This is a genomic window from Corynebacterium sp. HMSC28B08 (genome assembly GCF_001806865.1).
In the GTDB taxonomy this organism is placed as follows: domain Bacteria; phylum Actinomycetota; class Actinomycetes; order Mycobacteriales; family Mycobacteriaceae; genus Corynebacterium; species Corynebacterium auriscanis.
In genome coordinates, this window is sequence record NZ_KV786169.1 from 52,973 (window position 1) to 110,643 (window position 57,671).

General features: G+C 58.9%; 48 protein-coding genes, 2 tRNA genes and 1 pseudogene (1 of these 51 cut by a window edge). 24 read left to right on the forward strand and 27 right to left on the reverse strand.

Annotation, left to right across the window (positions count from 1 at the left end; genetic code table 11):
* Nucleotides 1-473: 473 nt before the first annotated feature.
* The 4 genes from HMPREF3098_RS07035 to HMPREF3098_RS07050 all read right to left on the reverse strand — a co-directional run bounded on the left by HMPREF3098_RS07035 (nucleotide 474) and on the right by HMPREF3098_RS07050 (nucleotide 6,006).
* Nucleotides 474-2,093: an MFS transporter gene (locus HMPREF3098_RS07035; RefSeq protein WP_256364848.1), complete on the reverse strand. Its 1,620-nt coding sequence runs from the start codon at nucleotides 2,091-2,093 to the stop codon at nucleotides 474-476.
* Nucleotides 2,094-2,163: 70 nt separating this feature from the next.
* The gene (locus HMPREF3098_RS07040) at nucleotides 2,164-3,519 is read right to left on the reverse strand and encodes a ferrochelatase (protein ID WP_083284291.1); all 1,356 of its coding nucleotides are present in this window, start codon (nucleotides 3,517-3,519) and stop codon (nucleotides 2,164-2,166) included.
* 294 nt (nucleotides 3,520-3,813) lie between these two features.
* Nucleotides 3,814-5,265 (reverse strand): TIGR01777 family oxidoreductase, encoded by a 1,452-nt coding sequence (locus HMPREF3098_RS07045; protein ID WP_070434556.1) that lies wholly within the window; start codon nucleotides 5,263-5,265, stop codon nucleotides 3,814-3,816.
* A gap of 141 nt (nucleotides 5,266-5,406) precedes the next feature.
* The gene (locus HMPREF3098_RS07050; RefSeq protein ID WP_070434557.1) at nucleotides 5,407-6,006 is read right to left on the reverse strand and encodes an RNA polymerase sigma factor; all 600 of its coding nucleotides are present in this window, start codon (nucleotides 6,004-6,006) and stop codon (nucleotides 5,407-5,409) included.
* Nucleotides 6,007-6,170: 164 nt separating this feature from the next.
* Here HMPREF3098_RS07050 and HMPREF3098_RS07055 point away from each other — a divergent pair, with 164 nt between their 5' ends.
* Nucleotides 6,171-6,596 (forward strand): organic hydroperoxide resistance protein, encoded by a 426-nt coding sequence (locus tag HMPREF3098_RS07055; protein ID WP_070434558.1) that lies wholly within the window; start codon nucleotides 6,171-6,173, stop codon nucleotides 6,594-6,596.
* An 86-nt stretch (nucleotides 6,597-6,682) separates the two neighbouring features.
* Here the strand turns inward: HMPREF3098_RS07055 and HMPREF3098_RS07060 are convergent, their stop codons facing one another.
* From HMPREF3098_RS07060 to HMPREF3098_RS07100, 9 genes are all read right to left on the reverse strand, one after another.
* Nucleotides 6,683-7,132: a Na+/H+ antiporter subunit G gene (locus HMPREF3098_RS07060; RefSeq protein WP_083284293.1), complete on the reverse strand. Its 450-nt coding sequence runs from the start codon at nucleotides 7,130-7,132 to the stop codon at nucleotides 6,683-6,685.
* On the reverse strand, nucleotides 7,133-7,411 hold the full coding sequence (locus tag HMPREF3098_RS07065) for a monovalent cation/H+ antiporter complex subunit F (protein WP_035114273.1): 279 nt from the start codon (nucleotides 7,409-7,411) through the stop codon (nucleotides 7,133-7,135). It lies immediately after the preceding gene.
* A complete protein-coding gene (locus HMPREF3098_RS07070; RefSeq protein ID WP_070434559.1) occupies nucleotides 7,408-8,607 on the reverse strand; it encodes a Na+/H+ antiporter subunit E in 1,200 nt (399 codons plus the stop codon). The genes HMPREF3098_RS07065 and HMPREF3098_RS07070 overlap by 4 nt, the downstream gene beginning before the upstream one ends.
* A 3-nt stretch (nucleotides 8,608-8,610) precedes the next feature.
* Entirely contained in the window at nucleotides 8,611-10,362 is a 1,752-nt protein-coding gene (locus tag HMPREF3098_RS07075) for a monovalent cation/H+ antiporter subunit D family protein (protein WP_070434560.1), read from the reverse strand.
* A complete protein-coding gene (locus tag HMPREF3098_RS07080) occupies nucleotides 10,363-10,860 on the reverse strand; it encodes a cation:proton antiporter subunit C (RefSeq protein ID WP_035114275.1) in 498 nt (165 codons plus the stop codon). It abuts the gene before it with no gap.
* On the reverse strand, nucleotides 10,857-14,216 hold the full coding sequence (locus tag HMPREF3098_RS07085) for a DUF4040 family protein (RefSeq protein WP_246815879.1): 3,360 nt from the start codon (nucleotides 14,214-14,216) through the stop codon (nucleotides 10,857-10,859). The genes HMPREF3098_RS07080 and HMPREF3098_RS07085 overlap by 4 nt, the downstream gene beginning before the upstream one ends.
* A gap of 786 nt (nucleotides 14,217-15,002) precedes the next feature.
* Nucleotides 15,003-15,079: transfer RNA gene (locus tag HMPREF3098_RS07090), tRNA-Pro, on the reverse strand.
* A 248-nt stretch (nucleotides 15,080-15,327) separates the two neighbouring features.
* Nucleotides 15,328-16,293 carry a metallophosphoesterase gene (locus HMPREF3098_RS07095; protein WP_371440964.1) on the reverse strand — a complete coding sequence of 322 codons (966 nt, stop codon included), beginning with the start codon at nucleotides 16,291-16,293 and terminating at the stop codon, nucleotides 15,328-15,330.
* A gap of 11 nt (nucleotides 16,294-16,304) precedes the next feature.
* Nucleotides 16,305-18,545 carry a transglycosylase domain-containing protein gene (locus tag HMPREF3098_RS07100; RefSeq protein ID WP_070434643.1) on the reverse strand — a complete coding sequence of 747 codons (2,241 nt, stop codon included), beginning with the start codon at nucleotides 18,543-18,545 and terminating at the stop codon, nucleotides 16,305-16,307.
* Between the two features lie 481 nt (nucleotides 18,546-19,026).
* Between HMPREF3098_RS07100 and HMPREF3098_RS07105 the strand changes: the two genes are divergently transcribed.
* From HMPREF3098_RS07105 to HMPREF3098_RS07115, 4 genes are all read left to right on the forward strand, one after another.
* On the forward strand, nucleotides 19,027-19,419 hold the full coding sequence (locus HMPREF3098_RS07105) for a WhiB family transcriptional regulator (RefSeq protein WP_070434644.1): 393 nt from the start codon (nucleotides 19,027-19,029) through the stop codon (nucleotides 19,417-19,419).
* Between the two features lie 150 nt (nucleotides 19,420-19,569).
* A complete protein-coding gene (locus HMPREF3098_RS11340; protein WP_141739702.1) occupies nucleotides 19,570-19,725 on the forward strand; it encodes a Sp36 family protein in 156 nt (51 codons plus the stop codon).
* A 6-nt stretch (nucleotides 19,726-19,731) separates the two neighbouring features.
* The gene (locus tag HMPREF3098_RS07110; RefSeq protein WP_070434561.1) at nucleotides 19,732-20,196 is read left to right on the forward strand and encodes a RidA family protein; all 465 of its coding nucleotides are present in this window, start codon (nucleotides 19,732-19,734) and stop codon (nucleotides 20,194-20,196) included.
* A 24-nt stretch (nucleotides 20,197-20,220) separates the two neighbouring features.
* A complete protein-coding gene (locus HMPREF3098_RS07115; protein ID WP_070434562.1) occupies nucleotides 20,221-21,045 on the forward strand; it encodes an MBL fold metallo-hydrolase in 825 nt (274 codons plus the stop codon).
* Nucleotides 21,046-21,274: 229 nt separating this feature from the next.
* Here HMPREF3098_RS07115 and glxR read toward each other — a convergent pair whose 3' ends face one another.
* Nucleotides 21,275-21,958: a CRP-like cAMP-activated global transcriptional regulator GlxR gene (gene glxR, locus HMPREF3098_RS07120; protein WP_035113514.1), complete on the reverse strand. Its 684-nt coding sequence runs from the start codon at nucleotides 21,956-21,958 to the stop codon at nucleotides 21,275-21,277.
* A gap of 135 nt (nucleotides 21,959-22,093) precedes the next feature.
* Here glxR and nth point away from each other — a divergent pair, with 135 nt between their 5' ends.
* The 4 genes from nth to HMPREF3098_RS07140 are packed head-to-tail and all read left to right on the forward strand — an operon-like array spanning nucleotide 22,094 to nucleotide 25,855.
* A complete protein-coding gene (gene nth, locus HMPREF3098_RS07125) occupies nucleotides 22,094-22,894 on the forward strand; it encodes an endonuclease III (RefSeq protein ID WP_070434563.1) in 801 nt (266 codons plus the stop codon).
* On the forward strand, nucleotides 22,891-23,664 hold the full coding sequence (locus tag HMPREF3098_RS07130; RefSeq protein ID WP_070434564.1) for a thioredoxin domain-containing protein: 774 nt from the start codon (nucleotides 22,891-22,893) through the stop codon (nucleotides 23,662-23,664). Before nth ends, HMPREF3098_RS07130 begins: the two co-directional genes overlap by 4 nt.
* Complete coding sequence (locus tag HMPREF3098_RS07135; protein WP_083284297.1) at nucleotides 23,661-24,638, forward strand: NUDIX hydrolase; 978 nt, start codon at nucleotides 23,661-23,663, stop codon at nucleotides 24,636-24,638. Before HMPREF3098_RS07130 ends, HMPREF3098_RS07135 begins: the two co-directional genes overlap by 4 nt.
* Nucleotides 24,635-25,855: a MarP family serine protease gene (locus tag HMPREF3098_RS07140; RefSeq protein WP_070434565.1), complete on the forward strand. Its 1,221-nt coding sequence runs from the start codon at nucleotides 24,635-24,637 to the stop codon at nucleotides 25,853-25,855. Before HMPREF3098_RS07135 ends, HMPREF3098_RS07140 begins: the two co-directional genes overlap by 4 nt.
* 21 nt (nucleotides 25,856-25,876) lie before the next feature.
* Here the strand turns inward: HMPREF3098_RS07140 and HMPREF3098_RS07145 are convergent, their stop codons facing one another.
* Complete coding sequence (locus HMPREF3098_RS07145; protein ID WP_070434566.1) at nucleotides 25,877-26,818, reverse strand: alpha/beta hydrolase; 942 nt, start codon at nucleotides 26,816-26,818, stop codon at nucleotides 25,877-25,879.
* A gap of 62 nt (nucleotides 26,819-26,880) precedes the next feature.
* Nucleotides 26,881-27,396 carry a phage holin family protein gene (locus tag HMPREF3098_RS07150; protein ID WP_070434567.1) on the reverse strand — a complete coding sequence of 172 codons (516 nt, stop codon included), beginning with the start codon at nucleotides 27,394-27,396 and terminating at the stop codon, nucleotides 26,881-26,883.
* A gap of 90 nt (nucleotides 27,397-27,486) precedes the next feature.
* Between HMPREF3098_RS07150 and HMPREF3098_RS07155 the strand changes: the two genes are divergently transcribed.
* Complete coding sequence (locus HMPREF3098_RS07155) at nucleotides 27,487-28,266, forward strand: Fic family protein (RefSeq protein ID WP_070434568.1); 780 nt, start codon at nucleotides 27,487-27,489, stop codon at nucleotides 28,264-28,266.
* A 153-nt stretch (nucleotides 28,267-28,419) separates the two neighbouring features.
* On the opposite strand, the gene HMPREF3098_RS07160 is transcribed toward HMPREF3098_RS07155, so the two are convergent.
* Nucleotides 28,420-29,286 carry an HAD family hydrolase gene (locus tag HMPREF3098_RS07160; protein ID WP_235700690.1) on the reverse strand — a complete coding sequence of 289 codons (867 nt, stop codon included), beginning with the start codon at nucleotides 29,284-29,286 and terminating at the stop codon, nucleotides 28,420-28,422.
* 163 nt (nucleotides 29,287-29,449) lie between these two features.
* Between HMPREF3098_RS07160 and HMPREF3098_RS07165 the strand changes: the two genes are divergently transcribed.
* The 6 genes from HMPREF3098_RS07165 to HMPREF3098_RS07190 all read left to right on the forward strand — a co-directional run bounded on the left by HMPREF3098_RS07165 (nucleotide 29,450) and on the right by HMPREF3098_RS07190 (nucleotide 34,345).
* A complete protein-coding gene (locus HMPREF3098_RS07165) occupies nucleotides 29,450-30,898 on the forward strand; it encodes a CpaE-like family protein (RefSeq protein WP_035113517.1) in 1,449 nt (482 codons plus the stop codon).
* A 1-nt stretch (nucleotide 30,899) separates the two neighbouring features.
* Entirely contained in the window at nucleotides 30,900-32,036 is a 1,137-nt protein-coding gene (locus HMPREF3098_RS07170; protein ID WP_035113518.1) for a TadA family conjugal transfer-associated ATPase, read from the forward strand.
* Between the two features lie 34 nt (nucleotides 32,037-32,070).
* Nucleotides 32,071-33,153 carry a type II secretion system F family protein gene (locus HMPREF3098_RS07175; RefSeq protein WP_070434569.1) on the forward strand — a complete coding sequence of 361 codons (1,083 nt, stop codon included), beginning with the start codon at nucleotides 32,071-32,073 and terminating at the stop codon, nucleotides 33,151-33,153.
* Between the two features lie 110 nt (nucleotides 33,154-33,263).
* Nucleotides 33,264-33,617 (forward strand): DUF4244 domain-containing protein, encoded by a 354-nt coding sequence (locus tag HMPREF3098_RS12080; RefSeq protein WP_371440965.1) that lies wholly within the window; start codon nucleotides 33,264-33,266, stop codon nucleotides 33,615-33,617.
* A 9-nt stretch (nucleotides 33,618-33,626) separates the two neighbouring features.
* Entirely contained in the window at nucleotides 33,627-33,932 is a 306-nt protein-coding gene (locus HMPREF3098_RS07185; RefSeq protein WP_035113519.1) for a hypothetical protein, read from the forward strand.
* A 104-nt stretch (nucleotides 33,933-34,036) separates the two neighbouring features.
* Entirely contained in the window at nucleotides 34,037-34,345 is a 309-nt protein-coding gene (locus HMPREF3098_RS07190) for an Rv3654c family TadE-like protein (protein ID WP_035113520.1), read from the forward strand.
* 44 nt (nucleotides 34,346-34,389) lie between these two features.
* On the opposite strand, the gene HMPREF3098_RS07195 is transcribed toward HMPREF3098_RS07190, so the two are convergent.
* Both HMPREF3098_RS07195 and HMPREF3098_RS07200 read right to left on the reverse strand, forming a co-directional pair.
* Entirely contained in the window at nucleotides 34,390-35,763 is a 1,374-nt protein-coding gene (locus HMPREF3098_RS07195; protein ID WP_070434572.1) for a lipase family protein, read from the reverse strand.
* Between the two features lie 226 nt (nucleotides 35,764-35,989).
* Nucleotides 35,990-38,344, reverse strand: a complete 2,355-nt coding sequence (locus HMPREF3098_RS07200; RefSeq protein ID WP_070434573.1) for a DEAD/DEAH box helicase — start codon at nucleotides 38,342-38,344, stop codon at nucleotides 35,990-35,992.
* Nucleotides 38,345-38,596: 252 nt separating this feature from the next.
* Here HMPREF3098_RS07200 and HMPREF3098_RS07205 point away from each other — a divergent pair, with 252 nt between their 5' ends.
* The 4 genes from HMPREF3098_RS07205 to HMPREF3098_RS07220 all read left to right on the forward strand — a co-directional run bounded on the left by HMPREF3098_RS07205 (nucleotide 38,597) and on the right by HMPREF3098_RS07220 (nucleotide 44,537).
* On the forward strand, nucleotides 38,597-38,800 hold the full coding sequence (locus HMPREF3098_RS07205; RefSeq protein ID WP_013889346.1) for a transcription antiterminator/RNA stability regulator CspE: 204 nt from the start codon (nucleotides 38,597-38,599) through the stop codon (nucleotides 38,798-38,800).
* A 381-nt stretch (nucleotides 38,801-39,181) separates the two neighbouring features.
* On the forward strand, nucleotides 39,182-42,211 hold the full coding sequence (gene topA / locus HMPREF3098_RS07210) for a type I DNA topoisomerase (protein WP_070434574.1): 3,030 nt from the start codon (nucleotides 39,182-39,184) through the stop codon (nucleotides 42,209-42,211).
* A 228-nt stretch (nucleotides 42,212-42,439) separates the two neighbouring features.
* Entirely contained in the window at nucleotides 42,440-43,591 is a 1,152-nt protein-coding gene (locus HMPREF3098_RS07215; protein WP_070434575.1) for an acyl-CoA dehydrogenase family protein, read from the forward strand.
* 19 nt (nucleotides 43,592-43,610) lie between these two features.
* Nucleotides 43,611-44,537 (forward strand): CoA transferase, encoded by a 927-nt coding sequence (locus tag HMPREF3098_RS07220; RefSeq protein WP_083284298.1) that lies wholly within the window; start codon nucleotides 43,611-43,613, stop codon nucleotides 44,535-44,537.
* Nucleotides 44,538-44,603: 66 nt separating this feature from the next.
* Here HMPREF3098_RS07220 and HMPREF3098_RS07225 read toward each other — a convergent pair whose 3' ends face one another.
* Entirely contained in the window at nucleotides 44,604-46,130 is a 1,527-nt protein-coding gene (locus HMPREF3098_RS07225; RefSeq protein WP_035113524.1) for an adenylate/guanylate cyclase domain-containing protein, read from the reverse strand.
* A gap of 165 nt (nucleotides 46,131-46,295) precedes the next feature.
* Here HMPREF3098_RS07225 and HMPREF3098_RS07230 point away from each other — a divergent pair, with 165 nt between their 5' ends.
* Nucleotides 46,296-47,492 (forward strand): DNA polymerase III subunit delta', encoded by a 1,197-nt coding sequence (locus tag HMPREF3098_RS07230; RefSeq protein WP_070434576.1) that lies wholly within the window; start codon nucleotides 46,296-46,298, stop codon nucleotides 47,490-47,492.
* A gap of 293 nt (nucleotides 47,493-47,785) precedes the next feature.
* A tRNA-Thr gene (locus HMPREF3098_RS07235) sits at nucleotides 47,786-47,861 on the forward strand.
* 232 nt (nucleotides 47,862-48,093) lie between these two features.
* Here HMPREF3098_RS07235 and HMPREF3098_RS12085 read toward each other — a convergent pair.
* From HMPREF3098_RS12085 to HMPREF3098_RS07260, 7 genes and pseudogenes are all read right to left on the reverse strand, one after another.
* Nucleotides 48,094-48,903: pseudogene (locus tag HMPREF3098_RS12085) on the reverse strand (DDE-type integrase/transposase/recombinase); the annotation flags it as partial.
* A gap of 109 nt (nucleotides 48,904-49,012) precedes the next feature.
* Nucleotides 49,013-49,648 (reverse strand): integrase core domain-containing protein, encoded by a 636-nt coding sequence (locus HMPREF3098_RS07245; protein ID WP_141739704.1) that lies wholly within the window; start codon nucleotides 49,646-49,648, stop codon nucleotides 49,013-49,015.
* A 294-nt stretch (nucleotides 49,649-49,942) separates the two neighbouring features.
* Nucleotides 49,943-50,470, reverse strand: coding sequence for a hypothetical protein (locus HMPREF3098_RS11345; protein ID WP_141739705.1), 528 nt, complete (start codon nucleotides 50,468-50,470; stop codon nucleotides 49,943-49,945).
* Between the two features lie 54 nt (nucleotides 50,471-50,524).
* Nucleotides 50,525-51,661, reverse strand: coding sequence for a hypothetical protein (locus HMPREF3098_RS11350; protein WP_141739706.1), 1,137 nt, complete (start codon nucleotides 51,659-51,661; stop codon nucleotides 50,525-50,527).
* Complete coding sequence (locus HMPREF3098_RS07250; protein ID WP_246815881.1) at nucleotides 51,654-52,403, reverse strand: ATP-binding cassette domain-containing protein; 750 nt, start codon at nucleotides 52,401-52,403, stop codon at nucleotides 51,654-51,656. The genes HMPREF3098_RS11350 and HMPREF3098_RS07250 overlap by 8 nt, the downstream gene beginning before the upstream one ends.
* Nucleotides 52,404-52,941: 538 nt before the next feature.
* Nucleotides 52,942-53,259, reverse strand: a complete 318-nt coding sequence (locus tag HMPREF3098_RS07255) for a recombinase family protein (protein WP_256364849.1) — start codon at nucleotides 53,257-53,259, stop codon at nucleotides 52,942-52,944.
* A 12-nt stretch (nucleotides 53,260-53,271) separates the two neighbouring features.
* Nucleotides 53,272-54,987, reverse strand: a complete 1,716-nt coding sequence (locus HMPREF3098_RS07260) for a glycerol-3-phosphate dehydrogenase/oxidase (RefSeq protein ID WP_070434578.1) — start codon at nucleotides 54,985-54,987, stop codon at nucleotides 53,272-53,274.
* Nucleotides 54,988-55,023: 36 nt separating this feature from the next.
* Here HMPREF3098_RS07260 and HMPREF3098_RS07265 point away from each other — a divergent pair, with 36 nt between their 5' ends.
* Complete coding sequence (locus HMPREF3098_RS07265) at nucleotides 55,024-56,733, forward strand: FAD-binding oxidoreductase (RefSeq protein WP_371440966.1); 1,710 nt, start codon at nucleotides 55,024-55,026, stop codon at nucleotides 56,731-56,733.
* An 83-nt stretch (nucleotides 56,734-56,816) separates the two neighbouring features.
* Nucleotides 56,817-57,671, forward strand: the 5' portion of a protein-coding gene (locus HMPREF3098_RS07270) for a diacylglycerol kinase (protein WP_070434580.1). It continues 144 nt past the right edge of the window; the window shows 855 of its 999 coding nt (coding positions 1-855); its start codon is at nucleotides 56,817-56,819; its stop codon lies beyond the right edge, outside the window.

The following is a 57,671-nucleotide window of genomic DNA, read 5'->3' on the forward strand; positions in this document are numbered from 1 at the left end:
TCCGCACGCGCCCTTGCCCCATCCACGCCCACACGCGCCCTTGTCCACTCCCACACGTTGACCTCTGTGCCCTGCGGCGTCCATCCGTGCCCACCCGCTGACCCCTGCGTCCGCACGCGCCCTTGCCCCATCCACGCCCACACCTCCCTTTTTTAAAATGTGCAGCAGAACTCCGACAGAATTGCGCGTTTTTGTTAGAGTTCTGCTGCACATTGTGGGTAGGTCGTCCAGATAACGCCGGCGTGGTGTAGTTGGGCGCCTTTGGGCTGTGGGGAGGTCGTTCAGATAACGCTGGCGTGGAGTAGTTGGGTGCCTTTGGGCTGCTGGTGCGCTGAACCTCGCACGGAAGAATAAAAGTGCAGCAGAACTCCGACAGAATTGCGCGTTTTTGTTAGAGTTCTGCTGCACATTGTGGGTAGGTCGCCCAGATAACGCCCGCGGGGCTGGGACTTCCGTGTTTCGGCAGCTCGCGCTCAGTCTTGCGCGAAGTCGCCTTCCTTCGGATTACCCCTTAAGAGAACCGCCGAAAGCACCGCAGCCGCGAGCGCGAACACCGCTGCGATGACGAGCGTCCGCGCGTAGGCCGCATCGTAATCCCCGGTGAAACGCAAGAACATGGGCAGCAGCGAGGCCAAAATGGCCACGGAAATCAGTGAACCGAACTCGTAGGATACTTCCTCCACGGCCGCGGCCATGCCAGAGCGGTGCGCTGGTGCGGATCCGATGAGCGCGGACGACGTCACCGACATGGTCGTTCCCGCGCCCAATCCGATCAGGACAAAACCTGGATAGACCAACCATCCCAGCTGCACGACCAACAGCACACCCGCAGCCATCAGCAGGAATCCACCACTGATCAACGTGCGGAAGCCCAATTGGTGCAGCATTGCGCCTCCGATTACCGAGGCCGGGAAAGCCGCCACCGCAACGATGGCCGTGAGCAGCCCTGCCTCCAGTGGTGAATAGCCCGCGGCGATCTGAAAACGCTCGCTGGTGAGCAACCCCAGGCCTGCCACGACGAACATGGCACCGCCGGCACCGAGGAACCCCGCGGTGAACACACGATTGCGGAAGATGTCCCAGGCGAGGAGGGGTTCGGTCAGATTCTTTTGGCGTCGGTTAAGAAGAACAGTGCCCACAACAACCATGAGTACGGCCACGGCAATGATCACCGCATTGAGGGGCCGGTGGGTGACCTGCTTGATGGCCAAGACCAACCCAACCATTGCGATCATCGCGTAGATGGATGTGAGGAGGTCCCACGGCTTATGAGGGTTGGGGCGGTTCGGGCCGGCGAGCCAGAAAGTGAGCAGCAGTGCCAGGATTGCGACCGGAACGTTGATGAGGAATACCGAGCCCCACCAGTAGTGTTCCAGCAGAAAGCCGCCGAGTACGGGGCCTGAGGCGGAGCCGATCGTCGCCACGGAACCCCAGATGCCGATCGCTGTGTTGCGCTCACGGACGTTGGTGAATGTGATTCTGATCAGCGATAACGTGGCGGGCATCATTATTGCTGCACCGACGCCAAGCCCCGCGCGGGCAGCGATTAACCACTCGGCATTGGGTGCTACCGTGGCGACAATGGATGCGAGGGCGAACAGGATTAGGCCAATTTCAAACATCCTGCGGTGCCCGATGCGGTCCCCCAGCGTGCCCGTGCCGAGCAGTAAACCGGAGATCACCAGGGGATAGGTGTTGATGATCCAGAGGACTTCCAGTTCGGTAGTGTGCAGTTCGCGGCGCAGGGTGGGTAGCGCGGTGTAGAGGACGGAATTGTCGATACTGATCATCAACAATCCCAGGGAGACCACGCCGAGGAAGGCCCAGCGCTGAGTAGCTGTGGTGGCATGCGGAGCTGGGGTGGGCGATGTTACATGCGGGGTTGGGTCGGGCGCAGTAGCTGAGGTGGCATGTGGAGCCGGGCCGGGCGATGCTGCATGCGGGGTTGGGTCGGGCGCAGTGACTGAGGTGGCATGTGGAGCCGGGCCGGGCGATGCTGCATGCGGGGTTGGGTCGGGCGCAGTGGCTGAGGTGGACCCAGTGGCCCTGGCATCAGCATCAGGGCCGTCGTGGTGCGGAGTTGGTGAAGTCATTTGATTTTCGGCAATCGTCTTTCTATCGCGGTGAATGGGCTTTACGTGAGTGCGGGTCTAGAGTGCGTGTCTAGCGTGCGGAGCCGCAGCATCCGGGCGCACAGGGCTTGCCATTGGTGGTGCAGCCGAAATCAGGCACGGTGGATAGCTTCGCAGCGAGGTCCGCGGCGGCCTGCTGATCAGGGGTGAGCTGACGGGTCGCGCTTGACGGGCTAGATGCCTCAGATGCGTTTGATCCGGCAGCGCCCATCGCATCAACCAGTAGGTCAACCACCATCGTGGCGAACTCGGGGGTCAAACCTGGGGTGGCTACGCGGACAAAGGGGATTCCGGCTTCCTCGGCGGTCTCTTTGGCCTCGGTATCAAGGTCCCACATCACCTCAATGTGATCCGTGATGAACCCAACGGGGCACAACACGATGGGGCGAGTGTTGCCAGCTGCCGCGCGAGCCTCGATGTGGTCGCACACGTCGGGTTCCAGCCATGGCGTGTGCGGGGAACCGGAACGGGACTGCCATACCAATTCCACGTCATATTCCGTGCCTGGCCCCATGTCGATCTCTACGGGCACACCGGTATGGGCTGGCCCATCGCCGCGGCCGCCAACGTTTTCATGCCGGGCAACGCGCCCGGTCCAGCTGATATCCGCAGCAGATCCGGGTTGTCCCGCGAAGGAGCTGGCCTGCTGGATGAGGCGAGAAGCATCCAGTACCTGCTGTGAGTACAGGTTGCCACCGAAGGCGTGGGGGCCAGCGGCTTCATCGGCGACGTTTGGTACCGAATGCGCTGTGAACACCAAGTCGGCCTGGGCCGCGTGGTCCTGGGACAGGCTAGCCCGGGCTCGGTCTACTGCAGTGGCAAAAGCTGCGATGAACGTGGGGTTTGCGTGGAATTGGGACAACCGTTGTACCTCGGGCGGTGCGATACCGGCGCTGCGACAGTAATCCAGTGCGCGGGTTATGTCTTCTTGGTACTGGTTGCAACCGGAGTACCCGCCCCACGCGCTGGTAGCGAAGACGTAAAGCTGGGTAATGCCGTCCTTCGCGGCCTGCGTGATGGCATCTTCCACGTAGGGTTCCCAGTTGCGGTTGCCGAAGTACACCGGCAGATGCAAATCCCGTTCCTGCAGCTCTCGGGCAATATTGTCAATGAGCTGCTTGTTTTGATCATTGATGGGGGAGCGACCACCGAGCGTGAAGTAGTGTTCCCCGACCTTTTCCAAACGCGCGCGCGGGATTCCACGACCGCGGGTGACGTTTTCCAAGAACGGGACAACCTGTTCGGACTGTTCTGGACCACCGAACGAGAGCACCAGCAGTCCAGTAGTTGCATCCCTGTCAGCGGAGTGCAGCAATGTGGGCGCGGACGATAATTCGCCGGGCGCAGAACCGAGAACGGGGGCAGAAGCATCGCTGGTCTGAGTCATGTTCCTGAGTCTACAGACCACGCTCGGCACGACTGCACGCTCGGCCGGATCGAGCGTTGGGGGCGGCTTTGCTACAGTCCACGCCCAGCACGACTGCACTGCGTTGATCACACGACTGCAGCGTGGCATTGATGGAGAGGCTATCAAATGGCCGCCCTGTGCCAGCCGGAGTTGAGCTTGCCACCCGGCGCTTGGCCGCCCTAGATCAGCGGACCGCATCGATCAGTTCACGTGTGCGCGCCCGCACCAACCAGCATGTACCAGCCACCCGCACCAACCAGCCTCTACCAAGTGCTATCCCAGCAGTCGCTCGCGCAGCAGCTCATGCCGTAGCGCCGAACGCACCGTCGGATAACGGAACCGGTGGCCAAGATCTAACAACACGTTCGGCACCACATTCTGGTCGGCCAGAGCCAATTCCCGCGCACCATCTTCACCTAACAGCAGCTTCGGCGCGGCTTCCGGCACGGGAATGAGCGGAAAGCCCCCGCCGACTTTCGCTAATTGTCGCGTGAACTGCGCATTCGTGACGATTTCCGGTGCCACCGCATTGACTGGCCCGCGCAGTTTCTCATCCAGCGCAGCACGGATGTAGATATCCACCGCGTCATCAATCGCTATCCACGCAAAATGCTGGCGGCCGGAGCCCAGCTTGCCACCACCTATACGCACATTGAGTTGCAACAAATCCACCAACGGCGACCCACCGGCGATCACAAGCCCACTGCGGACACTCACTACCCGCTTTCCGGCTGCCGTGGCCGCGTGCGTTGCTTCTTCCCATTTTTTGACGACGCCCGCGAGCCGCCCTTCACCAACACCAGCTTGTTCATCAACCTCATTCGGGCGAGTATGCCCATAAAAGCCCACGGCAGAAGCGCAAACAAATGTTTTGACGCTGTCTGTTTCCGCCACTAACTGCGCTAGCTTCTGGGTGGGTCCCACGCGCGATCCCTCAACCTTGTCGAGGTGGTCTTCCGTGAACCGCCCAGCAATGGGGTGACCCGCCAAATGAATCAATATATCTACGTCGCGCAGCAGGTTCGGGGAAGGGGAGTTCGGATTCCAAGCGCGTACTGTGGCGGAATCGTGTTGCGCATGGTGGCTGAGCTCGATCACCTTATGGCCTAGTTGGTTCAACATCGCGCAGACTTGGGTGCCGACGAGGCCGGACGCACCGCTGACCGCAACGGTCAGCGGCTGCGGCGCAAGCGCGGCGAGCTCTTCGCCGCGCTGTAAGTCTTGCTGCAACTGGTGCTGACGATAGGAAAAGACAGGTCGTAAAGCCCGCGTGGCAAGGAACGCGGGTAGGTTCGTGGTGATTTTGTCGGTGATAGTCGCCGAGCCGGCACCGGATTCAAAGAGGTTCGTGATTTGTAGGGAGGGCGTGGTTGGGCCCGGGGTGGCGTCGGAAAAAATATGCGTGTGGGTCCAACCCGAAAGTGCCCCGAGACCTGGAGTTTTGCAGACATCGCGAAATTGGTGGCCATCCGCGAAAGCTGCGGGGTCGTGCTGGCCTTTCCACGTGAGGGCTGGGGCGGGAAGGTCGAAAACGGTGAGGCCGTCGCGTAAATTATCGGCTTGTTTGATGACCTTCATACGGCTGTAACCCGGGGTGAGGCGGGCGACAACCCCTGGGCGGGAGTGGTAATCCCACAGCTGCTGGGTGGTGTAGGGGAGGGTGTAGTGAAACTGTGTGGTGGAGCGAAGCTTGGTGGCCAAGCCTGTGGTGTATGCATTGAACATGGGCACCAGCCTAGCGAGGACACCCGACAGAGGTGGTGCAGTGCGGAGTTGGTCCCCAGCGCGGGTTTATGAGGACGAAGCGGCGCGGGGTTGTTGTTTTGCCGCGGTGGCCATCTCTACAAGGTCAGCCCCAGCGCTGCCTTAGGAGGACGAAGCGGCGCGGGGTTGTTGTTTTGCTACGGTGGCCATCTCTACAAGGTCAGCCCGGGCGCGGGCCACGCGTGAACGGATGGTGCCCACCCGGACGTTCGCGATATGGGCGGCTTCCTCGTAGCTGTAGCCCAGCATCTGGGTGAGGATAAGGGCCTCGCGGCGCTGCTCGTCCAGCTGATCGATGAGGGCGCGGGTATCCACCCATTCCGCCCATGCGGAACCGCCCGTGGTTTGTGGGGAGACGGAGGTTTGCGCCACGTCTTCCAGCTCTGCACCGGTGCTGCGGGGACGGGCCATATCGTGACGGATGTTGTCTACCCACACGCGCCGGGCCAAGGAAAGGATCCACGTGCGCGCGCTGGATCGCGCAGCAAAACGGGGTAGTGCGCTGAGCACGCGCAAGTAGGTTTCCTGGGTGAGGTCATCGGCGCGGTCAGTATCGGCGAGGTGCGCTAGAAGGCGCCACACGTCATCATGGGTCGCAGCGATAAACTCAGTGAGCGCGCCACGGTCACCGGCGGCTGCGCGTAGGGCTAGATCGGTAACCGCAGCGTCTCGTTCATGCTGGGAAGAACGGTGCTGGGACATGCCCGTAAGGTTACCAGCGCGGTAGTGGACTACCTAGCTGATGTGTAGAACTAAGAAGTTGCTTGGTAACCACAGGTCAGAAACCCTGCTGCCACCCCCATTAATGAGGCGTAGGCTGGGCGACGGCAGAAGAACCTCGTAAATCCAAGGAGGATTGACTGAACATGAGCGATGCACTTTACGCAGCAAAGGCAGTTTCTACCGGTGGCGGTCGCGACGGCCACGTAAAGACCACCGATGGCCAAATCGACCTCGATGTCCGCCCACCCAAGGAACTCGGTGGCTCCGGTGACGGTGTCAACCCAGAGCAACTTGTAGCCGCGGGCTGGGCCGCCTGTTTCAACGGCGCTCTTCAGGCCATCATGCGCAAGGAAAGCGTTGAAATTGACCGCCAGCCAGAAGTCGCCATCGAGTGCGCACTGAACAAGGACGGCGAAGGCTTCAAGATCACCGCTGATATCGAGGTCACCATCTACGGTGTGGACCAGGACAAGGCACAAGAACTGGCAGATAAGGCACACGCATTCTGCCCATACTCCAAGGCAATGCGCGGCAACGTGGACCCCGAGGTCAAGGCCACTGTGGCGTAACTAATACTGCAAAAGCCCCTGGGTATAACAAAGCCGTCGCCAGCCAGTGTTTTCACTGACTCGCGACGGCTTTCCCGTTGTCGCCGCTAACGAGGCTCCTTCGGCCGCTGACCACCCGACAGCGGCACCGTGTGATCCCAGTGCGTCGCGTGCAAGGCGCGCCCCATCGCATATGAACCCACAGCGCTCATAATGAGTAGCGCGAAAATCGCCACGATCGCGCGAATCCAGTGCCCCAGCACGAACCCCTCAATCGACCACGAATACACCAAGTTCGCGGCAATTAATAGGGGCATACCTACGCCCACCGCTGGGCCCACCATGTTCAACTGCGACAGTGCATCGGGGGCTAGGTACATCGCGCGGGCGCTCACCAGTACGTAGATCGCACCGATAATGGCCAGCGCCCCCGCAACGATGACGGCGAGCCAGCTGGGTTCATGGAACTCTACTTTTTCACCTGCGGCTGCCAAGAAGGCCACGTTGTAAGTGCTGGACGTGGCGTCGACATGAAAAGGAAAAGAAACAGCGGACATTTAGCGCCTCCCTCGGGTGATGATGCGGGCATAAGCGTAAGTACTCAGGGGGCCGAACAGCCCGGCGAAAAGCGCGACTTCATATGTGATGGACGTGCGGTGCGTAAGCGAATAGCACAGGAACAACGCGGCCATCGTCATGAAGAGCATGTCGCCCAGAACAGCGCGACGGGCATCGTTGTGCGTGGTAGTGACACGGTACAAAACCGTGCACAGGCTCACCACCAAGATCATCCCGGCGATGCCCGCCAGAATCGTCATCAGGTTTGTCGGGGTCACTGGTGTTTCCTCCGCTCCTTCTTGGCACGGTTTTTGCGCCGTTTTTCTTTACTGGCCCGGCTCTGGCTGTCCTTGACGTACCACGGCAACGGATCTTCCAGGAATTTCTGCGAGCCGTCTACATCGTCCTCGTCTGGGTTATTGCGGGGATACAGCGGGTCGTACAGCGTCTCACCCGGCTTGGTGCGTCCCTGACGATCGGGGTGGGAACTGCCCAGCCGGTCGCCGTGGAAGGTATCGATATCGGTGTAGAACTGGTTATTTTTATCGACGCCACCAACTACCCCGTCACTCGCCTTCCGACTGGATGAGGACGTACCCGCGCGGTCGGTCTCATGTAGCTCAGCGCGGGCGGCGGCAATGTTGGCCTCTTCGCGTCGGACGCGACGAGCGCTGGCGCGTTTGGCCGCATTCGTGCCGTTGCCGCTGCCGTTGCCGGTGTCGTCGGAAGTGTCCTGGCCGGAATCGTCAACACCGGAACTGCGATGGCCGCCGGGCGCACGGTCCTTGTTGCGCTCGGCATTGCGCGCTGCGACTTCGTAGCGTTCCTCACGGCTCATGTCCTTGAGGTCCTCCGGGTTCTTTTCTTCCTCATCGAGGCGCAGAATATCCGAAACGAACCCCACGGCGTGCGGTGTGGAATCCACCTTCTCCACGTCAAAGACCGTCTCATCAGACGCACGACCACCGCGGCTGCCGCGGAAACCACGAGGGCCGGGGCGACCGCGCTCCACCAGATGCTTCACGTGGAACCGCTGCGGGATGTGCTTAACGTACGGAGCCAGGTGCTCTTCCATATCCGCTAAGTCTCTGAGGATCTCCTCGGGATTAAGACCGTACATCGCGTGCACGGCCAAGAAGCGCTGGACGTTATCGAGACCGTGGGTGCGAAACTCGGCTTTAGTGACCGCCGAGATATCGTCGCGGTTCACCCCGCCCGCGGCTGCACCGTAGTCGACCTCCTTGGGGCCGGTAAGGCCTAGGGCGAGCGTGCCGGGGGTCATGGTGATGGAGGTAATGAACGCAGCGATTTCTACCTCGCTGCGGATGCGCAGGGGATAGTAGATCACCACGGGTGCGATGTGGCGGCCGGTTCCGAGAGTATCCATGGCCATGACCGTGGACTCTTTGAGGATTTGCCCAACCAGCCACACGCCGTAACGGAGTGCGTGAAAACCCATTTTCAACGGCTTCATGGCTTATTCACCTGTCTTCCGGGTTTCGGCTTCGGAGGATTTACCCTGGGGCGAATCCACGCGGGGGTCAGTGGAGCTGTGCTGTTCGGGGATGGTTCTTTCACGGCGTTCTTCGCGTTCCTTTGCGGCATTGGCATCCGCCGCGCTACGCATTCCCGCCGGAACGTTATCCATACCGGAAGGTCCAGGGGGCAATACACGTCCCACTGACGGGGCATCGTCCGGCCCCATGATGGCGCGAACATATCCGGTGGTATCGGTGAGGCTATCTGTTGCCTTACCTGTTAGCTCGTACACTTGGCCAGCGCCGAAGAACATAGCCACTGACAGGATCATCATGGCTGCGCTGGGCATAACATAGCTAGTGGGAACGCGCAGGTCAGGTGGGCATTCATTTTTATTCATCTGCCGGCCCCAGAAGACTTCGCGCCACACGTAAATCATCGAGAACAGGGCGCCGACAGATGTGACGATGATCGCGCCGATGGCGATCCACGCCTTCCAGGAGCCATCAAAGGCCATGCCCATGACCAGCCCAACCTTGCCCCACAGGCCCGAAAATGGCGGCAGCCCCACGATCGCCAGAGCACCGGCAGCGAAAACTACGGACACAAACGGGTCCCGTCGCATGATTCCGGATAGTGGCTTGAGTGTGCCGGTGCCGTACGTTTCCTCGATCGCGCCCGAGGACATGATCAGCGCTGCGGCAACCACCATGTGGTGCAGCATGTAGAACAGGGCAGCGCTGAGCATCAGGTGTGGGTGGTTATTCAAAAACGCCAGCGCTACCAGCATGAATGGAATACCGTTGACCATTTGGTAGGCCACTACGCTGCGTACCGAGAATTCAGCCAGTCCCGCGAAAGAACCAACCATCATGCCCAGTACCGACAGTGCTAGGATTCCCCACGCCCACGATGTATCGCCTTCGAAGGTGGTCATGTAGATGCGCAAGATGGCATACACCGCAACCTTCGTGTGCAAACCCGAGAACAGGGCCATTACGGCCGGCGAGGTTGCCGGGTAGGCACGTGGCAGCCATGTGTGAACGGGAGCCAAGCCCGCTTTCACTGCGAGGGCCAGCAAAACCATGCCCAAGGTAACGACCAGCTGCCACTGGCTACCTGGTACGCCCTCGGCAAAACCCAAACCACCGCGTGGGCCGGCCGAACCCGCCAGGGCCGCCAGGTTGGTGGTGCCGATCACGCCGTAGGTCAACGTCACACCGGTCAGCAGTACCAGCGAGGTAACTAGGTTCACGATGATGAACATGCGTGCACTCGATAGGCGCGCCCACGTGCCGGTCATCGCGATCAAACCGAACGAGGGCATGAGCATGACTTCGATGAACACGAACAGGTTGAAGAGGTCCGCGGTGAGCAGCGCACCCCACGCGCCACCGATCAGCATCAGGGATAGTGCGGGGAAGAAACGCGCGCGGGTTTCACCCACGATGTCGGCGAACCAGGTAGCTGCGAGACACACGATAGCGGTGGTCAGCAGCATGATTCCGGTCAGTGTATCGGCGGCCAGGGGAATGGAGATGCCGCCGGGGAAGGCACCTACGTTGTCCGCTAACACCGTGGGCTGATCACCGGCGACATGCGCGAGTAGCACCCCGGACCCCACGATTCCGGCGGTAGGGACCGCAAAACCAAGGACGCGGCGACCCAGTTCCCACGGCAGAATCGCTGCCACGGCGGCGGCTATGAGGGGGACGACAATAAACAGTGCAAGAAGAGCTCCGGAGGTCATTTAGGCACCACTTTCCTTCTTCTTTTCCTTCTGAATCCGCCGGTCTGCACCGCGGGCGACACCCTGGCCGGTTTCTTCGCTGAGTCGCTGGTCGGCAGCTTGCTTCGCCAGGCGGTCACCGGATCCCGCACGGTTCAAACCATGACCCGTTGTGTTGAGCACCCGGTTGCGCCGTGCGGTGCGCTCCGGATCTTCCGGATGGCGGGTATCGTCATCACGCCCCAGGGCCGTCAACGTCAACATGACGGCCGTCGCAGCCATTGAAATCACGATCGCGGTCAGTACGAACGCTTGCGGTAGAGGATCGGCAGCTTCACCTGCGGTCGCGCGATCCATGAGGGGATCTTGGCGCCACGCGGAGTTACCGGTGGCCAGAATCAACACATTGATCGCATGGCTGATGAGCGTCACGCCCAAGATGAGGCGCATCATGCCACGTTGCATCACGAGGTACACACCACCGGCAACGAGGATGGCGATGATCGCAGCAATAATCATTGTTCGCGGTCTCCTTCTTCGTTGTTATGTAGTTCGTCGGGGGTGCTGTTGTTTACGGTCCTCGGTTTTTCTTTTTTACCGACGCCCTGCTCTCCCCGCGCTGGTCTCTCATCGTCAGAGGCAGCTGAATCCTGCTTGCGCTGTGCGTGTTCAGCGCTTTGCTGGTGAGGTGTGACTGAGCGTTGTTTGTGCCGTGTGTCTTCTGCACCTTGTATGTCAGGTTCAGTTGAATCCTGCTTGCGCTGTGCGTGTTCTTTGACTGCGCTGGGATTCAGTGGAACATGCGATCCACCAGCGTGAATGGCCACGGGGCTGAGCTTGGTGGCGTTATCCGCGCGCTTGCCCTCAACAGGTTGGTGTTCACGGGAATTCTTAAGACTGCTGAGTTTGGGGCTGAATGTAGCTTGGCGTCGACCAAAAGGCATATCGGCAGGGTTGACACCGGGGCGTTCACGGCCGCCCATCTGATTCACCACGATGACAATCAGGCCGATCACTGCCAGGTACACACCGCCATCGAACAGCAGCGACGTGGTGAGGTGCACACCGGCGACCTCTCCGTGGATCGGGGCCAGGAAGCTACCTTTGGCGAAACCGGCCAAGCCCGTACCAAGGGCCAGCAGCACACCGGCACCCACCAAGCGGTAACCCATCTCATCGCTACCCAGTTTCCGGGCGGTGGCTCGGGAAAGGTAGACGTACAACAGTGCACACGCAGCGATAAGAGCTGCGAGGAAGCCACCGCCGGGGGCCTGGTGACCGCGCCAGAACACCACTGCGGACAGGATGAACAGGATCGGCAGCAGTGGGCGCAGCGCCAAGCGAGAGGCGATGGAGTTCAAGTACGTCGAGCGCAGGTACTTGGAGTAAAACGGTGCTAGCTCGGGGACCTTGTGTACGTCCGGGAAGCGTTGCGTGCCCGGTGCGCGGAACAATTCCGCTGTAGAACCTGGGCCGTAACCGGGGAATGGCGATCGCGGAATGGAACCGATGATCGCAGCAATGACGATGCCGGCCATGCCCAGCACGATGAGCTCGCCCATCGTATCGAAAGCACGGAATTCCACGAGGATGGCGGCGACTACGTTGTTCGCCCCGGAAATCTCCGGAGTGTTCTCTAAGTACCACTGCGCAATCTGCGGCTTATCGTGGCGACCGATGAGGAGCCACACGCCGAAGAAGGTGATCAGGCCCATAACAACCGCCAGCGTGGTGGCGAACTTCGTGCGGTTTTCACCCTCGCGCAAGTACAGACGCGGCTGGTAGCGGATGACCAGCATCATGATGACGACCACGCAGAACTCCACGAGCAGCTGCGTTTGCGCCACATCGGGAGCGCCCAAGGTGAGCATGACCCAGGACACACCCGCGCCGACAACCCCCACCAGGATGACCGATGCGAAGCGCGACCGCGTGGCCGTCAGGCTGATGGTTGCAGCTGCGACGATGACCAGGCCGATGAGGTCTTCGGGACGGTCAATACCGGACACACGCGGGGTGAGAGCCGTGAGGCCCCCCAAACGGCCTGGTCCCATGATCGCGAAAGCCGCCATCGTGATGATCATGGCGAAAATCCATACGACGTGGCGGTATGGTGCAATGGAGATTGCCGGACGGGATAGCAGTTTGCCGAGGCGCGCCGAGAGGTCCTCGGTCTTCTGAATAATGTCCTCACCTGCAACGAGACCCAAGCGGCGATCTTCCAGTGGGTCAAAAACGCGGCGTCGGTTAACAACTGCCACAACGCCTACGGCAATGACAAGCAAGGAAATGATCAGCGGAAGTGTCACCCCGTGCCACAACGCCAAGTGAGTGTGGGCCTCGCCAGCGCCGGTGGCCTTGACCACGGCGTCGATGGCATGATCGGCTGACCCCATGAAAAATACCAGCGGCAAGCTGAACACACCGGGCAACGCAGCAGGTAGCAGCAAGGAAAGTGGAGCTTCTTTCACGTGCGACATATCGCGCTTACCGTCGACGAACGCCCCGAAAACATAACGCGCGGAGTACAACAGGGTAGCTAGCGCACCGACGCCCGCAACCGTCAGCAGAATGCCAATTCCAATGCGGTTAAACGGCGCCTCGGTGAAGGCCTCCAACATGCCTTCCTTGGATACGAAGCCAAAGGTAGGTGGGATAGCAGCCATGGAGGCCGCAGCGATAACCGCGGAGACGAAGGTCAACGGCATCTGGCGCCACAGGGGACCCAGGCGGCGAATATCGCGCGAACCGGCCTGGTGATCGACCACACCAACCAGCATGAACAGGGAGGATTTAAATAGCGCGTGAGCGGCCGTGTGTACGATCGCGGCGGAGATGGCGAACGGGGTGCCCACACCGATCGTGGCTACGATCCAACCCAGTTGCGAGACGGTGGAATAAGCCGTGAGCTTCTTTAAGTCCGTCTTTTGCATGGCAAACACGGCAGCCATGACGGCGGTGGCCATACCCACACAGATCAGGATGTAGTGCCACATGGCCACGCCGTTGAACAGCGCGTTGAAGCGCAGCAGCAGGAAGATACCGGCCTTCACCACGGCGGCAGCGTGGAGGAATGCCGAGACCGGGGTATCGGCAGCCATGGCCTCTGGCAGCCAGAAGTGGAACGGGATCTGCGCGGCTTTGGAGAACGCAGCAAGCGCCACAAGGATAGCGACGAGGCCGATTCGCACGGGCTCGTTTTCCCATTCTGCGGACGAGATGATTTCGGTGACACTCATGGTTCCGGTGGTGGCCACCATGATCGCCAAGGCCGCGACGAGGAAGAGACCGCCTGTGAACGTGAGCAACAGCGTGCGGATGGAACCCGCCTCACCGCTGGAGCCGGCGCGGGCGATAAGGAAGAAGGAGGCCAAGCTGACCAGCTCCCAACCGATGAACAGCAGGACTACGTCATCAGCGAGGAACAGGATAACCACAGCCACCATGAAGGTGGTCATGAGTAGATAGAAACTCATGATTCGGGAGCCGCGGTGCAGATAGCGCGTGGAATAGATGAACACGATCGCGCCGATGATCAGCGCGAGGAGCGTAAAAGCGAGACTTAGCGCGTCCAGGCGCAGGGTGATCTGCATATCGCCGCTGAAAGCGGTGTTGCGTGAGACGTTTTCGGGAACTGATGTGAGGCCCGTTGGATCTTGGGAAGTACTACCTGCAAGGAAGCCTTTGATCCACGTGTGCGTCCAGAAAACCCCGGCCCCGTGCAGGGCTTCTTCGGCTTTCGAAATCAAGAAACCAGCCAGGGCTAAGAACGCGATCGCGAGTGGCCAACCTGCGTTTCGATCGAGGATTTTAACCAGGAAGGGGACGCAGGCTAGGGCGATGAGAAGGACAGCGGGAATGGCGAGAATGGCCACGTTTAAGCAACACCCCGAAAGTCAATAGATCGGTTGGATGGGAAACCAGCCCATACAACAACCACACATCATGGTCGAAGGTGACTGTGGCGCTGCATGCACCGCGATTGCAATTTATGCGACTGTTAAGAAATCCTAGCAGGTGCTTTTCCACACCCATAAGGGGGGTGGGGGTGCGGGCTATTGCGGGGTGGGGTGAGGACTGCTGTGGGATGGGCGTGCGGGCTATTGCGAGGCGGGGTGAGGACTGTGGCGGGGTGGGGGTGCGGGCTGTGGCGATGAAATTGAAATCCCTTCATCACTGCAAAACCCCAGGAAGTTGTTTCAAACAACTTGGGCACAACGAAACAACAACTAGGGCGCATCGCGGCCACTGTGTGCGGGCATCTCAGAGCGGACACCACGCCATCATGCGGCATTTGCGCTGCTCAACGTGGCGGTGCCTGATTGTTGTCAGGTTGTTGCGCAGTTGTTTGCAGTTGTTGAATGGTTGTTTATTAGTGCTTTTAGGCCGAGCGCCAGCGGGTATTGGCGCCGCGTCAACGACAGATCGTTGCTCTAAGGCTTTCGTCGTGTTTAGGTAGATGAAAAACGAATCATTGTGCCTCTCTCGGGTGGAAAGTCGGCGGGTGCACGTTGTGCCACTTAACCCCGTTTTGCTACCTCACCCCCTACCTAACCCCTTAACCCGGACATGGCAAAACCCACCGCCGAAGCGGTGGGTTGAGCTGAAGGAATCAGTTTCCCAAACGGTTTCAATGAGAAGTCCGAAACCGTCAAAAATAATGGTCGGGGTAACAGGATTTGAACCTGCGACCTCTTCGTCCCGAACGAAGCACGCTACCAAACTGCGCCATACCCCGGCTGGCTACCGCTTCCAGATTTCATGCCCCGGGCCTGCTATTCCACGCGGAATCTCATCTGGCTTTTCCGTAGAAAACGGGGCGAAAACCATTCGCTGTAACGATTGACAACTATATCGCCCAGCGATGTTACGGCGCAAAGCGCCCCTACGTTATCGCTGTGGTCTTGGGCGGGGGCTCGCGCTGAGCTTGGGGCTAGCTCTCGAGTGGGGATTCCTCTGTGCTGGGTTTTCTCCTCGGGCTCCGGTCTACTTCTCGACGAAGTGTAGCAGCGTGGCGCTGGGGCGACAGAAGGTGCGGAATGGCACGTACTTGGAGTTGCCCAAACCATTGGTTACGTGCAGCCACATCTTCTCACTCCATCGCGATAACCCCTTGGCTCGACCGCGGTCGATTCCACAGTTGGTAACGATCGTCTTCCCACCGGGCAGGCATAACTGGCCACCGTGAGTATGACCGCTTAGAACAATTTGGTACCCGTCAGCTGCAAAACGATCCAGAATATGAGGTTCGGGGGAGTGGCTCAGACCGATCTTCAGATCCGCATCGGGGTTGGCGGGCCCGGCGATGGCATCGTAATCGTCCAGGTGGTGGTGAGGATCATCCACACCCGCGATGGCTAGTTTGATTTCGCGCGCGTAGTCAGATTCAGCAACACCCGCTGGGGCGATCGTGAACTCCACACGTTGGTGGGTGGCATCGTGCCAACCACGTTCTACGAAGGCAGCGCGCATACCTCGCCACGGAAGCTTCTCCTCACTGGGCTTGCGCTTTTTCCCAAGTAGGTAAATGAAGGGATTGACCGGGCGGGGAGCGAAGTAATCGTTAGAGCCGAAAACGAACGCGCCTGGTCGGTCCATTAGGTCGTTCAATGAGCGGACCACCGTGGGCACACCGTCTTTGGAGCCCAAGTTATCGCCGGTGTTGATGACCAGATCCGGGTTGGTGGTATCCAATCCTGCGAGGAATGCCTCCTTCGCTTTCTGCTCCGCCAGCATATGAAGATCGCTGATGTGCAGAACCCGTACGGAACCCCAACCTTCGGGCAGCGCGCCGGGTTCGAAAACCGGCACGGTGACCTCGTGCATCTCGAATTGTCGGATTTCGCGGTTAGCCAGGTAGGCGGTAGCCAGCCCGGTTATTGCCAAGCCTGCAGTGGCGCCTAACAAGCTGGTGACAACGCGACTTTTGGAAGTTTGGTCGGTGGGTATCACGATGCTCCACCTTACCTGCGGGATGGGCGACCGCCGGCGGCTTGGTCACCGAAGGACTGCAGCCGATTCAGCAGATCGTTGATCTGGTTTTCAAAGTCCTGAAGCCCAGGTGGAGTCGCGGGTCCTTGCGATGGACCGTTCCTGCGCTGTGGCTGCGCGGATGCTTGACCTTGACTGCTTGCACCGGCGTTCTTGGAAGCGAACTTTTCCGGGTTTGTACCCGTGTTGTACTTGGGGTCGTACTTGGGAAGGCCCGGGCCTCCACGGGCTGCTACTCCGGTTTTCGATGCTTCTAGGAAGGTTTGCGCGGGTTCGTTACCGCCGTACAAGTTGCCCTCACCGCATTGGCGCACGGGGGAGGTACACAGGTTTTGGGAGCTTCCGCCGTCATTGAAGATGTAGGTGGAACCTGCCCATTGCGGAGTGAAGCCCATAAATGCTGCGGAAAAGCTTGTCTCGGTGGTACCCGTCTTTGCAGCGATGGGACCGGACCAGCCAACACTGGCCGCGGCGCCTGCTGCGGTTCCGGAGGAAATGTCCGAACCCATGCCATTGGACAACGCATCGGCAACGTTCTTGTTCAGGGCTTGCTCGCAGTTACTCTTACCTAAAGACACTTCATTGCCAGCGTGATCGGTGACGCTGAGTACTGGACGCGGTTCGCACCACCGTCCGTGATCGGCCAAGGTAGCCGCCACGTTCGATAGTTCCAGTGGGTTGACCGCATTGGGGCCCAACACAAAGGAACCTAGGTTGTTGTCCTTCGTGTACTTGGCGATGCTGGTATCTCCGTGGCTACCTTTGTCGTCGTAGCTGCGCAGGCCCATCTTGACAGCCAAGTCCACGATGCCCTTTACCCCGGCCTTTTCCGCCATGGTTATGAAAGGGGTGTTCGGGCTGGTAGCTAGGGCTTCCTTTAACGTCATGGTGGGCTTGTAGGAGGTGGCGTTTTCAACACAGTACTTGCTGGGTGGGCAGTTCTTCGCGCCGCCTGAACCCATGTTGTCCACGTCCACTCGGTTAGGAACGTCGAGGACGGTGTTGAGTCCTGCGCCTTGCTCAATAGCTTTGGCAGCCGCGAAGATCTTGAAAACCGAACCGGCTCCGTGCCCTTGGAGGGAATGGGTGATGGGCAGGACGGTTTCCTTCTTCTTTGTATCAAGGCCGTAGTTTCGGGACGATGCCATGGCGACAACTTCGTGCCCATTGCCCGTTGGTGAAATGAAGTTGCTCACGCTAGCCACGCCGGTTTGCGTAGCGGAGACGTGGTTCTTTGAAGCCTTATCCGCAGCTTCTTGGGCCTTTTTATCCAGCGTTGTGCGAACGGTCAATCCGCCCTTGGCGACCTTGTCGCGGTCAATCCCTTTGGAATCCAGCCACTGCAGCACGTAATCGCAGAAAAAACCTGCATTACCTGCGCCGATACAACCGTTTGCATCTGCCTTGGGTTCTTTGCCCACGCCTAAGCCCTGTTTTTTATACCGAGCGGCGTTGGTGGCGGAGATTTTGCCGGTGCTTGCCATCGCGTCCAGCACTGCATTGCGGCGCGCGAGTGCGCCATCGGGATTGGTGAAGGGATCGTGGCGACTTGTCGATTGCACAATTCCAGCCAACAGCGCGGCCTGGGGAATGGTGAGGTCTTTGGCGTTGGTGTCGAAGTATGTCCGTGCGGCGGTTTGCACGCCGAAAGAGTTATTGCCGAAAGATACGAGGTTGAGGTACCGGGTCAGGATCTCGTCTTTGGAGAACTCCTTATCTAATTCGCTGGCCATCTTCATTTCGCGCAGTTTGCGCGGGATAGATGTTTCGATTGCCGCGGCCTGCTGTTCGCTAGATTCCGCTTTCACGAGCAGCAGGTAATTCTTCACATACTGCTGGTTGAGGGTACTCGCTCCTTCGGACACACCGCCGCTGGTCACGTTGGCGGCCGCGGCGCGTAGGGTGCCTTTTATATCGACGCCTGCATGTTCAAAGAATCGACGATCCTCGATAGCCACGATCGCATTTTTCATGTTCTGCGAGATTTCATCAGGCTTTACTTCGACACGACGTTGGTCGTAGATGTAGGCCATCGTGTTGCCGTAACGATCAGTGATGCTGGACATCCTGGGTAGATCATCGTTGGCGGAGATGTCCTGCACATTCGAGTTCATCGTCTTGTTGGTCGCGCTAACGGCCCAGCCGCTAAGACCCGCGAAGGGGACCATGGCGAGGGCGAGTAACAAACCACCCACGACTATGGCGGCGAACATCTTGGCGAGGGACGTCGAAGTATTCACATCGACTAACCCTAGTCGACGATGTGCAGCAATCAGAGGGGGCTCTCCATCTCGCAACAACTGGGTTGGAGGGAAAGCCGGGGCAAATGAGACTGACGAAAAATGCCGGACAGACTAGGTGAGCGGGGGTGAAAATTGTGAGCTGCGTCTCAAATCGTCAAAACCAGTTGTGTTATGCCCCTTGGGGTTTAAGATTCCCCGCTTTTCACTCGCGGTCTTCCGCGCCGAAATCACTGTGAGCTGCGGAGATGAGGCGATTGTGTGAGTCAATTCCCCTCGCGCGCCCGTTGTGGGGCGAGTTGCGCAGTGACGGGGAGCGCCTTAGCGCAACTTTGTAATACGTATGGTCCTCACCCCCAAAATGTGACCCATTCGACACTTCTAAAAACGTGTGAATAAGATTACGTCCAACGTGAAAACAAGTTTTTCAACCGAAGGGTTTCTCGGAGTAACCATGACTGCATCTCTCGCTCGCCCAGCTCGCACCGCTGCTGTTGACAGCAAGGCGTCGGTAAGTAAGCCAACTTGCCAGCCCGCCGACCAGGTAACCAGCCGTGAGTCCTTTAACAACCGCGGCGAGTGGATCACCCTCGCGCACTGCCGGAATGTGGATCCGGATGAGCTTTTTGTTAAGGGAGCGGAGCAGCGCAAGGCGGTCGCGATCTGCCGGCACTGTCCAGTGGTTTTGCAGTGCCGAGCGGATGCCTTGGATAACCGAGTGGAATTCGGCGTGTGGGGCGGCATGACCGAGCGCCAGCGTCGTGCCCTGCTGCGTAAGCACCCAGAAGTCACTAGCTGGGCGGACTTCTTCGCAGGTCAGCTGGAAGCGGCGAAGACCGTACAATAAATCAGCGGTCATCGGCGCTGACTAACCCCACATCAACCACCGCTCGGCTAATATCGCGGCAGATAGGCATCCTTAGGGGATGCGGTTGACCAGCACCGTTGAACGCTCGGACAGAAATGATTGTCCGAGCGTTTCGTTATACTCGGAGGCATGACTAAATGGGAATACGCAACCGTGCCTTTGCTCACACATGCCACCAAGCAGATCTTGGATAACTGGGGACAGGACGGCTGGGAGCTGGTCTCTGTGCTCCCTGGCCCCACGGGCGAGCAGCACGTCGCTTACCTCAAGCGCGAGTTGGGATAGATTGGCATGGCGTTCACGGACAAGCTTAAAGAATTAGCAATTGAGCTGCCCTCCGTGGCAGCTCCCGTCGCCGCGTACGTGCCGGCGGTACACGCTGGTGGGTTCGTTTACACCTCTGGCCAGCTTCCCTTCCTTGAAGGAAAACTGCCGGTCACTGGTCTCGTAGGGGACGAAGTGGATGAGGAAGCTGCGTACGAACAGGCTCGCGTGGCTACCCTCAACGCTCTCGCTGCGATTCACGACCTGGTGGGAATCGATAACGTCACCAAAGTCGTGAAAGTCAACGGCTTCGTCGCCTCAGCTAAAGGATTTAATGGTCAGCCAGCAGTGCTCAATGGGGCCAGTGAGCTACTAGGAGAGATTTTCGGACCTGAGGTGGGAGCCCACGCCCGCGCAGCAGTCGGGGTTGCCGAACTGCCCCTCGGTGCCCCCGTTGAAGTAGAAATCATTGTTCAGGTAGCCACCAAGTAGCGCAGAAGAAGTAGGCTTAGAGTCATGGAGCACCCCGCGTACAGCCAACTACGTCCAGTCACTCCAAACGTCGGCGTCGTCCTAGCACCTAACCCCAGCTACGCCGCCCTGGAGGGAACTAATTCCTGGGTCATCCGTGGCCCTGAGGATAGGGTCTCGGTCGTTGTGGACCCAGGACCGCAAGATGAAGGGCACCTGAATGTCCTCAACACCAAGGCCACTCAGGATGATGGCGAAATTGCCTTGGTGTTGCTCACCCACCGCCACGCTGATCACGCCAATGGTGCTCAGCGGTTCCGCCAGATTTCCGGTGCGCCCGTACGCGCTTTCGAAAAGCAGTACTGTATCGCAGCCGATGAACTGGAAGATGGCGAAATCATCTCCTTCGAAGGATTGACACCAACCATTGAGGTTGTGCACACCCCGGGCCACACCCGCGACTGCGTGAGCTTCTTCATTCACTCCAACGGTGGCGACGACGATTCCGATGTGGAAGCTATCTTGACTGGTGATACCATTGCCGGTCGCCACACCACCATGATCTCGGAGACCGATGGTGACCTCGGGGAATACCTAGAGACCCTGGGAAAGATTAAGGAACGCGGCAAGGGCATTCCGCTCCTGCCGGGACACGGTCCTGACCAGCCTGATGTGGCTTCCATCGCTGAGCGTTACATTGAACGCCGTGAGCTGCGACTGCAGCAGGTAAAAGAAGCTCTGCAGGAGCTCGGTGAGGATGCGAACGTGGGTGAGATCGTCGATTACATCTACACCGACGTCGATCCAGTGCTGCGCAACGCGGCAGCACAGTCCACGCGCGTCACATTGCGCTTCCTCAAGGGAGAGTAACAGCACGCCCCAAGGAGGGGAAAGTGGCTGAACCTCGCATACGGGGCTGGCCACCGGCCCCGGAGGGGCTCAGCTAAGAGGGGTTTGGTCCACCGGGAACAGTGGGTTAAACCCCTTTTTTGTTAATGCTGGGGGGGATTGATTACCGAACCCAATGGGCTCGCGTGGCGAATGAACCTAAGCTGCGCGATTAAGGCGCGTGCCTTGCAAGCAAACCCAGCGCGCGAATTTAGCGAGCACGCTTAGCCAACCGCTCCGTATCCGAAATCAACACAGACTTGCCTTCCAGGCGGATCCATCCGCGGTGGGCGAATTCTGCGAGGGCCTTGTTGACGGTCTCGCGCGAAGCACCCACCAGCTGGGCGATCTCTTCCTGCGTAAGGTCATGGTGCACGCGCAGAGCGGGGCCTTCCTGAATGCCAAAACGGTTCGCGAGCTGCAAAAGCGCCTTCGCCACCCGCCCTGGCACATCAGTAAAGATCAGGTCAGCCAACGAGTTATTAGTGCGACGCAGACGACGGGCCAGCACGCGCAACAGCTGCTCCGAGATTTCGGGGTGCTGCTTGATCCAATCGTGCAGCATGGAGGAATCCATGGTGGCCGCGACTACTTCGGTCACGCAGACAGCCGACGAGGTACGTGGGCCAGGATCGAAAATGGACAGTTCACCGAACATATCGGAAGGGCCCATCACGGTCAGCAGGTTCTCGCGACCGTCCGCAGCGTGACGAGCCAGCTTAACCTTGCCGCTAATGATGATGTACAACCGGTCGCCGGGCTCGCCCTCATCGAAAATCGTGGTGCCGCGAGGGAACTTCGTCGTATCTAGCTCTTCAATGAGCGCACGAACAGCAGTGGGGTCAACACCCTGGAAAATGCCTGCACGAGACAGAATCTCCGATACTTCGGACATTGCCTTTGTTCCTCTACTTTCCTTTAAGACCTGGGGCCTTGCTTGCTTCTAAGCCCGGGGGCCTTTGCGATACGTCCAGTCCGTCTAAACACGCTACAAGCATTGATGTCTTGCTTGCGCGATATGGTGGATCCCATGCCGGATTCCCAGTCGCCGTCGACGAAACGACCTTCACTACCCCGTCCCGGAAGCCATCGGGCTTTCAAGGGCGAGGAAACTCCGCTTGGCACCACCAGACGCGCACGCAAAATAAACCGGATGTTGGCCGAAGCCTATCCGGACGCGCACGCCGAGTTGGACTTCAGTAATCCTTTGGAATTACTGATAGCCACTGTGCTCTCAGCCCAGTGTACCGACGTCCGTGTGAATATTGTCACACCGGGGTTATTTGGGCGCTATCCCGATGCTCAAGCGTACGCCGAGGCAGATCGGGAGGAGCTGGAACAGATCATCCGCCCCACGGGGTTCTACCGTTCCAAAGCGAACAGCATTCTGGGCTTGGCCCGGGCCATTGTAGATAAACACGACGGGCAGGTTCCGAATAACCTCAAGGACTTGGTGGCCCTACCGGGAGTGGGGCGAAAGACTGCCAACGTGGTGCTGGGTAACGCCTTCGATATTCCGGGAATCACGGTCGATACACACCTTGGGCGCTTGGCGCGCCGGTGGCGGCTCACTGACTCTGAGGATCCCGTGCAGGTAGAGCGCGACCTCATGGACCTCATAGAGCGGAAAGAATGGACCGAGTTCTCCCACCGGGCAATTTTCCACGGCCGCCGCGTTTGTCATTCGCGAAAGCCCGCGTGCGGTGCCTGCTTACTCGCCCGCCAATGCCCGAGCTTCGGGCAGGCAGGTCCGATTGACCCGGAGGAAGCAGCGCAGCTCATAAAATCCAACGACCGGGAACGATTGCTAAAATTAGCAGGATTCTCATGAATGATAATTCCTCGCAACATACCCTAGATTCCCGCGCTAACCTGGCCCAGCCACCAGCCCCTGAGGTCTCGCCTCGCGCTCGGGCTCTGTTGATCGCGGCCACCGTAGTAGTTGGTCTGGTGGTCGCCGCGATCCCACTCATCGCGGGACTGCAGGGATCGGACGAAGGTCAAGCGCCGCCGTTGGCGTCGGAACAAATTACCGACGCCCCCACGCCCCCAGCCAAGCAAGCCAACGTCCAAGTCCACGAGCCTGTAACCTGCCCAACGGGCAGCGGGGATTTCTCCCCTCACTCGGAATTGGCCAAGATCCAGCTGCCGTGCCTGACGGAGGGCGGCGAGTTGCCTGCGGAAAAGACGGGTGCGGATGTGAAAGCCTCCACGTCGATGGCGGCGGCGGTGGCTGGCAAACCGACGATCGTCAATGTATGGGCGTGGTGGTGTGGGCCGTGTCGCACGGAACTGCCGGTGATGCAGGAGCTGCGGGAAAAACACCCTGAATACAATGTGGTGGGGGTGCACTTGGATGCGAAAGCACAGGCGGGTGCCGACATGCTGCGCGATGTGAAAGTGCACAATTTCCCTAGCTTCCAGGATTCTTCTCACACGTTTGATGCGCTGGGGAAACTGCCGAAAGTGGTGCCACTGACGGTGGTGTACCGCGGGGATGGAACGCGAGCCAAATTGATCGCGAAAGCCTTCGACAATGTGGATGATCTAGAAAAAGAGGTTGCACTCGCCCTAGAAGGTAACCCGGAGGAGGCCCGATGACTCAGCAGAGGGACCTGAATGAGCAGGCTAGGGCCCTGAATGAACAGGCTGAAGAGAGTACGACGACCCAGCAGCAGTGGCTGGAGCGCAACGCCACTCAGCCTCCTTTGCCCGATGATCTGCCGAAGTGGATCGAGGAGTTGGCGAAGACGGCGCGGTCGGGGGATATCCATGAGGCGCTGAACGATTCGGCGCGGATTGTGCCGGAGGTGGGGAAAGACGGTGCTGCGCCGAGATATTCGGCCGTGCTGGTGCTCTTTAGCGATGCCGACGAGGTAGAGGCGGTGGGTGCGGGTGGTGCTGGCAGCGGGGGAGAGACCGACAGTGCAGGCAGGGTCAGCGAGGCCGGTGATGCCGGTTACGCAGGTGAGAATGAAGGGCCCAACGGGCCTGCGCGCTCGCTACCCCACAATGCTGCCTTGCTGCTGACCCACCGCGCGGCCACGATGCGTAACCACTCTGGTCAAATGGCGTTTCCGGGTGGTCGGCGGGAACCTCAGGATCGCGATGCCATCGCCACGGCCTTGCGGGAGGCCTGGGAGGAAACTAACTTGGATCCGCAATCGGTCACACCGTTGGCAGTCATGCAACCGGTGTACATCGATCGCACTAACTTCGCGGTAGTGCCCGTGCTGGCCTACTGGCCCGCCGCCCATGACATCTACCCGGCAAGCCCGGAAAACGATTGGGTGGAGATGGTTGCCCTATCGCACCTCACCGATCCAGAACACCGCTTCCGCGTGGGGTTCATGCAGTGGTCCGGGCCTGCATTTTCCATCGGCAACAGGTTGCTGTGGGGATTCACGGCAGGAATTGTCGATAGCATCGTGCGACTTGCTGGGTGGGAACGGCCCTGGGCCGGTGAACCCGTGGTAGACCTATTCAACGCGTTGGAGCAATCGTCCAACGGCGAGTCCTTGCAAACCATGAAGAACCAATTCCGGGCCGCTGGTCCACAGGGAGGAGCACCATGACCTCAGGATCTTCCGGATCGATGATCCTCGACGGTGTACTCATTGCTGTCATCATCGCCGCGGTAGCTTCTGGGTGGAAGCAAGGCGGGCTCTCCGCGTTCCTAGGGTTCGTAGGCGTGCTGCTTGGCGGTGTACTGGGCGTGCAACTCTTGCCTTACGTCCTTGAACAATCCAATCAACGCATTGGCGATAACAGCGGAACACGCCTCATCGTAGCCATTGTTACGATGACGATCCTCATTGTGGCGGGTTACCTTATGGGCTCAGGAACAGGTGCATCTTTACGCGATAAGATTCGCACACGCACCGGCATCACCGTCGATTCGGCCGTGGGTGCTGTGGTCCAGGTCGTGACATATCTGCTGGTCATCTGGTTAATTTTGGTTCCGATTGCCTCGGCCAACAAATCGAACTTCGGTCAGGAATTGCGGAATTCCCGGATCCTCAGCGCAGTGGGAACCGTGGTGCCCGAATGGATGGAAAACTTGCCGTCGCGGACGGCTACCATGCTGAATAACTCGGGCCTGCCACTAATCGCCGGGCCTTTGGATAAACTCCCGGCGAGCGAGGTAGAAGCACCGGATAATGCCTTGCAGCGAGCTCCGGCTGTTCGACAGTCCCGCGATGCCATCATCCGGGTGGTGGGCGAGGCCAACCAATGCTCCCGGTTGCTGCAGGGCAGTGGATTTGTGATTCAGCCCGATACCATTTTGACGAATGCCCACGTTGTGGCGGGTACCAACCAAGTGGAATTGGATACCACCAAGGGGCCTGCACGGGCGGACGTGGTGTACTACAACCCCGAGATCGACATTGCGGTCCTGCATTCCGAAAACCTCGGTATAGAACCTTTAACGTGGGCAGATAAGCCGGCAGAATCCGGCGATAGCGCGATCGTGTTGGGGCACCCTAAGGGCGGACCATTTGTGGCAACACCCGCGCGTATACGCGAACGCTTTACCGTCAGCGGCCCCAACATCTATGCCACCAACCGTGTGGAACGCGAGGCTTACTCGTTGCGGGGCACAGTTGTGGAAGGTAATTCTGGCGGACCTTTGATCGACGCCCAGGGCCGAGTGCTCGGATTGATCTTCGGTGCAGATATCAATGATGAAGAAACGGGTTATGCCCTCACCAAGGACGAAGTACTGAAGCACACGCGAGAAGCACTGCAGGCAGAGGTGCCGGTGCCCACTGGGAAGTGTGTGTTGAAATAGGCGGGCGCTGCAAGCCACCGGCTATTTCTGTTTTCCGGTGACGTGGGCTTCGATGAGCGCGGCCACGGCCTCCGGATCTTCGACATGTGCGAAATGCCCCAGGCCGTACAGCAGCTGCGCCCGGCCCGATTGCGCGCGCTCTAGGGAACGCCGGGTGACGGCGGGAACGTAACCCGGATCCATACTCCCCTCGATGGCCAGCACATTGGTGGCCACTTGGGTTGGGAATGTGCGGTCGAACTGTGCGCCTTCGGGGCGGAAACGGGAACGAAACAGCCAACGCACGTGTTCATTGGCCAAGTGGGCAACCTTGTCGACCTGCATCGCTTGGCGCCGTTGCGTAACGTGTTCGTGATAACGCGGAGTATCCCGAAAACCTGGGGCCGTACCTTCGCGGAAGTAGAGCTCGGCCTGCGCGGCGTCGTTATCCAAAAAACGCTTCTCCGGCAGGCGAGGGAGCTGGGAGAAAAGGACGCGGCGCACCCGGCGCCATTGGCTATTCGGGCGTAGGGCGACTGAGCGTGAGAGGACCACCGGGTGAGCCGAGGAGATAGTGATGAGGGAGTTCACACGCTCCGGTTCTTGGGCTGCGAGCGTCCATCCCACTAAGCCGCCGTATCCGTGGCCCACGATGGTGGCACTTTCGTACCCCAGTCGACGTACCACACCTGCGATGTCGCTGGCGGCAGTAGTGAGGTCGTACCCGCGCGGAGTTTTATCGGACTTGCCGTATCCGCGCAGGTCAACCGACGCCAACCGCAAATTCGTATCGGCAAGCTGGTGGAAAACAGGATGCCAATCGAAGCAACCTCCACCGAAACCGTGGATGAACACCACTAGTGGCGCGTGCTTCGGGCCCTGCTGTTCCGCATACAAGCGAATGCCCCGCGAGTGCACGTAGGTGCCTTCCGGGGCAATGGGGCCACCGGGGGAGGTGGCTGAGGAGAAGTCTTGGTTCTGCATGGACTCACGTGGTTTGTAGTCGCAGGAAAGCTCTATGAAGTTTCATTAAGCTCTACAAAACTCTAGGTGTACAGTCCCTGTTCGTTGTTCAACGCGCGGGCGGAGTTTGCGCCACGGGAAGGGACTAGTTCCTTCATGTCGTTGACGGACTCGATGGTCTTTTCCGGCTTCTTCACGCCCTTGATCTGCTTGATGCCAATGGCGGCCAAGATGCCGACCAGAACCAACATGAAGACGAAGACGATGAGGAACGCAGCCCACCGTGGTAGCCAGGTGTCCAGCAGCTCTGCCAGGAAGAAGAACAGAAAGAAGGAACTGTAAGCGGCGATAACGCCAGCGGCGCCGAACAGGCCCGCGGCAATGCCGGCCTTTTTGGCGGATTGGGTCAGCTCGGTTTTGGCCAGTTCGACCTCAGATCGAACCAGACTGGAGAATTGGGAGGACGCATCCATCACCAAGTCTTTGATGCCGGCCTTGCCTTTAGGGTGGGTGTCCACATCGGATAGTGGAATGGCGTTGACCTGTGGATTGAAGCTGTTGGGATCGGTGTACAGGCCTTCGCTGTCGTTCTTGCTCACGTCAAAACTCCTCGAAGTATCAAATAGACTCTAGCCATTTTGCCATGCTTGCCGCCGATTTGCGCGCAGGGGTGAATTATTGTGTCTAGCATGACTGAATTTGTGGATCCCTTAGAACCGCTGCTGCAACTGGACGGAGTTCAGGAAGCAGTTGATAAGGCCAATGATTACGTGGCGCGCGTGCACCGTCACCGTGCGAATCTTAAAGGGTGGGATGTCACTGGTTCGGAAGCTGTTTTGCGCGGAGCTCGTGCTTCGGCACAGCTCGATGGCGGTACGCCACGACTGCCGGAGGATGGTCAGGTGGAGGACCCCGTGTTGGCTGGATCCCTGCGCGCTGCGGAGTTGTTGGCCCCGGACGGAATCAGCGATACGCAGACCACGTGGCGCCGTGCCCCATTGCAGGTGATTGCGAAGATCAACTCGGTGGCCAGCCCTCAAATGTCGGACGAATCGTTCCGTCGGAAAGTCGCGGGAAGCGCGGAGTTTCTTGTGCCTGGCCGGCCCAAAAAGGCCACCGATGCGCGCTTGCAGCTGCTTGGCCGCCTGATTACGGGCGGGACCAAGGTCAACTCCGTTGTGTTGTCGGCCATCATTCACGGCGAGCTGTTGACTTTGGAACCCTTTGCCGACGCCAACGGGGTCACTGCCCGAGCGTGTTCCCGCTTGGCCACTATTTCTGGCGGATTGGACCCGCGTGGATTAGGTGTGCCCGAAGTGTGGTGGAATCGTCACCGGGATGAATACGCGGCCAAGGCTCAAGGTTTCGCTTCTGGCGAGCCCAGCGGGGTGGCTGATTGGATCGTGTTTCACGCAACGGGGCTCTGTGAGGGCAGCCTTGAGGCGAAATCTATCGCTGACGCGAAGTAACCTCCGCGCCCGACCTCGCGACACCGCGGTGCCCGACCCCGCGACACCGCGGCGCCGACTATGCAGCACCGTGGGCCGTGAACCGCGGCACCGGGCCCACGCGACTCCCGACTCTTATACCCCGGCCTCGGCTTCGCGATGCTCGCTCCGCGCCTACGCAGATTCGTCCCGCGACCTCACCCAAAACGCCAGGCCGGTCGCCAGCGCACCGAGCACCGCGAGGGTGGCCCCGGCGCCGGCAAGTACCGCCCCTTGCGCGAACAGGGGTTCGGGCTTATCGAATTTGTGAATGGGCCAATTGCGGGACATCGCGGTTTTCCGCAGGGGCCGATCCGGATTGACGGCCACCGGATTGCCCACCATTTCCAGCATCGGCAGATCGGTCGCAGAATCGGTGTAGGCAAAGCTTTCGTCTAGGTCATAACCGTGAGATTCAGCTAGGGCGCGAATGCGCTCAACCTTGGCTGTGCCTTTGTTGAAGTGCAGAACTTCACCGGTGAATCTACCCTCTGCCACACCCAATTCTGTGGCAATGAGGTGATCGACCTGCAGTTCGGAGGCAATCGGCTCCACCATGACGGATGCGGATGCGGTCACGATGGCAATTGCGTGCCCACGTTCGCGGTGCCAATCCAACAGCTCGCGGGCCTCGGCGTAAATATAGGGAGTAATTACTTCTGTGAGGGCATCTTGCGCCATTGTGCGCATGGCCGCTTCTTCCCGTCCCTTGATGATGCCCAGCAGTGCATCTTTCGTGGCGTTCATGTTTTCTTCGGTATGCGTGGTCAGCATGTAGTTGCCCAGCAAAGCCATCATGCGCAGCAGTTCTGACGTGCTAATTAACCCGCGTTCAGCCATAGGTCGGCGGTAGGCCATGGACGCCGAGGTATCGATAATCGTCTTGTCCAAATCAAAGATGGCCAGCACGCGGTGGGCCTTGCTGTCGTGGAGACGGCTTAGTCCAGGACGGGTGGGCTGACCCGCGGGCTGTCCATCTTTGGTCTCGTTGGAGGGCGTCACGCCTCTGATCCTACAGCCCTTCATGTCACATCTGTCACATCTGTCACAAACTTTGGAGTTGTCCACAACTTCTTTTCTTTTTTCTTGACGCCCCCCGCTACTTATCCACAGGTCCTCCTTCGGGTGCTACCGGGTTCGACGGCGGGGTGCCACACTGGCAGCCATGGGGTACGCAGAACATAGTCTTAAGCAGCGCATTCGCGAGTTTTCCTACGCTGGCCATCGCATCGAACCATCCGGGATTCATGGGTGGGCAGGGGCGAGCAGGCCCGTGATCCTGGACGTGGAGAATCAGTCGTGGGCCGAGGAGGCCGCGATGGTGGCCGAGGTTAGCCGTCGACGGTATCTCAACACATTTGGAGATGAATCCATCATCACCCAGCTGTCTGCGCATCTTGCAGCCGGTGAATCGGCAGTGGTCGTAACCGACCACGATTCGCCACTGTGCACGGCCGAAAGCGCGCATGTCATTAGGTTGGATCGGATGGTGACTGGCGCTGATTCGGCGAGTGCTGTTGGGGCGAGTGCTGGCGGGGCGAGCTCTGTTGGGGCGAGTGCTGGCGGGGCGAGTGCTGGCGGGGTGAGCTCTGTTGGGGCGAGCACCGGAAAAGGGGGATCTAACGAGGCAGACTCAGCCGGGGTTGGATTTGAGGCTGCAGGTGTGCTGGAACTGGCGCGGTTACTGCGTGTTGGTGAAGCACCTGTGGTTGCCGTGAGTGGCAGCGTGGGGGGTGCCGGAGCGTCGACGTTAGCATTCCTCGTGGCCGACGCCTTGGGGGAGACTGGTATGGATTCGGTGCTGCTCGATGCTTCTCCGGGATCCACAGGAGTAGATGTTGCCTTAGGAGTGGAACGAGTTGCGGGAACCCGTATGGCGGATTTGCACCGCGACGCGGAGCTCAAGCGCCTACCCCAGGTTGGTTTCACGCGATTGCTGACCCAAGCTCGCGACGAATGCGTGCCGGTTGACTTACCGGAATGCTTGCGGGTGATCGAGGAATCCGCAGTGGTCGTCGATTGTGGGCGCACAGACCCTCACGAACCGGGCCGTTGGCAGGGAAAAGTGCCCGATGCCCACGTAGTGGTTTGTCCGCTGACGGTCGCCGGTGTGGCTGCCGCGCTCGTTAATCGTGAGCGCACCATCGATGAGGGTTGGCCGGAACCGCTGTACGTGCTGCGCCAGGTGCCGCATTCCTCGGCGACATTGGCACTCGCAAGTGTGATTTTGGATGCCTTGCCCTCGGTGGTGATTGAGGATGACCCGCAGCTAGCGAAGGATATCGATAGTGGCCAGTTAGAAAACTACATCAACTGCTACCGGGATTCCCCACAGATCATTGCCGAACGCGCCGCCCAGATTCCCGGGGCACAACCGCGATCATTGCGAAGCGGCTTACAACATGCGCGGGCATTCACCGAGCGTGTTCTTGAAAACGTAGAGAGAGGTGCAGAACGAGGTATTGAGCGCGGGAGGGTGGGCACGCAAAGAGTGAAGCGCTGTGCCCCGCACCGCGCGGCACTGGAAGTGCTGACGGTCATCCAACGGCAACGCGCCAGCACCCACCTGGATATTGAAGGCTTGCGTTTAGATGCAACCGGGAAGGTGGCCTGACATGACACACTCATTCGCGCAGACCATCCGTCTGAGGTTGGCGGAACGGGGGATCAGCGAGGCGTCGGTGGAAAAGATCAGTGAAGTGATGCCGGCCGAAACTGACGTGGAAACGATACGGCAAGTGCAGCTGGAGCTCAGCGGGCTGGGGCAGTTGGGGCAGGTCTTGACGGATCCCTGGGTTACGGATGTGGTGGTCAATGCCGATGGCACTGTGTGGCAGGACCGGGGGGAAGGCATGGAGAAGCTGGCGGTGGAACTATCGGCGGAGGAAGCCCGCAACCTGGCTGTTCACATGGCGGCGACGTGTGGCACTCGGTTGGACGACGCCATGCCGTATGCGGACGGGGTCCTGACTGGGCTGCCAAGTGATATTCCGGCTACTGCCATCAGAATGCATGCGGTGCTATCGCCACCCGTGCAAGGGGGCACGTGTATCAGTTTGCGCATGCTGAAAACCAGCGGCTTGAGTATCGAGCAATTGGTGAAGGACAGGTTCGTCAACGCGGAGCTGGCCGGGGCCTTGCGGGGAATCGTGGATAGTCGGAAAAATGTGCTAATCAGCGGCGGAACCGGTACTGGGAAGACCACGCTGCTGGCGACGTTGCTGGGGGAAGTGCCCGGTTGGCAACGGTGCATTGTGGTGGAGGATACACCGGAGTTGATGCCGGAGCATCCGCATGTGGTCTCTTTGACCGCGCGCCGGGGCAATGCCGAGGGACAGGGTGCGATAACCATGCAAACGTTGGTGAAGCAGTGTTTGCGCATGCGGCCCGATCGGATCGTGGTCGGTGAGATCCGCGGGGCAGAGGTGGCGGATTTGCTGGTGGCGCTGAATACCGGGCACGCGGGCAGTGCAGGGACGATTCACGCGAATTCCCCCGGCGCGGTGCCCGGGCGATTGGATGCGCTCGGCGCGATGGCGGGGATGCCAGAGCGGGCATTGGCACGGCAGGCTGCCGATGGGATTGATGTGTTGCTGCATGTCGCGCGTACTTCCGAAGGGCGCAAGTTAACGCATGTGGGGCAGTTGGCTCTAGATGACCGGCATCGCCTAGATGTGCGGCTGGTATGGGCGCATGGCCCATGCGATGGGTGGAGCAACTTTATGACGGGACTGGGACGACAAGCGGCGTAATGCGCTAGCGGGGGATTTAAGCGAAAGGGGGGTGATGTCGATGATTAACGCGACGGTCGGCGCAGCCGTGCTGATGATCTGGGGTTTTGTGGTTTACCGCGTGGTCCGGCGGATGCTGAAGGACAAACGGGCCCGTCAGGAGGTAGAGCTCGAACGGGAATTCGTGGGGGCCGTAGCTAGGGAATCCCAGGCGGGAGCAAAGCCGGAAGACGCGGTCCTGGCGGCCGGGCTCTTCATAGAGGATGAGGACATAGCACTTCGCGCGCAACAGCTGGTGGCGCGATATCGCTTGCAGATCGGCGGGGGCGAACTGGGTTACTTCCGCCAACTGTGGGGCCTCGCCGCGGAGCGGGGAATTCCGCTATCGGTGCTGGCCGAAGCATATGCCATGGATATCGACGCCGCCTTGGAGCGCCGAGAGAAGTACGAATCCGCGATGGCAGGTGCGCGGCTGACAGTCACTGTGCTGCTGGCCCTTCCGATTGGTGCGGTGGTGCTGGGGCAAACCATGGGGTTGGATACCCCGCGATTTTTCATCCATAACCCCCTGGGGGCGGTGCTGTTACTAGTGGGATCGCTTTTGGGATGCGCAGGGGTGCAGTGGACGGAATTTCTCACGCAATCGCAGTGGAAGCTCGTAGGCGGGGGAAGCCGAGCCGGCCCCGACAGCCATGCCGGCTTAACTTCCCTCGATATTGCCCGTGGGCTGGACATCTTCACTGCAGCATTGCAGGTGGGGATGCCTACCAATCGGGCGTGGATGGTGATGACCCAGCAGTGGGACCCCGTCACACTGGCTGAACCTGATCGGGTCGTTTTTACAGTGGGGCACCTGTTGGATATGGGAGCTGCCACTCAGGCGTGGGAGAGCTTGAAGACTCACTCCGGTTTTGGCCCCGTGGCCAGGCAAGCCTTGCAACAGACGCGATCGGGAACTGCCCTCACAGTGGGGGCAGGGGCGCAAGCGCAACGACTGCGGCAACACGCGAACAACGAAGCCACGGCAGCTGCCGAAAAGATGTTAGTCGTGTTGGCTGCACCTTTGACCTTGTGCTTCCTGCCGATGTTTGTGGTGGTGGGCCTATTGCCCTTGGCGATAGGCCTGGCGGGAATCTAATGCGGCGGGTGATCACCAATCCACACAACCTGGGGCTGTCGATCATGGACCAGGTCAGTCAACCTTCAATCCACAACCTAACCGAAACATTGCACGAAAGGACAACGATCATGAACGCTCAAACAGCAAGCAACACAGGCACGATGAACCAGGATTCTTACATCGACGCCCTCGATCCATCCGCGCACATCTCCACCGGCATGCACGCGATTGCCCAGCAAGAACATGAAGGGGAGCGCGGGGAGGCGTCGGGAAAAGAACCAACGGCTTTCCACAAGCTGGTGGAGGCGATAAGGGGGTACATGGCAGACGAAAGGGGCATGTCGACCATCGAATATGCGCTGGGGTGTGTGGCCGCCGCGGCGCTGGGGGCGCTCCTGTACACGGTGGTGACGTCGGACACGGTAGAGCAAGCGTTGAGCGGAATTTTTGAAAAGGCGCTGCAACAAGGTAACCGGCGGTAGCACTGGCTCATGAACACCGTTGAAGGTGCCATCGTTCTTAGCGCGATGACCTTGGTGGCGGCCGGGGCCGTATCCGGGTTTGTGACGTTAGCGGAGCATTCAGCTGCGCAGGCGTTGGCCAGGGATGCGGCTCGCGCCGGGGCATTGGGGCAGGATGCGCAGGCATACGTGGTACAGCGCGATCCGGAAGCCCGCGTGCAGGTTAGCCACGACCGTGTAGGGGAATTGCCGGTGGTGCGAGTGACCGTGAGCAAGGATGCACCCCTGATGGATGTCAGTGCGGGAGCCGTGGTGGTTGCCGAGCCGACGGAATAGGGTGCGGTGAACGGGCACAGAGAGTTGAAGCCCATAAATATGGCTGAAGCCACGAGAATGGCGAAGACCCAGGGGGAATTAGAACCGAGAGAAAGGAGCATCTTGTGAGCACCACCTACGGCGCAACGGTGATTCTCGCGGTGCTGAGTGTGGTGATGTACGTGGCCGTGGGTACGACGGATCTTATGGCACGACAGAAAGCGACGGTGGCGGCCGACCTTGCAGCGCTGTCGGCGGCCACCGACCTGTTGGCCGGCGGTGATGATCCGTGTGCGGTTGCCAACACCATTGCGGGGTTAAATCATGCGTCGGTGCGTGAGTGTCAGATCGAAGCCGAATTCGTTCGCGTGACAGTGACCGTAAATCAGCGGCGCAGCGGTTCCGCATCTGCCCTTGCGGGGCCCGTGGGTTAGCTGGGTTAGCTGGGTTAGCTAATGCATCAGGATTTCCTTGCCGGTTAATGTTTCATGATTCTTTTGAGGAATGGCGTGGAATCCTTCATTGAGGCATACACTGTTCCACCGTGATCGGTCGGATACCAACGAACAACTACTCGCTTGTTACGTGGTGAAGCGGTGAACTGGTTCAGCCACATCTCGGAATTCAGTGCCAAGCCGATCGGAGTGGGTACGTCTTTGTCCTTCAGTCCGTGACCCACGAACACCGGCTTGTCGTACCCGGTCGTGGCTGTTGCCATGTGAGCTGTGAGCGCCCGCTGAATCCCCGGGATGCTCCGGACCGGCTTTTTGAATGCGCGTGCTACATTCGTGCCGTCAACCGCGTCGGCCATCTGGGTATAACACGCGGTCTCGGCCCACGTCACCATCTGCTTGCCCTCGTCCGTGAGGATCTGATCCACGTTGAGGTCCGGTCGCGCCTCCCTGATTGCTGCCATGATGTACAGCGCATAAACATTCAACCCCGTCGGCAAGACCACCGGCGGGAACGTCGGCCCGCCAGCCAGAACAATGTTCTCGATATAAGCCGGCGATCCCGTGGCGACCGTCCCACGGAAATCAATACCGGCCGCCCGGCTGGCCTTCGTTGCGCGCTGAGCCACATGCAGCGCCGCGCCACCACCTTGCGATTGCCCGATCACCGCCCAACGCTTCGCTAGTTTCCCCTGTAGGGGTTCCAACTTCCGCGCGGCAATCACGGAATCCACCACATTGGCAGCAGTGGATTTTCCGTTAAGGTAACTCATCAACCCATCGGTGCCCTGACCTGCGTAATCCGAAGCAACAATCGCATATCCTTGAGATAACCAATGATTGAGATAGCGCGCGTCTCGTTCTGAACGCGGGTTCATCGAAGGGGTACAATTATCACCAAGACCAACAGTTCCGTGCGCCCATGCTAGGACAGGCCAACCACCTGGCGGCATTTTCCCCTGAGGGAGAAACACCGCAGCCGTCGAGGGCGCTACCTTGCCGTGCTGGTTCGTCGTGGAATAGGAGAACCTATATTGTTTCGACGCCCCACTCAAACCCACCCGCGCATCCAATGGGGCCAGATTCATGGGCTGGCCGGTGGTTGCAGGCAGGGAACCGATCTGTAGCCCACTATCAATTGGGGTAGTGGGGAATGCAGCGGGTTTGTGCATCGGCTTGCCCAGCTTTACCGCTGACCGCGGGGTGAAATCCGCTACTGAGCCCAGGGTCTGCGCAGAACTTGTACTAGCAACAGCAGGTGCAACCGAGGTGGCAACGCCACAGCTCAGCAAAGCGGTGGCTGTGATGAATGATAAGACTGGTCGGCGCAGTCCACGTGCATTCGAAGTAGAAGTCTTTACCAACGTCAAAGAACCTACCGAAGCAAAAGTGTTTTTCATAAAAAACAATGTAACAGCACGGATCTCTCGATGTGGGGAATCGTGAGGTGCTGGGCACCTTTGGCTCGTGCCAAGTCAAGCCACGTTCTCCGGCGCTCATATCTCGTCGCTGCGTACATCGGTGATCGGTAACGGGTCCCATCGTGCGGGCAAATAATTGCATGTCGTCGCTGCGTACATCGGTGATCGATAACGGGGCGCATTGCGTCCCTGCCTCGCCGGGCGCCTACACCTGTCCGCTCGCCCTAGAAGCGCCCGCGAGGAATGTCAGCACCTCCACCGCGCCTGCCTTGAACAGCGGCTCATTACCGTTGCCGCACTTGGGGGACTGCACGCAGGAGGGGCACCCGCTGGAGCATTCACATGCTTCCACGGTTTCCTTCGTGACCTGCATCCACCGGCTGAAAGCTTCAAAACCGCGTTCAGCGAACCCGGCGCCACCGGCATACCCGTCGTAGACGAACACAGTGGGCAAGCCCGTATCGTGGTGCAGCACGGTAGACACCCCGCCGATATCCCAGCGGTCACACGTTGCAATCAGGGGCAGCATTCCAATCGCGGCATGCTCGGCCGCGTGTAAAGCACCTGGCCACGTGGGCTCGGGTAATCCCATACTGCTTCGCAAAACTTCGGGATCCACCGTGTACGCCACTGCGCGGGTAAACAGCCGCTCCGGTGGCACGTCCAATGGAACAACTTCCAGGATTTCTCCGCCGGGTAGACGCTTCCGGTAACCGGTCACCGTGTGGGAGACCTCCACATCCACGTCTGCCAGCCACACCCCATCAGCCAAACACTGAGTGCGGCGGGTACGGACAACCCGAATGTCTGTCTCCCGCACCACCTGCGTGGTGTACTCCGGGTAATCCGCGCGCACCCATGCCACGTTTGCTTCCAAATCCAGCGCATCGACCACATAGGTATCGCCCTGGTGTAAATACACGGCACCCGAGTGGACGTCATTGACGGCCCGTCCCGCATCGACCTCGCCCAGAAGCTTGCCCGTCGTTGATTCCACAATGGCTACCGATTTCACCGCCCCGCCGCGGATGGAGATGCCCGCGTGCACATCTTTAGCCACCGTAAGGTTGGCAAAAATCCCCTTGGGCCGGCGCTTCAGCCGCCCGGCTGCGATCAACTGTTCCACGACGTGTTCGCCTTGCCACTGTGCCACTTCGGCGTCGGATAAAGGCTTTTCGGCAGCAGCGCACACCAAATGATCGGCCAAGATATAAGGATTAGTGGGGTCGAAAACGGTATTTTCCACCGGCCGGTCCAGCAGTGCCTCGGGGTGGTGAACTAGGTAAGTATCCATCGGATCGTCTGCGCCGACCATCATGACCAGCGCGGACTGGCCGCGCCGCCCTGCCCGCCCGGCTTGCTGTCGGAAGCTGGCTATCGTGCCCGGGAAACCACTACTGATCACACAATCCAACCCGCCCACGTCAATGCCCAACTCTAAGGCATTCGTACTAGCCACGCCCAACAATTCGCCGTTATCTAGCCGTTGTTCCAGTGTGCGCCGATCTTCTGCGGTGTAGCCCGCGCGATAAGCCGCCACGCGTACCGCATCGGCCGCTCGGCCCATGGATGACAATTGCTCCGCCGCCCCCATTGCCACAGTCTCCGCCCCGCGTCGCGATCGGGTGAAAGTCAACGTGCGCGCACCGTGGGCGATAACGCGTCCCATGATCTCGGCCGCCTCCGTATTGGCGGCGCGGCGAACGGGCGCGCCGTTTTCCCCTTCGACCTGTGGCAACAACCCCGGCTCCCACAGGGCTACCGTCGTCGCACCAGTGGGGGAGCCATCCTCAGTGACGGCCCGAATATCGGCCCGTCCGGTCAGTCGCCGCGCATGTGCCGCCGGATCTACGCTCGTCGCACTGGCCAGCGCAACCACCGGGCGCATCTGGCATAACCGCAATAGTCGCCGCAACACTAGCGAAACGTGCGCGCCGAATACGCCGCGATACGTATGGCACTCGTCGACGACGATGAACTTCAAGCTGCGCAAAAAGCGCCCCCACACCTGTGGATTCCCCAGGATCGAAGCGTGCAGCATGTCGGGGTTGGTTACGATGACCTGTGCTTGGTCGCGAATGACTCGGCGGGCTTCCGGCGGGGTATCGCCGTCGTAGGTCGCCACCACCACATCGGATAATTCGTCGCACTCCACACACATCTGCGCGATCGTTGCCCGCTGGTCCTGCGCCAAAGCCTTCGTCGGGCTGATGTACAAGGCGCTAGCCGAATTCCCCGGCTTCGCTAGGTCGCTCAGAATCGGCAGCTGATAACCCAAACTCTTTCCGGAAGCCGTCCCGGTTGCGCAGACCACATCCCGGCCAGCCGCGATGTGCTGCGCCATCTCCACCTGGTGGCTCCACGGCTGCTGAATACCCTCCTGGACTAGATACTCCACCAACGACGGCGCCGCCCAATCTGGCCAATCCGCGTGTTTCGATGCGCGCGCGGGAATGTGTTTTACGTGAGTACAGGTAGAGCGTGTCAGGGCGCGTCGCAGTTCGCTGAGTACTTCGTCGCCTAGTCCAGCATTCTCTCCCCGGTTTTCGACCGCCGTCATGCTGCACCTCCAGTCCGCGATTCCCCATACGGGGGTAGAAAAAATACATTAGTGCATGTCACGGGCTTAGCGAAAAACGGCTTGTGCTGCCGTTGGCTCGCAAAGCTTCACTGCGTGGCAGACTGTGGAGACGTTCTCATAAAGCCACGGTAGAAGTATTTCCGTGCGTAGTTCCTGTGGTCGTCGGCTTCAATAATGAAGTTTGCGCATCGCTGGGCGGGGAACGAGCTTTCACAACAGTTAGGTTAGAAAATGGCACAGGGAACCGTTAAGTGGTTCAACGCGGAAAAGGGCTTTGGATTCATCGCCCCTGAAGACGGCTCCGCAGACGTCTTCGTCCACTACTCCGAGATCCAGGGCAATGGATTCCGCACTCTCGAAGAAAATCAGAAGGTCGAATTCGAGATCGGTGAAGGCGCGAAGGGCCCGCAGGCCCAGAACGTCACTGCTCTCTAAGGCTTAACCGCCTTGCCCAAAGCCTCATGCTTTAACTGTTGCGATAAAACTAATTCTCAAGACGTTATTGCCCGGCTGGCCGCTCAGTCCGCCCGATTAAAGGATCTCCTTTGAATCGGTAGTGGCTGGGCGGTTTTGTGTGTTCTACGTGCTCTCGCCCGCTGCTTTCGCTCTGCTTATCCTTCTTTTATCTCGACGCCCTGCGCACTCAGCAGATGCGAATGTGCGTTAGTGCAACGGGGGTAGCCAGGTAGGGTTTTGTGGCGAGACGCGAAGGCCAGTATGAAAAACCTTCATGGTAGGCGTTATACATAAGGTAAATAATGAGGGGATAACCCTGCCCCTGTGATTCGGTGAAGTTAGGAAGTGTGAGCAACACTAATGGCTAAGGACGATCTCAAGCGTCTGGTGATTGTGGAGTCTGCGACGAAGGCTCGCAAGATCGCTCCCTATCTGGGCCCCAATTACATCGTCGAAGCTTCTGTTGGACACATCCGCGATCTTCCCCGGGGTGCCGCCGATGTCCCGGCCAAGTATAAGAAAGAGCCGTGGGCGCGCCTGGGCGTCAATGTCAACAACGATTTCGAACCTCTCTACGTTGTCAGCGCCGATAAGAAGAAGAAGGTTTCCGACCTCAAGAGCAAGCTGAAGCAGGTTGACGAACTGTACTTGGCTACCGACCCCGACCGTGAGGGCGAGGCCATTGCCTGGCACCTGCTGGAGGTACTAAAGCCTAAGGTTCCGGTACGCCGCATGGTGTTTCACGAGATCACGAAGCCGGCCATTTTGGCTGCGGCGCAAGATACCCGCGAGTTGGATCAGGATCTGGTTGAAGCTCAGGAAGCCCGTCGCGTGCTGGATCGTTTGTACGGCTACGAGGTTTCCCCGGTGCTGTGGAAAAAGGTTATGCCACGCCTATCCGCAGGTCGTGTGCAGTCGGTGGCTACCCGGGTCATTGTCGAGCGCGAGCGCGAGCGCATGGCATTTGTCTCCGCTGAGTATTGGGATCTTGCAGCTCAATTGATCCTGCAGGCCGGCGGGCTGGACGGTGAACCCGATCATTTCGAAGCCCGCTTGGCTACCGTTGGTGGAAAGCGCGTCGCCCAAGGTCGCGATTTCGCAGACGACGGCACGTTGAAGTCTGATGCGGTCATCCTGGATGGTGGTTCCGCCACGGCGCTGGCCGAGGACCTCACTGGTTCTGATCTGCAGGTGCGCGGGGTAGAGGAAAAGCCCTACACCCGCCGCCCGTACCCACCGTTTATGACCTCGACCCTGCAACAGGAGGCCGCGCGTAAGCTGCGCTTCACTTCGGAGCGCACCATGCGAATTGCGCAACGTCTGTACGAAAACGGACACATTACCTATATGCGTACGGACTCCACCACGTTGAGTCAGTCCGGTATGCAAGCCGCTCGCGCCCAGGCTAAGGAGTTGTACGGCGCGAAGTTCGTCGCAGATGCACCACGTCAATACAACCGCAAGGTCAAGAACTCCCAGGAAGCCCACGAGGCGATTCGTCCGGCCGGTGAGACTTTCGCCACCCCGGGGCAGCTGTCGGGGCAACTCGATGCCGAGGAATACAAGCTGTACGAGCTGATTTGGCAGCGCACTGTGGCTTCGCAGATGGCCGACGCCAAGGGCATGTCGATGAAGGTGACGGTAGCAGGTTCGTCGTCCAAGGCCACAGACATCCCCGGCGTGGATACGCAAGATGTGGAATTCACGGCGACGGGTCGTACGTTGACCTTTCCTGGATTCTTGAAGGCATATGTGGAGTTCAGCTCCACGGGTGATGGCAAGGACGTGGCCGATAATGCCGAAAAGCGCCTGCCTGTCATGTCGCAGGGTGATGCTCTGAAAGCTCGTGAGGTTTCCGCCGAGGGTCACACCACTAACCCTCCGGCGCGGTACAACGAGGCGTCGTTGGTGAAAAGGATGGAAGAGCTGGGTATCGGCCGTCCTTCGACGTATGCCTCCATCATCCGCACCATCCAAGATCGTGGTTATGTGCTGCCACGTGGCAATGCGCTGGTTCCGTCGTGGGTGGCATTCGCCGTGGTGGGCCTTCTGGAGCAGAATTTTGGGTCCCTGGTGGATTACGACTTCACCTCGGCGATGGAAGACGAGTTGGATGCCATCGCCGAAGGCCGCACGGATCGCGCAAGTTGGTTGCGAGGGTTCTACTTCGGCGACGAATCACGCGATAAGGATTCGCCCTCATCTGCCATCCCGCGCCAGGGCGGTTTGCAGCATATCGTGGGTGATAACTTGGAGCAGATTGATGCTCGTCGCGTGAACTCACTGCACCTTTTCGACGACGCCGAGGGGAACCCGATTGTGGTTCGCGTGGGCCGTTATGGCCCCTACCTGGAGCGCGTGAAGCCAGTTCCCGCGGGCGCGCCGGAAGGCACGGAGCCGGAAGTTCAGCGGGCTAACTTACCGGAATCTATGACTCCCGACGGGTTGACATTGGGGGTTGCGGAGAAGCTGTTCGCCACCCCGCAAGGCGGCCGTGAGTTGGGCGTTAACCCTGAATCCGGGCGTACGATCGTGGCGCGCGAGGGGCGCTACGGTCCTTATGTCACCGAGCTGCTGGGGGAAGACGAGGAAGCCCAGGCTGTGACGAAGGCCGAAGCGCAGTGGGAAGCCGAGCGGGATGAGCAAGACCGCGAGCGCGAGGCCGAGGGTAAAAGGCCGCTCTCCCGTGAGACGAAGACCGCTCAAAACCAGAAAGCTAAGCGTGTTAAGGAGCTGGTGGAGGCATCACTGAAGCCCAAGACCGCTTCGCTGTTCTCCGATATGGAACCGGCAACCGTCACGCTGGATGAAGCATTGAAGCTGATGAGTTTGCCACGCGAAGTCGGCGTGGACCCCTCGGATGGGGAACTGATCACCGCGCAAAACGGGCGGTTCGGCCCGTACCTGAAAAAGGGTAGCGACTCGCGTTCCCTAGACAAGGAAGAGCAGATCTTCACCGTCACGTTGGATGAAGCTCGTCGTATCTATGCCGAGCCAAAGCGACGTGGACGGGCAGCAGCCAAGCCTCCGCTGAAGCAGCTCGGCGACAACGACGTCTCGGGCAAGCCGATGAGCGTGAAGGAAGGCCGATTCGGTGCTTATGTTACGGACGGCACGACCAATGCTTCCCTGCGTAAGGGCGATACGCCGGAGACGATGACGGACGCGCGCGCGAATGAGCTGCTCAGCGAGCGTCGCGCGAAGATGGATGCGGAAGGCACGGCCCCGGCGAAGTCCGCGCGTAAGTCTGCGAAGAAGACCACGAAGAAGACGGCGAAAACCGGGACGAAGAAGGTCGCTAAAAAGGCTGTAACGAAGTCAACAGGAAAGAAAGCCACGAAGAAAGCGCCCCCAACATTGACGAAACGGACCGTTAAGCGCTCTCGCTAGGCAGTCGGCTCCCGACGTGGCACGGGGCGCTTCGGAAGCGGGATGGTGCGGTCTCCCGCATGGATTCGCGCAGTGTGGCTGATTGCGGCACGAATGGGTGTAGCAGTAGTGGGGTACTGACGCGCCGTCGTGTGCCGGGGCAATTTACTGAAACCGGCTGCGGGTGTCGCGGACGGGAACTAGTGTTGCCTGCAAAATAACGTTTGCAGCTTCATGAGGTGTTGCCCAATGTCTTTTATCACTGACTACCGCTCGCCCTGGATGACGGACGAACTGGAAAGTCTTGCAGTACTTACGCGGGAATTCTTTAACCGGGAATCCGTGCCGCACTTCGAAAAATGGGCCCGCAACCAACAAGTTGATCGGGATTTGTGGACCAAAGCAGGAAGCGCCGGCCTGTTGTGTTTGTCCGTGCCGGAGGAATTCGGTGGCGGTGGGGGTAGCTTCGCCCACGAAGCCGTTGTGCAGTACGAGCAGGCGTACGTGGGCGATTCCTCGTTCGGAAACTTTGTGCATTCGGGCATCGTGGCTCCGTACTTCACGAATTACGCCACGGAAGAGCAAAAGAAGCGTTGGTTGCCCAAGCTAGCTTCGGGCGAGTACGTGGGCGCTATTGCTATGACGGAACCCGGTACGGGCTCTGATCTGCAAGCGATCAAAACGACTGCGAAACGCGATGGGGATGACTACGTCATCAACGGTTCAAAAACCTTCATCACGAATGGATCGCACGCGGATCTCATTATCGTTGTATGCCGTACGGGAGGGGCCGGGCATGCCGGGATCTCCCTCATCGCAATTGAGACCAAGGACTTGGAAGGTTTCAGCCGGGGTCGCGTGCTCAACAAGATTGGTATGAAGGGCCAAGATACGCGTGAACTTTTCTTCCAAGATATGCGAGTTCCCGCCGGTAACCTGCTGGGCGAAGAGGGGCAGGGCTTCATCTACCTCATGCAGCAGCTTCCGCAAGAGCGGCTTTCCATCGCAATCGGGGCAATCGCGGCTGCGGAGGCCGCTATTCAGCAAACGATTGAATACACCAAGCAGCGCGATGCTTTTGGGAAGCCCGTGTTTTCCTTCCAGAACACCCGTTTTGAGCTGGCGGAATGCGCTACGGAAGCCCTGGCAGTGCGAACCTTCGTGGATCACTGTATTCAGCAGCATGTGGCTGGCAAGCTGGATCCCGCCACCGCATCGGCCGTGAAGTGCTTGGCCACCGACAAGCAGGTGGAGATCATTGACCGTTGCTTGCAGCTCTTCGGTGGCTACGGTTACATGCTTGAGTATCCCATTGCCCGGGCGTACGCCGATGCTCGCGTGCAGAAAATCTACGGCGGCACCAACGAGATTATGAAGGAACTCATCTCCAGGGACCTGTAGGCGTCGGGAAGAAAAGAATATGACTACACAGCGAGAAGAACAGACTGCCGGTACGACTGCAGCAGGCACGGCAGCACCGCGGGCGGGGGAGGGTTTGGCGTTTACAGTCGTGAGCTTGGCGCCGAACCTGCCAGGGCCTTTAGCTGCTCGACGCCTGGCTGAACTCGGCGGTGATGTGACCAAGGTGGAGGCGCCGTCCGGGGATCCGATGGCGCAGTACTGTCCGCAGTATTACGAGGAAATGACGCAAACGCAGTCCGTAGTTGCCCTGAATTTGAAGGATTCGAAGGGGATGACGGCACTGCAGGAGCTACTGGTGGATGCCGACATCTTGCTGACTTCCCAGCGTCCTGCGGCCCTGGAACGCATGGGCTTGGGGTGGGAAGACCTGCATGCACGCTTCCCCCGGCTGAGCCAGGTGGCGATCGTGGGGCATGCCGGGGAGGATGCCGATGTGGCCGGGCACGACCTGACGTATCAAGCGGATGCGGGGACCTTGAGCCGGGACGTAGAAGGGAACCCAATCATGCCGCGGATTCCCGTGGCGGATATGGCTGGGTCGGAACGCGCGGTGGTCGAGGCAATGGCCGCACTATACGAAACCCACATCACCGGTGAGGGCACGTACCGGGAGGTGGCCCTGGCCGGGATGGCGGAAGTCTTCGGTGAACCCGCCCGCTTCGGGTTGATGACGGACGGGTTGCTGGGTGGCTCGTTGCCACAGTATTCGCTGTACCCGGCGGCGGAGGGATGGGTGGCCGTGGCGCTGTTGGAACCGCACTTTGTGAATGGGTTCATGCAGGCGGTCGCGGCGGATGAGCTAGCGAGTGAGCTGAGGGATGTCTCGGCGCAGACCCTAGCGGATTTGTTCGCCACCAAGCCCGCGCAGTGGTGGGAAGCTTGGGCGCGGAAGCACGGGCTGCCCATCTCAGCAGTGAAGGGTTAATTGCCGTGAATAGCGATGCTATGTGAACGGCTAGGCACCGCACACAAAAGGCACCTGCAGGGAAAGCTAGGTACCCTCAGCCATCGTTTCGCGTAGCGGGCGGGCCAGCTGTGTCATCTCTCGGCGCCCGCGTAGCTCTACGGACTTCATGAGCGTCCATCGGCGCTGCTCGGCCTCATTAGCGGTGCGCAGGGTGGCAGCACTGGTGAGCACGCGGCCGGGGGTTTCCTTAGCCAGGTCAGTAATTCGAGCGGCTTGATTCACGGCGTCGCCAATAACGGTGTACTCAAAGCGGTCACGAGCGCCGATGTGACCTGCAACGACAGACCCGGCAGCCACGCCAATGCCCGCTTCGAATTCCAATCCGCGAAGTTGCTGTTGTAGTTCGCGAGCCGCGGCGAGGGCATGGCCCGCCGAGTCCTCCAGGGGGAAAGGAGCGCCGAATACGGCCAGAGCCGCATCGCCTTCGAACTTGTTGATGATGCCCTTGTTCGAGTGGATGACATCAACCACACGATCGAAGAAGCCGTTGAGGGCCTTCACGACGTGTTCTGGGGAGCGCTGCGCGGCAAAGCCAGTGGAGCCGATGACATCGACGAAAAGGACGGCTACCTGCCGGGCCTCTCCGCCCAGTTCGGGTTTCTCCTCGAGGGCGCGCCGGGCGACCTCCGTGCCCACGTAACGGCCGAACAGGTCGCTGACGCGCTGGCGTTCGCGCAGACCGCGCATCATCTCGTTGAAACCGGCCTGGAGCACGCCGATTTCTGAAGAATCGTAGATGCGGACGGTGGTATCCACGGACCCGCGGCGCACGCGGTTAATGGCATACTGCAACTCGCGGATGGGGTCTGCCACAGCCATCGCAAACAGGAACGTGCCCGAAAAGCCGCTGAGCAAAGTGGTGATACCAAGTGCCAACAGGGCTGGCAGCAGTTCATCGCCATCGACGGGGAAGAAACCGCGGGCTTGCCCGAAGATCAGCAGCATCATGCCCACGACGGGAACGGCGGAGGTCATCAGCCACGTCATCATGAGGCGCCGTGACAGCGGGGCGGGGCGGGATTGCTCCAATGTGCCGCGCTGGAGAGCGCGCGCAGCAATGGGCCGGACCAGGCGCTCGGCGACCATGTAGGTGACCAGGCCGACCATGAATCCGCCGAATGTTGAGGTCACGGCCACTGTGATTGCCCACTCGGGCGAATACCTCGCGGCCACCACGGTGAACAGGATTACTCCGATGAACCACAACACAGCACCGGTGATCGTTTGCAGGAAAGGGATGCGCAGGACAAGATTACGCATCATGTTCGGGTCGTAGGCCGTGGGATTGCGCTGCCACCGTAAAACAGGCGCGAAGAACACAAGGGTTGTGATCACGCCCGCAACAACCGCCAGTGCAAAGTACAGCGCATACAAGGTGGCGGTCGTGGGGTCCAACTTCATCAGGTTCCGGGCCGCGGGCAGCGGAATCAGGAAGCGGAGGAACGTGGCCACACCCAATGCGCCGATGACGTTAGTAAACAAAATCATCGCTGCGTACAAGGGCCAGGAGGTTCCCCAGGCCCAGGACAGGTAGCGAATGAATTGTTTCATGCTTAACAGAGTAATGGTTGTGCACCAGCCTGCACCAAAGGTTGTGCGAAGGGGTGGGAAGTGATTCGTGGAACGTCGGTGGCAGGGGGCGTGCCGGAGCACGGTAATTGCGCCAGCGTCCGTTGTCTGCGGCGGTGTCGGAACCCGTGACTACACTGGGTAGTCATGACGAGCAACGACGGTGTCTTCGCCACCATCACCGCCCCGGACGTGCGTGAACAGCTGCATCAGGCTGTGGTGGATCCGCAGGCGTTGACTCATTCGTGGTTGTTTACCGGACCGCCGGGTTCGGGCCGGTCCATTGCGGCGAAGGCATTCGCGGCCGCCTTGGTGTGCCCGAACAATGGGTGTGGGCAGTGCGAGCAGTGCCGGATGGTGAATGCGGGCACCCATCCGGATGTGATTTGGGTGAGTACGGACGGGGTGTGGATCCACGCCGATAAGGTTCGTGAGGTCATTTCGGATGCTGCGAAGCTCCCCACGGTGGGTCGTCGCCGTGTGATTGTGGTGGAGCACGCTGATCGGCTCAACGCCGCGGGTTCCAATTCACTGTTGAAGTCTGTCGAGGAACCCCCGGCAAGCACGTTCTTTGTCCTGTGCGCGCCCTCTACTGACCCAACGGATATCTCTATTACCTTGCGGTCGCGCTGCCGCCACGTCTACATCCCTACGCCGTCGCCGGAGGCTGTGGAGGGGGTTCTTTTATCCGACGCCACCTTGGACCTCACTCTAAAACAAGCTCGGTGGGCCGCGGGTGTTTCCGGTGGGCATATCGGCAGGGCCCGTCATCTAGCAAGGGATGAGAAAGCCCGGGCGAAGCGCGCGGCGGCGCTGAAAGTGCCCCAGTTGGTTTATGAGCCCGCGAAACTATATCGCTATGTAGGAGAGCTGGTGGCGAAAGCTCAGGAGGAGGCTGAGAGCCTCATGGCAGACCGCGACCAGCGCGAGCGTGAGGACCTCGAGGATGCATATGGGGTGGGGGCCAAAGGAAAAGGGGCCGCGAAAGCACAGAGAGGGTCTGCGGGTGCGGTCGCGGAGCTGGAGCGCAAGCAGAAAATGCGCCGCACCCGTCAATCGGGTGAAAGCTTGGATCTGGCGCTCATCGACATCGCGGGTTTGTACCGCGATGCGATGATGCTGGCCACGGATGCGGTGGCTGGCGATGAACCTGTGGGTGGGTTCCAACACCCGGACATGGCGGCCACGGCGCGCGAATTAGCGCGTCGGAACTCTGCGGCCGCGTTGGTGAGATGCATTGATGCTGTGACGGAGTGCCGGCAGCGATTGCTATCGAATGTGAAGCCGGAGCTGGCTTTGATGGCACTCGCGGGGCGCTTGCAGCAGTGCTGTGGGGTCGTCTAGCGGAATAGCTGTGCGGGGTGGTTTGGCTGAGCAGCCGTCCAGAGTTGCTTGGCTGGGCAGCTGCGTGGGGTGGCTTGGCTGAGTCAATCTGGGGGAGGGGGCACTGTGATGCCGCGATCACGGCCGTGCGGTGAGCGCTCGAGGAGGTCGAATGTGCAGGAGTGGGGGAAAGCCACCATCGGTTTTGTTCGTATGAACCACATCCGCTAGGATTACGCTTCGTACCTGAAGTTCTATCAGGATCGCGAGCGCCCTCAGTGCTCAGCCGTCCGCCATTAGAACTGCTTGTATGCGCCGCTTTAGCTCAGTCGGCAGAGCGTTTCACTCGTAATGAAAAGGTCGCGAGTTCGATTCTCGCAAGCGGCTCCATGTGATCAGTCGGGACATAGTTGACATCGTAAGTCGCGACATGGTTATTTTGCGTCGCAGGGTTAGAACACTGTTCTAGCTCTGCGGCGTTTGTGTTTGAGTGGGGCGGGTGTTCTTGACCAGGTTGGGTTGGTAGCGACGGCCGGTGTCGATGCTGTGTTCGACGATGATTTCGCCGGTGTCGGCGTTCGGTGTTGTACCAGTGACGGAATGTGTCTAGTTGTTGTTGCAGTTCAGGAATGGCTTCTGCAGGGGTTTGTGCGCGGATCCATTTTTTCCAGGTTTGGTGGAATCGTTCTATCTTCCTTTGGGTTTGTGGGTGAGCGACCCGGCCGTCTTTCTGTTTGATGCTGTGGTGTTCAAGGAAATTTTCGAAGGCGGTTTTTCCTCCCTTGGCGCCAGCTAGTCGAGCCGTGAATATGAGGCCGTTGTCGGTGAGAGTGGATTGGGGTAGGCCGTAGGTGTCGGTGATGGTGTGCATGGCGGTGGTGACGGTGGGGCCGTACACCCTGGGGTGAGCAACGAGATAGAGCAGGTAGCGGGAGTGATCGTCGAGGAAGTCAAGGACATCGATGGCTTTGCCGTTGCGGAGTCGGATGTAGGTGACATCGGCCTGCCAGCATTCGTTGGGCAGGGTCGCTTCGAAGCGTCGTAGGGATGTTTTAGGTCGTTTGGTTGGCTGCGGGGTCACCATCCCTTGTTGAGTCAGGATGCGACGGATGGTGGATTCGGCAGGGGCATGGATTCCGCGTTGGGTTAGGACCGAGGCGATTGTTTCGGGGCCGTTGTCTGCGCCTTTGGCGGTGAGTTCTGGGCGGATTGCGATGATGTTTTTGATGGTCGCGTCGGTGGTTTTGTTGGGTGTGGATCGTGGCGCGGTGGATTGTGGCAGTACCGCATCAGGTCCGCCGGCGTGGTAGCGCTTAATGAGGGTATAGATCCATTGCCGGGAGCGTTTGAAGTGGCGGGCTGCTTGGCTCACGCTCATATGTTGGTCGGTGACGGCTTTAACGATCGCGAGGTTGGGGTTGTCGTAGCTCATGGCCAATTATTGCTGGCTGAATGTGTCAACTATGTCGCGACTTATCTGTCAACCATCACCGGGGCCGCGGACTGGGGTTGGAGTGGTCTAGTTATTAGGATCGTCTGACTTAAGCGTCAATAACGAACTTCTGACTAGCCGCAAACTGCGCCGGACTGCGATACCCCAACGAGGAATGCGGATAAAAACTTCTGTTCCTATACGACCACGACTCCGCCGCTAAGCGGGCATCATCAACCCCATCAAAAAGATTCTCTTCCAACAACTCATCACGCATCCGATTGTCAAACGACTCCACAAACCCGTTACACCACGGCTGACCAGGCGGAATAAACGCCCTCACAGCACCGACCTCACCAGACCACCTGGCTAAGGCACGAGAAATGAACTCCGGCCCATTATCCATCCGCAACACGTCAGGACAGCCCCGCTCCGCCACAGCAACATCAACCAACTCAATGACATCGTTGGCAGTCACCGTACCCCCCAGAGTAAACCTGACATGCTCACGAGTGAACTCATCAACAATGTTGCAGATCTTGATTGCCCGACCCCGCCAGTCGGAATCAAACTGGAAATCCAGCGCCCACACATGCCCAGAATGATCAGCTTTGACCTGCTGCTCAGGACTGATCGTCGTCTTTAGCCGTTTACCCTTGCGCCCCATATTCCCGCTGTCAGCGGTGGAATGTGGCCTCACTGATCCCGACTTCACGGCATGCTTGGCTGATGGTGGCTCCACCATCAGCGCAGTGTGGCGATGTGTTCAAGCTTGGCCACGATCTGCTCGGGTGTATTTTTCGAAAACTTCTTCACGTGTCTATCTTTCCAACCCCTTGTGGGGCTTTGTGTTGGACACTCAACATGGTCCGAAAAACCCGGAGCACTCCACCAGGCTACACAGCCTGCGTCATCGCGGAACTCCTATACGATTCAGACACGATAATCATTCTTCTAGGCCCGCCTTCAAGCAATTCAAGCTAACTATCATATATCCATGCCACAGTCCTATATAGAAAGATGAGGACAATCTCACCAACTAACTTGTGCTGCGCTTAAACTTTCGCAAAGACACAACGCTTACAAAAAATAACAACCCGCTTAATAGCAACGCTATATAACTCGAAGGCGTATCGAGAGCAAACATGACATGCCGCCAAGGAGTTGATGATAAGGATGGCCAAAGAGCCGTTTGTAAGACAAGCTGCAATACAAGCACCAAAGCAAGCGTATCTACATTCATAAATCTTCCTGCGAAAACAGAAATACCCATGAGCAAGGTAGACACGTAAGCAAACCTAAGGCTACTGATCCCTGATAAAGAGAATAGCCAGGGGATAGACCACAATATAACCAAAACCAGCGTATCGATGAATGGCCAGGTTCGTGAAACTTGAGCCTCCAACCTAGAAATCTGATTTCTAAACAAAAGAGCCGGTAAAGTGGCATAAGAAAAAGAACACAAGGTACCAATATTTACGCCAGCGGCACCATTGAGCCAAGGGATATTTAATAACCATCCCTCACAAGCGACAAGAACAATACCTATGCAAAAAACGATTATCAACGCAGGAGTTACCCTATGGCCACGACAGTACAAGGAAACATATGGTTTCATGGATTAGCTACCGACCCCGCATGTAGACTGCTCGATACGCCGAACGACATCTTCTAGGGTAACTGGTCGGTTAGGATCCCAAGGAAGCCCGCTAAGCACTGCTCCGATATCCCTTGCTGGCACTCCACATATTTTAGCGTTCAAACGAGTCAATTCCGCCGATCCGGCTTGATCCACAAACTCACCAACCACACCTTCCAGTGTAGGTTGACTACTTAGACTCAGATGTTCTTGTGAAAACTCCCCCCACATAACGGGATTTTCCGAAAACCGCTTCCATTCAGTAGGCGATATTTTAGTAAAAGCATCTCGCGCACGAACATTAAGAGAAATATTCTCAACGGGAACTTCGGGCCACACACAAACCTTGGGTGAACAGACAATCTGGTAAGGATCTCTTTGAGCAAGGCCAAACTCTGTAAGCTGCTGACTCAAAGCGATTGACCCCGTGAGAGACAGTAAGCCTAAGGCAAGAATTGAGATGTACAATTTACTACGATGCTTGAACAGTGCAGCAGCTCCAACCATGATCAGTGATATACCCACAATCGCCACAGCGGCTGTGCCAATTGCCTTCAGATCCAATGTAGAATCTAAAGAACAGCACGCTAAAAAGTCACCAGTCATATGCCTCAAGAGACCCGGAGAGGTACTAGGGACAACTGCGTACCAAGCGTACGCAAATACGGCAGCTACACACACCGATATCAGCGGTTTGAATGAAAACCCAAGTGCACTTCCAATAAGCGTCCAGCAAATGCCGACAATAAATGAGTAGGCCAACACCAACCAAGAAGACAAAGAACTAAACAGGTCAATATTAGTGCTCTGTGAGATATTTGCTAAAAGATAACCCGCAGGGAAAATCAGCGACCAGGCAAATATCCGGTTAATGTAAACACGAACCACAGATTTTCGCCCTAATTGCGCAATACTTTGAAACCGTGACGATTCCCATGCCATTGCCGCAGACACGGCAGGCGCAAGCACGAAAAATACCAGAGTAGACTGAGCAATGATCGACTCATGGTAAAAAGTCTTGCCTAGTTCTGAAATAGGAACCGCGCTAAGCGCAACCCCGATGAAGCAAATCCACGCCGAAGGACGATGTAGCCAGTGCTTGACACCAAATTTAGGCACCAATGTCGGGTCCCCTCCGTACAAAAGAGCGTGAGAGAATATGCGCTGGGGAATTTTCCGATTCTGAAGCTAGTTGCACGAAGTCTTGTCTCGAACCGTCAAAATATAGCTTCCCTTTATCGAGAACAATGACGCGCTCAAAAGGCTTCTGCAACTCACCTGCATCGTGCGTTGAGACAACCAGATTATGCCCCTTATCGACGATGCGTTGATACACCTCAGTCATATGCTCCTTGTTAAGGGGATCCAGCGCAGCGCTTGGCTCATCCAATAGAAGCGTTTGAGCCCCAGAGTTCAACGCAGTGGCGATTGCCAATCTAGAACGCTCTCCACCACTAAGACTTTCACATCGTTGGCCAGCCACTCTTGATAGGTCCACAAAATCTAACCAATCTAGACTTTGCTTCTTTGCGAGTTGGCTGTCCTGCCCAAACAACCATGCGACATAAGCACAGTATTCAGCAGAGGTAAAGCCGATAATAGGCTTAAAGGACTGCTCGACTACAGATATTGACCCTTTTCGACGGATGACTCCATCTCGCTGAGAAGACTCCGATGCAAGAACAGAGAATAATGTAGACTTTCCTGCCCCATTAGCCCCTAACAGAAGCACGGGACGAGCATCTATCATCAGCTTAGGGATATCCAGTATTATCCGTTTAGAGCGCTGTACTTTTAAAGCTTTGACCTGTATGGCCACTACCATACAAACTTCATCCATCGGATAGTCAGCGAATTCCATGAGAAAGTGTGGATATCGGCATGGTAGTTGCCTGAGGCTTGACGTCCCCACCCACCACGGTCCCAGCCTCCATAGCACCTATTGAGTGCACGCGAACCCAAGTCAGGATCCGGCCTTCCAGAAAGGTTTCGACGTAGGGTCATCTCAACTTTTCCAGGGGATCCATGTGGCTGATTCAAACAGGTCGCTGCTGTGATCTCCGTATTATATCCATCGATATTTCGGTCAAGCCACCCACGCGTTTGATAGCCATCACGAACCCCAGTAACACTGGTTTCGAAACTTCCTTCAGCATTCGCCGGAGCAGCAAATGCTTGAACTGCCAGTACTGCAAATAGCACTGATGTAATCTTTTTCTTCACAGTGTTTTCTCTTTCATTAATTAGGGCGACAGAAACATCGAACTAGTTTTCTGCAAGTAATCTCAAGACCTGTGAATCGGAAATCCTAGATTGATATCATCATAGATCGCACATCGCAGAAATATACTCTCTTTTTCTATTTTACCCCCCTTTGCCCCCATTTACTTATTAAATTTTTAGCTTTCATAGTTTTTCAAATATTTATGGAGAGTCGTCCTTCCCGCCCCGAGACGCCGCGCAACCCCTGCCTTCGGCACACCAGCATCCACCCACTCGTGCGCTTGCGCGACTTGCTCGTCAGTCAGCGCGCGAGCGCGTCCCTTATACACGCCGCGCTCTTTCGCCCGGGCAATTCCTTCTGCCTGACGCTCCCTAATAATCGAACGCTCAAATGCCGCCACCAAGCCGAGCAATCCCAACATCAGTTCAGCGATCGGGGTGGAGTCTTTCGAATCTCGCGAGCGGCTCCAAAATAACCCGTCACCAGCAGTAATGCGGTGGCGGGTTTATTTCAATCCTGCTGCTGCAAGCGCCTCCCGCGCTACCGGTTCCGCCGCCGCGCGATCTGCCGGCACCAACCCGATCCGCGTGCGGCGATCCAAGATATCGGAAACCGTCCGCGCGCCCTCATGTGTCACTGCGAAACTCAGACGGCCACGTGTGACCGCCAGCCCCGGAACCACTGGTTCATCGGGGCGCGCAATCGAGCTGCCCTGATCCGTATCGCTGTTCGTTTCCGCGGTAGCTGCCGCGCCCATCGATTCATCGGTCACCGTGAGCTTTCCGGGCTGTTCGGGCCGCGCAGGTGCGCCAATCAGCGGTGTCTCCTTCGTCACGCAAGGACCAATATTGGCCTTCGTGATCAGCCCCTCCACCAGCACTCGATCCACCGTCTGCTCGGCCATCAGGCGATACTCCGTTAGCTTGCCACCGGTCACAGTCACCATCGGTCCACGCATGAGGATCGCGTGCTCGCGCGACAGGTCCGCCGTGTGCTGTTCACCGTTCGCAGTGTTTTCTTGGTTCGACGCCACCTTGCCCGGCTCCGCAATCTCCACCAGCGGGCGCAGCCCCGCGAACGTGCCAATCACTTCATCTGCGGTCAGGTCCACCAGCAGCGCCTGGTTCACCACGTCCAGAATCCACTGCACATCTTCCTCAGGTGCCGTGGGGACATCCTCCAGCTGGGCCTGCTCATCGGTCAGGCCGATGTAGCAGCGCCCCAGCTGGGTGGGCAGGATAAAGCAGAAGCGATTGGTCGCGCCGGGTACAGGCACAGTCAGCGCGCCTTCGGGGTTCCCCAGCTTCTCAGCGGCAACGACTAAATGGGTTCCGCGGGACGGCGTGACCTTCACCGTCTCATCCAAATCCCCGGCCCACACACCGGTGGCGTTCACCACCGCGGAGGCGTTCACAGTAAGAACTTCACCCTCTACGTTGAGGTGGACGGCAGCATTCCCGCCAGCTGAATTAACCGAGCCGTTACCGCGCAGATCATCCACGGATTCCACCCGGCAGTGCGTCAACACATCAGCCCCGAAACCCCCAGCCGTACGCGCGAGCGCGGTGACCAAGGCGGCGTCATCAATAAGTTGACCATCATAATTGAGGTAGCCGAACTTCACATTGCGACGATCGACGGCGGGACATAGCTCCGCAACGCGCCGAGCCGAAATCGTCCGGGAACGGGGGAGTGTCTTGCCTGACGTGCCGGCAGCAATACGTAACGCATCGCCAGCGATAAATCCCATGCGGGGCAGCACATTATTCAATGCGGAGAACTTCGACATCACGGGAACTACTTGCCCCAGGGCACGAGTGAGGTGCGGGGCTGTGACCTCCATGAGGATGCCGCGCTCGGCGGCGCTGCGCCGCGCGATCCCAACGTTTCCGCTGGCCAGGTACCGCAAGCCGCCATGCGCCAGCTTCGAAGACCAGCGCGAGGTGCCGAATGCCAAGTCTTCTTTGTCCACGAGCAGCACGCTTAAACCGCGCGTGGCTGCATCGAGTGCCACGCCCGCGCCGGTCACACCCGCCCCCACTACTACGAGGTCATAGGAGGCTGGTTCGCCCGTCTTCCCAGCGCTCAATTTCTCGATCAACGCTGCGTGTCGCTGTGGTGACAGGGTTGCTCCGGCGTAGTCGAAAGAAACGTCGCGGGAGCTCCCGTTGCCCCGTGTGGTCTGGTTTGCCAGAGATGTGGCATTGGCAATGCGATTCATAATCTTTAACGTACTCCAATCAGTAAACTGGCGAGCATGAGTCACAACCAGAAGGCCGATCAGGTCCCTAATCCCGCCGTCAACCGCGCACCGCACAGCTCGCTGCCGGTACCTCCGATGATGTTCAACCTCTGGGGTACGGAGGATGAAGCCAAGCCCCTCAACGCTTCGATCAAAAAGATGCTCGGCAAGTTGTTGGGCGTCGATGGTTCTTTACCTCGACGCCCCGCTGTTGACATTCGCCTGTCTGCCCCTCGCACTACCGAGGCGGACTGCACTGCAATGGCAGAAATTGTCGGTGAGGCCTTCGTCTCTTCCGATGACGAACAGCGCATGCCCCGTGCCCGTGGCAAGAGCTACCTTGACCTGCTGGATTGGCGGATCGATGGCGAAGTCGATGCACCTGACCTAGTTGTGGCCCCCGCCACCGATGAGGAAGTGCTCCGCATCCTCGAGTTCTGCACCCAAGAAAAGATCGCCGTTGTGCCCTTTGGTGGCGGCACCTCAGTCGTTGGTGGCCTGAATCCAGTGGACGGCGGCCACCGCGCGGTCATCAGTCTGGATTTGGCGCGCTTCGATCAGCTGGAAGACGTGGATCCAGTTTCGGGGCTGGCGACCTTGGGGGCAGGTCTGTCCGGCCCACACGCGGAAATGCTGTTGAGTGAAGAGGGATTACAGCTGGGCCACTTCCCGCAATCCTTCCCGTATGCGACCATCGGTGGTTTCGCTGCTACCCGCAGCTCTGGGCAAAACTCCGCGGGTTACGGCCGATTTGACGATATGGTGCGTTCGATGACCGTGGTCACCCCAAAGGGCATCATCGAGGTAGGGCAGGCATCCCCCGCTACTGCGGCTGGTCCTGCGCTGAAGCAATTGTTCCTAGGATCCGAGGGCACATTGGGCATCATCACCAAGGTGCGGGTGCGGGTGCATCCCATCCCTCAGACGAAACTGTATGAGGCCTTCAGCTTCCCCACCTTCATCGACGGTGTGAATGCCCTGCGTGATGTGGAGCAAACCGGTGCGGGCCCAACCGTTTTGCGCTTGTCGGACGAAATCGAATCCAGCGTGAACCTCACTAGTACCGACAACATTGGAGAGCAGGATGAATCCCAGCACACAGGGTGCCTGGCGTTGACTGTTTATGAGGGCACTACGCAGCACGCGCAATCCCGCCATGCTGAAACCCGCGCCATCATGTTGGCCCACGGTGGTGTTTCCCTGGGCGAGGGGCCAGCGCGCAAGTGGGAACAGGGCCGTTTTGGTGCGCCCGTGTTGCGCGATTCCCTTATCGATGCCGGTGCGCTGTGCGAGACCCTCGAAACCGCGACCGACTGGTCCAACGTGCCCCGCGTGAAGAAGGCTGTGGGTAATGCGTTGTCCCGCGCGCTGGTGGCGGATGGTTCACCTGCCCTGATTATGTGCCACGTTTCGCACGTGTACGCCGAGGGCTGCTCCTTGTACTTCACCGTTGTTGCAGATGCGGGCGAGAACCCAGAGAGGCGCTGGAAGAAGGCGAAAACGGCGGCGTCGGAGGCAATGGCAACCCACAACGCCACCGTGACTCACCACCACGCGGTGGGTACTGACCACCTGCCGTGGATGGGGCTGGAAATCGGCGAACTGGGAATTGCGGCGCTACAAGCGGTGAAGCGCGAACTGGATCCTGCAGGGATCTTGAACCCTGGAAAAACCTATGCGCTGACTCCGGAACAAGCGGCACGGGACGCGAAGCGCGAGCTTTAGTCCTTGAGCCTCGGAAAACAGATCGTCCTCCCGATGGGCGACCAAGCACGCGCCACCACGTGGCCCGAAGAAATGAGGAACGCATGTCCCTGATTCATCACTCTGATGGACCATTCGAGGTTGGCACCGCCACGATCAAGCGTGTTGCGCTGCTGACCAATCCCGCTGCCGGCAAGGGCAGTGCCAGTAACGCCGCAGAGAAAGCCAAACAGCGCCTCAACCAACTGGGCGTGGACGTGGTCTCCATTCAAGGATCTAGCCCCGAGGCTTCTCGCGAGCTCGCCGCCGCCATGATCGCCGATGAGCGCATCGATGCCCTCGTGGTGGCAGGCGGGGATGGGTTAATCGCGCTGGCGCTGCAGGAACAGGCCCAATCGGGCAAACCGTTGGGGATTATTCCCGCAGGCACGGGCAACGACCACGCCCGCGAATACGGCATTCCCACCGATCCGGTCAAGGCTGCGGAAGTCATCGCCCACGGCTTCTGGACCACCGCGGACTTGGGTGTAATGCGCGCATACCCCCAGGGCACGGATATTACCCAGCAGAAACTCGGCGAGCCCCACAGCACGTACTGGTTTGGCACTATCGCCTGCGCGGGGTTCGATTCCCTCGTTTCCGATCGGACTAACCAGATTAAGTGGCCGAAGGGACGCAGTCGGTACAATTTGGCGATCGTGCTGGAGTTCTTGAACTTCCACTCTATCCCCACCACGCTAGTGTTGGACGCAGGCGAAGATACCCAGCAGGTCATTGATACCCAAGCCACTTTATGTGCGATGGGTGTGACTCGCTCCTACGGTGGTGGCATGTATATCTGCCCCGATGCGAATCACCATGATGGCCTGTTGGATGTCACCGTTATGGGGCGCCTGTCGCGCACCAAGGCCGCGCTGAAATTCCGCAAGACTTTCACCGGCGATATTCGCGACGAGGAA

Coding starts and splice junctions, on each gene's coding strand:
- HMPREF3098_RS07130 (WP_070434564.1), top strand. CDS start 22,891: ATGAATGATAATTCCTCGCAACATACCCTAGATTCCCGCGCTAACCTG.
- HMPREF3098_RS07140 (WP_070434565.1), top strand. CDS start 24,635: ATGACCTCAGGATCTTCCGGATCGATGATCCTCGACGGTGTACTCATT.
- HMPREF3098_RS07205 (WP_013889346.1), top strand. CDS start 38,597: ATGGCACAGGGAACCGTTAAGTGGTTCAACGCGGAAAAGGGCTTTGGA.
- HMPREF3098_RS07200 (WP_070434573.1), bottom strand. CDS start 38,344: ATGACGGCGGTCGAAAACCGGGGAGAGAATGCTGGACTAGGCGACGAA.
- HMPREF3098_RS07045 (WP_070434556.1), bottom strand. CDS start 5,265: ATGTTCAATGCATACACCACAGGCTTGGCCACCAAGCTTCGCTCCACC.
- HMPREF3098_RS07145 (WP_070434566.1), bottom strand. CDS start 26,818: ATGCAGAACCAAGACTTCTCCTCAGCCACCTCCCCCGGTGGCCCCATT.
- HMPREF3098_RS07100 (WP_070434643.1), bottom strand. CDS start 18,545: ATGTTCGCCGCCATAGTCGTGGGTGGTTTGTTACTCGCCCTCGCCATG.
- HMPREF3098_RS07250 (WP_246815881.1), bottom strand. CDS start 52,403: ATGGAATTCGCTGACTATCCGATGGATGAAGTTTGTATGGTAGTGGCC.
- HMPREF3098_RS07050 (WP_070434557.1), bottom strand. CDS start 6,006: ATGTCCCAGCACCGTTCTTCCCAGCATGAACGAGACGCTGCGGTTACC.
- topA (WP_070434574.1), top strand. CDS start 39,182: ATGGCTAAGGACGATCTCAAGCGTCTGGTGATTGTGGAGTCTGCGACG.
- HMPREF3098_RS07175 (WP_070434569.1), top strand. CDS start 32,071: ATGTCGATGATTAACGCGACGGTCGGCGCAGCCGTGCTGATGATCTGG.
- HMPREF3098_RS07260 (WP_070434578.1), bottom strand. CDS start 54,987: ATGAATCGCATTGCCAATGCCACATCTCTGGCAAACCAGACCACACGG.
- HMPREF3098_RS07075 (WP_070434560.1), bottom strand. CDS start 10,362: ATGACCTCCGGAGCTCTTCTTGCACTGTTTATTGTCGTCCCCCTCATA.
- HMPREF3098_RS07225 (WP_035113524.1), bottom strand. CDS start 46,130: ATGAAACAATTCATTCGCTACCTGTCCTGGGCCTGGGGAACCTCCTGG.
- glxR (WP_035113514.1), bottom strand. CDS start 21,958: ATGTCCGAAGTATCGGAGATTCTGTCTCGTGCAGGCATTTTCCAGGGT.
- HMPREF3098_RS07040 (WP_083284291.1), bottom strand. CDS start 3,519: ATGACTCAGACCAGCGATGCTTCTGCCCCCGTTCTCGGTTCTGCGCCC.
- HMPREF3098_RS07185 (WP_035113519.1), top strand. CDS start 33,627: ATGAACACCGTTGAAGGTGCCATCGTTCTTAGCGCGATGACCTTGGTG.
- HMPREF3098_RS07165 (WP_035113517.1), top strand. CDS start 29,450: ATGGGGTACGCAGAACATAGTCTTAAGCAGCGCATTCGCGAGTTTTCC.
- HMPREF3098_RS07195 (WP_070434572.1), bottom strand. CDS start 35,763: ATGAAAAACACTTTTGCTTCGGTAGGTTCTTTGACGTTGGTAAAGACT.
- HMPREF3098_RS07055 (WP_070434558.1), top strand. CDS start 6,171: ATGAGCGATGCACTTTACGCAGCAAAGGCAGTTTCTACCGGTGGCGGT.
- HMPREF3098_RS07080 (WP_035114275.1), bottom strand. CDS start 10,860: ATGATTATTGCTGCGATCATCGCCATCCTCGTTGCCGGTGGTGTGTAC.
- HMPREF3098_RS12080 (WP_371440965.1), top strand. CDS start 33,264: ATGAACGCTCAAACAGCAAGCAACACAGGCACGATGAACCAGGATTCT.
- nth (WP_070434563.1), top strand. CDS start 22,094: ATGCCGGATTCCCAGTCGCCGTCGACGAAACGACCTTCACTACCCCGT.
- HMPREF3098_RS07245 (WP_141739704.1), bottom strand. CDS start 49,648: ATGGTGGAGCCACCATCAGCCAAGCATGCCGTGAAGTCGGGATCAGTG.
- HMPREF3098_RS07035 (WP_256364848.1), bottom strand. CDS start 2,093: ATGACTTCACCAACTCCGCACCACGACGGCCCTGATGCTGATGCCAGG.
- HMPREF3098_RS07070 (WP_070434559.1), bottom strand. CDS start 8,607: ATGAAGCCGTTGAAAATGGGTTTTCACGCACTCCGTTACGGCGTGTGG.
- HMPREF3098_RS07170 (WP_035113518.1), top strand. CDS start 30,900: ATGACACACTCATTCGCGCAGACCATCCGTCTGAGGTTGGCGGAACGG.
- HMPREF3098_RS07230 (WP_070434576.1), top strand. CDS start 46,296: ATGACGAGCAACGACGGTGTCTTCGCCACCATCACCGCCCCGGACGTG.
- HMPREF3098_RS07155 (WP_070434568.1), top strand. CDS start 27,487: ATGACTGAATTTGTGGATCCCTTAGAACCGCTGCTGCAACTGGACGGA.
- HMPREF3098_RS07060 (WP_083284293.1), bottom strand. CDS start 7,132: ATGTCCGCTGTTTCTTTTCCTTTTCATGTCGACGCCACGTCCAGCACT.
- HMPREF3098_RS07135 (WP_083284297.1), top strand. CDS start 23,661: ATGACTCAGCAGAGGGACCTGAATGAGCAGGCTAGGGCCCTGAATGAA.
- HMPREF3098_RS07110 (WP_070434561.1), top strand. CDS start 19,732: ATGGCGTTCACGGACAAGCTTAAAGAATTAGCAATTGAGCTGCCCTCC.
- HMPREF3098_RS07105 (WP_070434644.1), top strand. CDS start 19,027: ATGACTGCATCTCTCGCTCGCCCAGCTCGCACCGCTGCTGTTGACAGC.
- HMPREF3098_RS07215 (WP_070434575.1), top strand. CDS start 42,440: ATGTCTTTTATCACTGACTACCGCTCGCCCTGGATGACGGACGAACTG.
- HMPREF3098_RS07115 (WP_070434562.1), top strand. CDS start 20,221: ATGGAGCACCCCGCGTACAGCCAACTACGTCCAGTCACTCCAAACGTC.
- HMPREF3098_RS07220 (WP_083284298.1), top strand. CDS start 43,611: ATGACTACACAGCGAGAAGAACAGACTGCCGGTACGACTGCAGCAGGC.
- HMPREF3098_RS07265 (WP_371440966.1), top strand. CDS start 55,024: ATGAGTCACAACCAGAAGGCCGATCAGGTCCCTAATCCCGCCGTCAAC.
- HMPREF3098_RS11340 (WP_141739702.1), top strand. CDS start 19,570: ATGACTAAATGGGAATACGCAACCGTGCCTTTGCTCACACATGCCACC.